General features: G+C 37.4%; 50 protein-coding genes and 1 other annotated feature. Of the genes, 9 read left to right on the forward strand and 41 right to left on the reverse strand.

Annotated elements, in window-relative coordinates; genetic code table 11:
- Positions 1 to 338: 338 nt before the first annotated feature.
- From PLH43_RS02780 to PLH43_RS02795, 4 genes are all read left to right on the forward strand, one after another.
- Entirely contained in the window at positions 339 to 3,743 is a 3,405-nt protein-coding gene (locus PLH43_RS02780; protein WP_324359849.1) for a cohesin domain-containing protein, read from the forward strand.
- Positions 3,744 to 3,970: 227 nt separating this feature from the next.
- Positions 3,971 to 4,768: a cohesin domain-containing protein gene (locus PLH43_RS02785; protein WP_324359852.1), complete on the forward strand. Its 798-nt coding sequence runs from the start codon at positions 3,971 to 3,973 to the stop codon at positions 4,766 to 4,768.
- A 196-nt stretch (positions 4,769 to 4,964) separates the two neighbouring features.
- On the forward strand, positions 4,965 to 6,086 hold the full coding sequence (locus PLH43_RS02790) for a peptidoglycan DD-metalloendopeptidase family protein (RefSeq protein WP_324359853.1): 1,122 nt from the start codon (positions 4,965 to 4,967) through the stop codon (positions 6,084 to 6,086).
- Between the two features lie 794 nt (positions 6,087 to 6,880).
- The gene (locus PLH43_RS02795) at positions 6,881 to 7,537 is read left to right on the forward strand and encodes a PilZ domain-containing protein (RefSeq protein ID WP_324359855.1); all 657 of its coding nucleotides are present in this window, start codon (positions 6,881 to 6,883) and stop codon (positions 7,535 to 7,537) included.
- Positions 7,538 to 7,614: 77 nt separating this feature from the next.
- On the opposite strand, the gene aroC is transcribed toward PLH43_RS02795, so the two are convergent.
- The 4 genes from aroC to PLH43_RS02815 form a co-directional block, all read right to left on the reverse strand.
- The gene (aroC, locus tag PLH43_RS02800; protein WP_324359857.1) at positions 7,615 to 8,799 is read right to left on the reverse strand and encodes a chorismate synthase; all 1,185 of its coding nucleotides are present in this window, start codon (positions 8,797 to 8,799) and stop codon (positions 7,615 to 7,617) included.
- A gap of 35 nt (positions 8,800 to 8,834) precedes the next feature.
- Positions 8,835 to 9,353 carry a shikimate kinase gene (locus PLH43_RS02805; protein WP_324359859.1) on the reverse strand — a complete coding sequence of 173 codons (519 nt, stop codon included), beginning with the start codon at positions 9,351 to 9,353 and terminating at the stop codon, positions 8,835 to 8,837.
- A 119-nt stretch (positions 9,354 to 9,472) separates the two neighbouring features.
- A complete protein-coding gene (locus PLH43_RS02810) occupies positions 9,473 to 10,156 on the reverse strand; it encodes a DUF4956 domain-containing protein (RefSeq protein ID WP_324359957.1) in 684 nt (227 codons plus the stop codon).
- Between the two features lie 179 nt (positions 10,157 to 10,335).
- Positions 10,336 to 11,868, reverse strand: a complete 1,533-nt coding sequence (locus tag PLH43_RS02815; protein ID WP_324359862.1) for a carbohydrate-binding domain-containing protein — start codon at positions 11,866 to 11,868, stop codon at positions 10,336 to 10,338.
- A 324-nt stretch (positions 11,869 to 12,192) separates the two neighbouring features.
- Here PLH43_RS02815 and PLH43_RS02820 point away from each other — a divergent pair, with 324 nt between their 5' ends.
- Both PLH43_RS02820 and PLH43_RS02825 read left to right on the forward strand, forming a co-directional pair.
- A complete protein-coding gene (locus tag PLH43_RS02820) occupies positions 12,193 to 13,185 on the forward strand; it encodes a tyrosine recombinase XerC (protein WP_324359864.1) in 993 nt (330 codons plus the stop codon).
- 167 nt (positions 13,186 to 13,352) lie between these two features.
- Entirely contained in the window at positions 13,353 to 14,276 is a 924-nt protein-coding gene (locus PLH43_RS02825) for an LCP family protein (protein ID WP_324359866.1), read from the forward strand.
- A 76-nt stretch (positions 14,277 to 14,352) separates the two neighbouring features.
- Here PLH43_RS02825 and PLH43_RS02830 read toward each other — a convergent pair whose 3' ends face one another.
- Together PLH43_RS02830 and PLH43_RS02835 are read right to left on the reverse strand one after the other, a co-directional pair.
- On the reverse strand, positions 14,353 to 15,789 hold the full coding sequence (locus PLH43_RS02830) for an aminopeptidase (RefSeq protein ID WP_324359868.1): 1,437 nt from the start codon (positions 15,787 to 15,789) through the stop codon (positions 14,353 to 14,355).
- A gap of 176 nt (positions 15,790 to 15,965) precedes the next feature.
- Complete coding sequence (locus tag PLH43_RS02835; RefSeq protein ID WP_324359870.1) at positions 15,966 to 17,462, reverse strand: HD domain-containing phosphohydrolase; 1,497 nt, start codon at positions 17,460 to 17,462, stop codon at positions 15,966 to 15,968.
- A gap of 352 nt (positions 17,463 to 17,814) precedes the next feature.
- Here PLH43_RS02835 and PLH43_RS02840 point away from each other — a divergent pair, with 352 nt between their 5' ends.
- Complete coding sequence (locus PLH43_RS02840; protein WP_324359871.1) at positions 17,815 to 18,615, forward strand: histidinol-phosphatase HisJ family protein; 801 nt, start codon at positions 17,815 to 17,817, stop codon at positions 18,613 to 18,615.
- Between the two features lie 77 nt (positions 18,616 to 18,692).
- Here PLH43_RS02840 and tyrS read toward each other — a convergent pair whose 3' ends face one another.
- The 20 genes from tyrS to PLH43_RS02940 all read right to left on the reverse strand — a co-directional run bounded on the left by tyrS (position 18,693) and on the right by PLH43_RS02940 (position 34,424).
- Entirely contained in the window at positions 18,693 to 19,916 is a 1,224-nt protein-coding gene (tyrS, locus tag PLH43_RS02845; protein WP_324359873.1) for a tyrosine--tRNA ligase, read from the reverse strand.
- Between the two features lie 97 nt (positions 19,917 to 20,013).
- Positions 20,014 to 20,243 (reverse strand) — a binding site (T-box leader).
- 81 nt (positions 20,244 to 20,324) lie between these two features.
- Entirely contained in the window at positions 20,325 to 21,404 is a 1,080-nt protein-coding gene (mnmA, locus tag PLH43_RS02850; RefSeq protein ID WP_324359874.1) for a tRNA 2-thiouridine(34) synthase MnmA, read from the reverse strand.
- An 18-nt stretch (positions 21,405 to 21,422) separates the two neighbouring features.
- Positions 21,423 to 21,869: a Fe-S cluster assembly scaffold protein NifU gene (gene nifU, locus PLH43_RS02855; RefSeq protein WP_324359876.1), complete on the reverse strand. Its 447-nt coding sequence runs from the start codon at positions 21,867 to 21,869 to the stop codon at positions 21,423 to 21,425.
- 1 nt (position 21,870) lies between these two features.
- Positions 21,871 to 23,055 (reverse strand): cysteine desulfurase NifS, encoded by a 1,185-nt coding sequence (gene nifS, locus PLH43_RS02860; RefSeq protein ID WP_324359878.1) that lies wholly within the window; start codon positions 23,053 to 23,055, stop codon positions 21,871 to 21,873.
- A 109-nt stretch (positions 23,056 to 23,164) separates the two neighbouring features.
- Positions 23,165 to 23,596, reverse strand: coding sequence for an Rrf2 family transcriptional regulator (locus PLH43_RS02865; protein WP_324359880.1), 432 nt, complete (start codon positions 23,594 to 23,596; stop codon positions 23,165 to 23,167).
- 118 nt (positions 23,597 to 23,714) lie between these two features.
- Complete coding sequence (locus PLH43_RS02870; protein WP_324359882.1) at positions 23,715 to 24,011, reverse strand: YkuS family protein; 297 nt, start codon at positions 24,009 to 24,011, stop codon at positions 23,715 to 23,717.
- Between the two features lie 84 nt (positions 24,012 to 24,095).
- A complete protein-coding gene (locus tag PLH43_RS02875) occupies positions 24,096 to 24,251 on the reverse strand; it encodes a hypothetical protein (protein WP_324359884.1) in 156 nt (51 codons plus the stop codon).
- Position 24,252: 1 nt separating this feature from the next.
- The gene (locus tag PLH43_RS02880) at positions 24,253 to 25,047 is read right to left on the reverse strand and encodes a protein-glutamate O-methyltransferase CheR (protein ID WP_324359886.1); all 795 of its coding nucleotides are present in this window, start codon (positions 25,045 to 25,047) and stop codon (positions 24,253 to 24,255) included.
- A gap of 102 nt (positions 25,048 to 25,149) precedes the next feature.
- The gene (gene ndk / locus PLH43_RS02885) at positions 25,150 to 25,560 is read right to left on the reverse strand and encodes a nucleoside-diphosphate kinase (protein ID WP_324359888.1); all 411 of its coding nucleotides are present in this window, start codon (positions 25,558 to 25,560) and stop codon (positions 25,150 to 25,152) included.
- Between the two features lie 235 nt (positions 25,561 to 25,795).
- Positions 25,796 to 26,170, reverse strand: coding sequence for an adenosylmethionine decarboxylase (gene speD, locus PLH43_RS02890; RefSeq protein WP_003516223.1), 375 nt, complete (start codon positions 26,168 to 26,170; stop codon positions 25,796 to 25,798).
- A 304-nt stretch (positions 26,171 to 26,474) separates the two neighbouring features.
- On the reverse strand, positions 26,475 to 28,529 hold the full coding sequence (locus PLH43_RS02895; protein ID WP_324359905.1) for a bifunctional 4-hydroxy-3-methylbut-2-enyl diphosphate reductase/30S ribosomal protein S1: 2,055 nt from the start codon (positions 28,527 to 28,529) through the stop codon (positions 26,475 to 26,477).
- Position 28,530: 1 nt separating this feature from the next.
- On the reverse strand, positions 28,531 to 29,121 hold the full coding sequence (locus PLH43_RS02900; protein ID WP_324359907.1) for a lysophospholipid acyltransferase family protein: 591 nt from the start codon (positions 29,119 to 29,121) through the stop codon (positions 28,531 to 28,533).
- Positions 29,111 to 29,794 carry a (d)CMP kinase gene (cmk, locus tag PLH43_RS02905; protein WP_324359909.1) on the reverse strand — a complete coding sequence of 228 codons (684 nt, stop codon included), beginning with the start codon at positions 29,792 to 29,794 and terminating at the stop codon, positions 29,111 to 29,113. Before cmk ends, PLH43_RS02900 begins: the two co-directional genes overlap by 11 nt.
- Positions 29,795 to 29,832: 38 nt before the next feature.
- Complete coding sequence (aroH, locus tag PLH43_RS02910; RefSeq protein ID WP_324359959.1) at positions 29,833 to 30,189, reverse strand: chorismate mutase; 357 nt, start codon at positions 30,187 to 30,189, stop codon at positions 29,833 to 29,835.
- A gap of 83 nt (positions 30,190 to 30,272) precedes the next feature.
- Entirely contained in the window at positions 30,273 to 30,707 is a 435-nt protein-coding gene (locus PLH43_RS02915) for a HutP family protein (protein ID WP_324359911.1), read from the reverse strand.
- 152 nt (positions 30,708 to 30,859) lie between these two features.
- On the reverse strand, positions 30,860 to 31,360 hold the full coding sequence (locus PLH43_RS02920; protein ID WP_324359913.1) for a hypothetical protein: 501 nt from the start codon (positions 31,358 to 31,360) through the stop codon (positions 30,860 to 30,862).
- A gap of 102 nt (positions 31,361 to 31,462) precedes the next feature.
- A complete protein-coding gene (locus tag PLH43_RS02925; RefSeq protein WP_324359915.1) occupies positions 31,463 to 32,692 on the reverse strand; it encodes an NAD(P)/FAD-dependent oxidoreductase in 1,230 nt (409 codons plus the stop codon).
- Between the two features lie 18 nt (positions 32,693 to 32,710).
- Complete coding sequence (locus PLH43_RS02930; RefSeq protein WP_324359917.1) at positions 32,711 to 33,382, reverse strand: histidine phosphatase family protein; 672 nt, start codon at positions 33,380 to 33,382, stop codon at positions 32,711 to 32,713.
- Positions 33,339 to 34,232, reverse strand: a complete 894-nt coding sequence (locus PLH43_RS02935; protein WP_324359919.1) for a MurR/RpiR family transcriptional regulator — start codon at positions 34,230 to 34,232, stop codon at positions 33,339 to 33,341. The genes PLH43_RS02930 and PLH43_RS02935 overlap by 44 nt, the downstream gene beginning before the upstream one ends.
- Positions 34,233 to 34,256: 24 nt before the next feature.
- On the reverse strand, positions 34,257 to 34,424 hold the full coding sequence (locus PLH43_RS02940; RefSeq protein WP_324359921.1) for a YpmA family protein: 168 nt from the start codon (positions 34,422 to 34,424) through the stop codon (positions 34,257 to 34,259).
- A 165-nt stretch (positions 34,425 to 34,589) separates the two neighbouring features.
- On the opposite strand from PLH43_RS02940, the gene PLH43_RS02945 reads away from it, so the two are divergent.
- Positions 34,590 to 35,237, forward strand: a complete 648-nt coding sequence (locus PLH43_RS02945) for a hypothetical protein (RefSeq protein WP_324359923.1) — start codon at positions 34,590 to 34,592, stop codon at positions 35,235 to 35,237.
- Between the two features lie 28 nt (positions 35,238 to 35,265).
- Here PLH43_RS02945 and PLH43_RS02950 read toward each other — a convergent pair whose 3' ends face one another.
- The 5 genes from PLH43_RS02950 to PLH43_RS02970 form a co-directional block, all read right to left on the reverse strand.
- Positions 35,266 to 35,508 carry a hypothetical protein gene (locus PLH43_RS02950; protein ID WP_324359925.1) on the reverse strand — a complete coding sequence of 81 codons (243 nt, stop codon included), beginning with the start codon at positions 35,506 to 35,508 and terminating at the stop codon, positions 35,266 to 35,268.
- Between the two features lie 445 nt (positions 35,509 to 35,953).
- On the reverse strand, positions 35,954 to 37,351 hold the full coding sequence (locus PLH43_RS02955; protein ID WP_324359927.1) for an oxaloacetate decarboxylase subunit alpha: 1,398 nt from the start codon (positions 37,349 to 37,351) through the stop codon (positions 35,954 to 35,956).
- Positions 37,352 to 37,470: 119 nt separating this feature from the next.
- Positions 37,471 to 37,869, reverse strand: coding sequence for a biotin/lipoyl-containing protein (locus PLH43_RS02960; RefSeq protein WP_324359929.1), 399 nt, complete (start codon positions 37,867 to 37,869; stop codon positions 37,471 to 37,473).
- Between the two features lie 25 nt (positions 37,870 to 37,894).
- On the reverse strand, positions 37,895 to 38,065 hold the full coding sequence (locus PLH43_RS02965) for a sodium pump decarboxylase subunit gamma (protein ID WP_324359931.1): 171 nt from the start codon (positions 38,063 to 38,065) through the stop codon (positions 37,895 to 37,897).
- Positions 38,066 to 38,080: 15 nt separating this feature from the next.
- The gene (locus PLH43_RS02970) at positions 38,081 to 39,631 is read right to left on the reverse strand and encodes a carboxyl transferase domain-containing protein (protein WP_324359933.1); all 1,551 of its coding nucleotides are present in this window, start codon (positions 39,629 to 39,631) and stop codon (positions 38,081 to 38,083) included.
- A gap of 389 nt (positions 39,632 to 40,020) precedes the next feature.
- On the opposite strand from PLH43_RS02970, the gene PLH43_RS02975 reads away from it, so the two are divergent.
- Positions 40,021 to 40,764 carry a PilZ domain-containing protein gene (locus PLH43_RS02975; RefSeq protein WP_324359935.1) on the forward strand — a complete coding sequence of 248 codons (744 nt, stop codon included), beginning with the start codon at positions 40,021 to 40,023 and terminating at the stop codon, positions 40,762 to 40,764.
- Positions 40,765 to 40,822: 58 nt separating this feature from the next.
- On the opposite strand, the gene PLH43_RS02980 is transcribed toward PLH43_RS02975, so the two are convergent.
- The 10 genes from PLH43_RS02980 to trpS form a co-directional block, all read right to left on the reverse strand.
- A complete protein-coding gene (locus PLH43_RS02980) occupies positions 40,823 to 41,389 on the reverse strand; it encodes a class I SAM-dependent methyltransferase (protein ID WP_324359937.1) in 567 nt (188 codons plus the stop codon).
- An 8-nt stretch (positions 41,390 to 41,397) separates the two neighbouring features.
- Positions 41,398 to 42,267: an agmatinase gene (speB, locus tag PLH43_RS02985; protein WP_324359939.1), complete on the reverse strand. Its 870-nt coding sequence runs from the start codon at positions 42,265 to 42,267 to the stop codon at positions 41,398 to 41,400.
- A 29-nt stretch (positions 42,268 to 42,296) separates the two neighbouring features.
- Positions 42,297 to 43,124, reverse strand: a complete 828-nt coding sequence (speE, locus tag PLH43_RS02990) for a polyamine aminopropyltransferase (protein ID WP_324359941.1) — start codon at positions 43,122 to 43,124, stop codon at positions 42,297 to 42,299.
- Between the two features lie 139 nt (positions 43,125 to 43,263).
- Complete coding sequence (locus PLH43_RS02995; protein ID WP_324359943.1) at positions 43,264 to 43,980, reverse strand: pseudouridine synthase; 717 nt, start codon at positions 43,978 to 43,980, stop codon at positions 43,264 to 43,266.
- Positions 43,981 to 44,106: 126 nt separating this feature from the next.
- On the reverse strand, positions 44,107 to 44,592 hold the full coding sequence (gene ytfJ, locus PLH43_RS03000; protein WP_324359945.1) for a GerW family sporulation protein: 486 nt from the start codon (positions 44,590 to 44,592) through the stop codon (positions 44,107 to 44,109).
- Positions 44,593 to 44,635: 43 nt separating this feature from the next.
- A complete protein-coding gene (locus PLH43_RS03005) occupies positions 44,636 to 45,244 on the reverse strand; it encodes a DUF2953 domain-containing protein (protein ID WP_324359947.1) in 609 nt (202 codons plus the stop codon).
- Between the two features lie 105 nt (positions 45,245 to 45,349).
- The gene (locus tag PLH43_RS03010) at positions 45,350 to 45,919 is read right to left on the reverse strand and encodes an RDD family protein (RefSeq protein WP_324359949.1); all 570 of its coding nucleotides are present in this window, start codon (positions 45,917 to 45,919) and stop codon (positions 45,350 to 45,352) included.
- Between the two features lie 5 nt (positions 45,920 to 45,924).
- The gene (scpB, locus tag PLH43_RS03015) at positions 45,925 to 46,545 is read right to left on the reverse strand and encodes an SMC-Scp complex subunit ScpB (protein WP_324359951.1); all 621 of its coding nucleotides are present in this window, start codon (positions 46,543 to 46,545) and stop codon (positions 45,925 to 45,927) included.
- A gap of 17 nt (positions 46,546 to 46,562) precedes the next feature.
- The gene (locus tag PLH43_RS03020) at positions 46,563 to 47,360 is read right to left on the reverse strand and encodes a segregation/condensation protein A (protein ID WP_324359953.1); all 798 of its coding nucleotides are present in this window, start codon (positions 47,358 to 47,360) and stop codon (positions 46,563 to 46,565) included.
- Positions 47,361 to 47,397: 37 nt separating this feature from the next.
- Positions 47,398 to 48,387, reverse strand: a complete 990-nt coding sequence (trpS, locus tag PLH43_RS03025; protein WP_324359955.1) for a tryptophan--tRNA ligase — start codon at positions 48,385 to 48,387, stop codon at positions 47,398 to 47,400.
- Between the last annotated feature and the right edge of the window lie 63 nt (positions 48,388 to 48,450).

Here is a 48,450-nt window from a genome sequence, read left to right on the forward strand (position 1 = left end):
AATCTAACTTAGAAAAGCTGAAAAATTGTCTTGACAATGGGGGGCATTATAATTATTATGTTTATAAAATAAATAGATAAATAAATGTTATTTATCATAGCATGCTATTTTTGCTTTGGCCACCAACGCTCCCTAGTTAATAAATGAAGGAAAGGGGGACAGAAAAACGGGGGACAAAAAATGATTTAATATTTTCTTTTACACCAGGTAATCATAAATGCCTGTGTAGAAGATAAGTTTGGGAGCAAGGGTTTAATACATATTAAGTTGGCATGTTATGGTTTAGGGCATTTTATGTGCCTATAGAGATAATAATTTTATTGGGAGGTTTTTTTGGTATGAAGAAAGGTATAAGCATTATACTGGTTATTGCTATATTGATGGCAATGACCTCATCCTTTGCTGTGTCTGCATACCCAACAGCTACTTTGTCGGCAGCCAGCATGGGAAGTATATCATTGGAGTTTGACAAAACTACTGCAAAAGTAGGCGACATAATTAAAGCTTATGTCAAAATTAACGATATTAACAATTTTGCCGGATTTCAGGTAAACATCAAATATGATCCTACAGTATTACAAGCAGTAAACCCGGATACAAAAGCTCCTATGGGAGAATACACAATGCCAAAAGACGGAAATGTATTGGTAAATCCCGAATACGGTGCTATATCCGGTGTGTTGAACAAAGTCGAAGAAGGTATTATAAATTTCGGAAAAGCATATACATATATTAAAGAATACAAGCTTGGCAATTCACCGGAAAAGACAGGTGTCTTGGCTGAAATAGGCTTTAAAGTACTCAAAGAGCAGCCTACAACCGTTAAATTCGAAAATTCACCTTCAATGCCAAACAGTATTTCTGGTACAATGCTGTTTGACTGGGATACCAACATTATTTCGGATTATACTGTTGTTCAGTCTCCGATTATCAATTCTTCTACAGTAATCCCTTCGCCAACAGTTGCGCCATCTAAAGGAAGTGTAAAAATGGAGCTCAGCAAAAATGCTGCTTTTGTTGGGGATATAATTATTGCCGAAATAAAGGTGGATAATTTTGACAGTATCGCAGGATGCCAGTTTAATATAAAATATGATCCTAAAGTATTGCAGCCTATAGACCTTGATACTAATACTCCATACGGAAAATCTACAATGCCGAAGGAAGGAACAATACTTGCAAATGCTGATTACGGTGTTATTTCAGCGGTAACAAACGATGTAGAAGAAGGTATATTGAATTTCGGAAAATGCTATACATATCTTGATATATACAGAGCTTCCGGAGCAGCTGAAAAGAGCGGTACAATTGCCCAAATTGCATTTAAGGCTCTTAAAGCCACTTCTTCAACATATATTGAATTTGCCGACACACTTTTGATGCCCGGAAGTATCAGCGGTACAATGATTTTTGATTGGAACACAAAAAATGTATTGGGATACAGGGTAATTCAGGCCGGTGCCGTCAGTATTTCCGAACAGACGGTAAAGCCTTCGCCGACGGTTACACAGACTGCTTCACCAAAACCAACACCAACACAAACACCTGTGCCTTCAACTACACCGGATTCCAATGCTTCAATACGAATTGAGTTGGATAAGTATACGGTTAAGGTTGGAGATATTGTAAAGGCGTTTGTAAAAGTTGACGGTTTTGACAGCTTGGGCGGTTTCCAGTTAAACATTAAATTCAATCCTGATTTATTGCAAGCTGTAAACCCCGACACAGGAGAACCTATAAAAATTAATACTGTGCCGAAAAGCGGCGATTTGATTTCAAATAACAAATACGGAATAATTTCTGTTGCAGTTAACGAACCTTCACAAGGTATATTAAACTTTGCAAAAACTTATTCAAATATTAATGAATATAAAAACAGCGGTAGACCTGAAGTGTCAGGTACGCTTGCGGTAATTGGGTTTAAGGCTCTCAAAGAAGGCGACGCTAGCATAAGATTTGAAGATTCGATATCCATGCCAACCAGTCTGAGTGGTTCAATACTTTTAGACTGGGATCTTGTCAGAATATCCGATTATAAAGTTGTACAACCTGAAAATCTTAAGATAACTGGTTCGACAGTACCTTCACAGTCGCCTACACCATCGGCAACACCTGTCACTCCTAAGCCAACAGCTACTGAGACCGAAAAGCCTGTTTCCGATGGGCAAATAGAGCTTAAACTGGACAAAGACCAGGCAAAAGTCGGCGATATCATCAAGGCTGCAGTTAATATTAGCGATATCAATAATTTTGCAGGTTTTCAGGTAAATATAAAATATGACCCTTCAGTTCTTCAAGCAGTAAATCCTGTTACCGGAGAACCGATGACAGACAAGACAATGCCTGCTGACGGAAATGTTCTTGTAAACACTGAATATGGTGTTATATCTGCAGTGGCAAATGAAACTTCTAAGGGAATATTAAACTTTGGAAAGGCTTATACTTATCTCAATGCATATAAGCTTTCAAACAATCCGGAAAAGACCGGAACAATAGCTGTAATTGGTTTTAAGGTTCTTAAAGAACAGGATACATATATTGCTTTTGAAAATTCCGTTACAATGCCATCCAGTATTTCGGGAACATACTTGTTTGACTGGAATGCAAACATGATATCGGGTTACAAAGTTGTAAATCCTGGTGTGATAAAAATATCCAAATCCGATGTACCGACACCTTCGTCAACTCCTTCCGTGACACCGACACCGACCGGTCCGGTATCAACGGACAGCTACATAAAATTGGAGCTTGACAAGAACAATGCAGCGGTGGGAGATATAATAAAGGCAACAGTAAAAGTAAATAATATCAAGAATTTGGCCGGTTACCAGATAAACATCAAGTATGACCCCAACGTATTGCAGCCGGTTAACCCAAATACCGGAGCAGCCTACACAGCAAGAACTCTTCTTGCAGACGGTCAGTTGCTTGTAAACAGTCAATATGGTGTAACTTCAATAGCTGTACATGACTTGGCAAACGGTGCATTGAATTTTTCACAGATATACACATTTATGGATGAGTACAAAAAGACTGGTAAGGCAGAAGAAACGGGAGTTTTAGGTGTAATCGGCTTTAAGGTGTTGAAAAACGAAAAAACAACTATTGGCTTTGCAGATTCAATTTCAATGCCGGGAAGCATTTCGGGAACATATTTGTTAGACTGGAATGCCAGCAAGAAGTCCGACTACAAGGTTATTCAGCCGGAACCTATCAATGCCGGCGCCGTATCAACCGGCAGCTATGTAAAGCTGGAGTTTAACAAAAGCAATGCAGAAGTGGGAGAAATAATAAACGCAACAGTGAAAGTAAATAGTATTAAAGAGCTTGCCGGCTATCAAATATGTATCAAATATGATCCTAATGTTTTACAGCCGGTAAACCCAACTACAGGAGCGGCATATTCCGCAAGAACTTCTCTTGCAAACGGCGAGCTTATATTAAACTCCAGATATGGTTCGACATCAGTGGCATCACATAATCTGTCCAATGGTATACTGAATTTTGCTCGTACCTATTTATATATGAACGAGTACAAAAATAGCGGTAAGCCCGAAGAAACCGGAGTTTTGGGTGTAATTGGATTCAAGGTATTGAAAAAGGAGAAGACATATATCAGTTTTTATAAAGATGAAAACTTAATGCCGGCAAGTGTTTCGGGAACATACTTCGTAGACTGGAACAGCAGTAAGAAAACAGACTACGAAGTTATTCAGCCCGGACCTATCAACAGCGGTATTTAGTAAAAAAAACATATCTGATGGCAATAAAGCCTTGAGGCATCAACCAAACTTATATTAAAAAGCAAACGGAATACTGCAGGCGGTAAGATACTGCCTGCAGTTTTTCATGAAACAAAAAAACGAAAAAGCATAATTGAATTTATTTATCAAATATGTTATAAATTTAATCAAGTATGTTTTGTCCAATTACCTTAAAAGGAATTTCATAATAATGGAGGAAGGTATTAATGTTTAAATCATCTTTAATAAAGATAGGCATTATCGGTTGTGTTTTGATGATGCTGCTTCTATCTAGCTGCAATACAACGGAAAAAGGAAAGGATACTGCTCAGCCCAGCGCCTCTGTAGAGACAACTCATGGAACTTTAGCAAGCAAAGAGCCTGTCGGTTCGAAAGCACCGGATGTTTCGGATGGTGAACAAACTGCAAATCCCAATCAATTTTCAGATAATAATAATTCAGACGGTAATGAGATATCAAATCAGACATCGGAGCCTGCAAATGATGAGGAATTAACTGAAAAACCCGACAATTCGAATTTTCAAATTATATTGGACAAAAATATTGCCAAAGAAGGCGAGATAATCACTGCAAAGATTGTATTGAACAATATAGCAAACGTTGCGGGTTATCAGGTAAATATAAAGTATGACCCAAACGTATTGCAGGCAGTAAATCTTGATACGGGAAAACCGCTTGAAAATAAACAGATGCCGAATGGCGGAGATGTTTTGGTTAACCCGGAGTATAATTCACTCCCGCTGGTTGCAAATGATGTGGAAAATGGGGTAATTAATTTCGGTAGAGCATATGTATATGTAGATAAATATAAAGAAGGCAACAAACCGGAAAATGGTGGTGTGCTTGCTCTAATAGGTTTTAAGGTATTGAAAGAGGAGAGTACAACTATTGCCTTTGCGGATAGTCCCACAATGCCCAATGCAGTATTAGGAACATATGTATATGATTGGAACTTTAAGGTATTGAGCAACTATTCTGTGAGCAAAGGGGTAAAAATCAATTAGAACCGGGCTTTTGAAAAATTGTGAAGACGTAATAACATATTTACAACATGACAAATTTTTAACAATTTTTACGATGGAGTGTTGACAAAATATTAATAATAGTATATGAATATAATATAATAGGTAAAGAGTAGTTTATTTGGAATAGAAAATATTAATGGCTTAATTTTCTTTGTTTCTTACAGGAGGAGTAAAAGTGAAACGGCTTTTTATAATTGCATTGATAGCGGCTTTGACGACAGCTTTGATTTTTCCTGTTATGGCGGCTACTAATTCTTTAAAAGATAAAATGAATGAAATAGACGACAAATTGGATGACATTAGCAAACAGAAAAGTGAGATAAATAAAGAAAAAAATGAACTGGAACGTGAGAAAAAAGAATTAATAAACGCCGAGAATGCTATAAATGAACAATATCAAGGCTTAATTTCCGAAATAGAAGCATTGGATAAGGAAATAGAAGGCTATGAAAATTCATTAAAAGATACGGAAGAAAGGTACAGTAAAAAGTTAAAGGCCTTTGAAGAACGGCTTGTAACGATGTACAAAAATTCATATGTTTCATATTTGGATGTATTGGCCGATTCGGAGAATTTGATTAATTTTTTTGAAAGGCTTCAGTTGATTTCATCTGTTGCAAAAAAGGATAAGGAAATTGTGAAAGAAGTACAAGATATTAAAAAAGACCTTACATATAAAAAACAGTTGGTTCAATATGTAAAGAGCGCCAAGCAAAATGAATTAATTAGAAAGAAAAACAATATCGATTCATTGATTGCAACCAGAAATGGTCTTGAGAGCCGTATAAAAGAGCGAGAGGAAGAAATAAAACGTTTAGAAGAGCAGGAAGATAAGCTGATTCAACAATCCTATGAAATAGCGAATCAAATAAAAAGAAGCACCGGCACAATTAAAAACTATGCCGGCGGTACAATGGTTTGGCCGGTACCGAGTTCTAAAACAATAGATTCTCGATTTGGAATGAGATTTCATCCGATATTTAAAAAGTATAAGATGCACACAGGAGTTGACATTGATGCATCCTACGGTGCTTCAATAGTCGCTGCCAATAACGGAATAGTTATTTACTCCGGATGGGAAGATGGGTACGGTTATACCGTCATTGTTGACCATGGTGGCGGAATAACTACTCTATACGCTCATTGCAGCAAACTTCTCGTTGGCAAGGGTGAAAAGGTTCGAAAAGGCCAGACTATAGCCCAAGCCGGCAGTACCGGAACTTCTACAGGAACACATCTTCATTTTGAAGTTCGAATAGACGGAAATGTGACCAATCCTTTGGATTATATTAAATGATGAATTATAATTTGCTGTTTTTCGGATTTACAAGATGCCAAGACAGATTGCCAAGTCAAATTGTTTTGAGGCATCTTATTTTTATTGTTATTCTTATTGGTATCATTTTCACGTTATTTAGTGGTAAACCCTGAAGAAGATTTCTTTGTTCAAAAAAATCTACATGGTTGGTGTTGTATGGCTTTTTGGATAAGTCCTAAAGGTAGGGTAAAAAAAAATATATAATTATACAAAATAAAAATTTTGTATAATTAGGAGGAGGTTTTTTAATAAAAGCTCAATAAAGCTTATAATAAAGCTTTTAATAAAACTTATAATAAAACTTATAATAAAACTTATATAGATTCTTATCTGAGTTATTAGTATTTATGGATATTAAGATATTTGGATAAATTAGAATTTTGTATTAGTTTTTTTTATAAAACTTTATTTTGGCCCCCTCAAAATATTAAAATGTTCGAATATTATAATAAGCTTGTGGCAAAAAAAATGCCCACAAGTTATACCAACCTTCATACCAAACTACCGGCAGCTTAAGGTTTTTCTGTACGGTAGTCTTTTTTTATCTATATTTCAAAATTAAAATTATAAAAAAGCTTAAAAAGTTTAGTAAAATATGCTATAATATAAATAGTCGCAAAAAATTCTTGCAAATAATCCTAGTCTTTTGTCTTAATTTTTGTCTTAAGTATGATAAATATTCTGAATCTGATCTTGCTTTGCGGACTTATTCGACTCAAAATTTTACAAAACTATACAATTTTAATCAAAATAATAGGATGGGAATGATTTGTATGAAGTTAAGAGTTGGTGAAATCGTTACACTAAAGCATTATTCCGCCAAAAGAAGCAATCGAGGAATAGTTAGTAATTTGGCCGACAACAGTGTTGTTGTAAAACCCGAAAGAGATTTTCTTATTTACAGCTTTTTTGACAGTGACCCCATTGTATTAGGATTTGAGAATGATGATGAGGTAAACATCTGCGAAAGCACAGTAAAATATGTGGATTACAATCAAAATACCTTTACTCTAGCTATTAATAATGTTCAATCAATAACAAACAAGAGGCTTACCCAAAGGTTTCCGGTTTCTTTATGTGCGTATATCTTTTGCCGCAATGCCAGAGTTTTTTCCTACATAAGAAACATTAGTTTAGACGGTTTGTCATTATGCTCCAGGCAGGAGTTTAAGAAAGGAGAAATATTAACTGTCAACACAAAAATTGAAAATATTGAACTTACTTTTGAGGCTCAAATTGTGTGGAAAAAAATAAGCGAGATTGGTTTTGAGTACGGCCTTGTATATTACATGCCTCAGGCAGATTTCAGTAAAACTATTGAAAGATGCCTGGAGTTTTTAAAAATGGATCAGGAGCTCTCAATTAGTCGTCTTAAATATGAGTTTGAGCCTCTGAGAAGGATAAATCAGAGAAAAATTGTAATGAACTAAATAAACTTTAAATTAAAATTTAAAAAGCCTCTTTGAAGCTTATAACGCTTTTGGGAGGCTTTTTTTATTTTGAAATGTTATAAACGGTCCCAGCGAGGGTCTATGCTGCTGCTAATTGCTCTATAGCCTTTTGCAATATATAAAGCATCCAAGAGAGCAATTCTGACCATTGCTTCACACACAGGATAAATTCTTGGACATATTGAAGGATCGTTTCTTGTGTTAAACTCCACTTCAACATTCTCAAGAGCATACATGTTTACTGTGTTCTGAGGTACCGAAATGGTGGGCGTCGGTTTTACCGCAACTCTTATTCTGATGTCCTCTCCGTTGGATATTCCACCTAATATACCTCCGGCTCTATTGGTCTTAAATCTTACACGGCCGGAAGCTTCATCATAATAAGGAATATCATTGGACTCCGAACCCTTTAACTTTGTGTGTCCAAACCCTTCACCAAACTCTATTCCTTTTACGGCTCCAATGGACATTAATGCATGGGAAAGTGTAGCTTGAAGTTTGTCAAAAACAGGCTCACCCAGTCCTGCAGGTACACCTCTTGCTATTATCTCCACTACTCCTCCTACGGAATCTCCCTGCTCCTTTATCCTTTGAAGCTCTTCCATCATTTCTTTTGCTTTTTCAAGGTCCGGACAATTGATGTCATTTTTGCGGTAATTGGCTTTGGCCATTTCATAAGTAATATTGTCTTGTGCTTTTATTCCGTGTATTTCGGTTATAAAGGCAATTACATCTATTCCCATGGTGTCCAAAACCGCCTTTGCCACAGCTCCGGCAGCAACACGGGCAGCTGTTTCTCTTCCGGAGGCGCGTCCGGCACCTATATTGTCCGCAAACTGTCCGTACTTCTTAAAGAAGGTATAACCTGCCTGTCCCGGCCTTACAACCTCTTTATAGCTCTTATGCTTGTTGATGTGCTCGTCTTCAATGACATCATTGGGTATAATCATACCGACGGGAGCACCGGTTGTAATGTCATCTTCCATTACACCGGAAAAAATGTATACCTTGTCCCTTTCCTTCCTTGGCGTATCCAGAGGAGTCCTTCCCGGCCTCCTTTTATCAAGCTCTTCCTGCACAAAATCGGAAGTAAGCTTTATTCCTGGCGGAACGCCGTCTACGATTGCCATCAATCCTCCATACAGTTCTTTTGGTATTTGGAGATTTTTACGAAAAGCACCGGCATAAGATTCTCCACAGGTTGTAACCCTGAATATTCTACCAAACGAATTTCCTACCATCCTGCATCATCTCCCCTTATATGAACTTAAAAACTTCAGCATTTATATTCCCTTATTGTGCTTTCATAAACATTTTTTATTTCAGCTACAATTGATAGAACACTTTTTGAAGAGCAGTTTATTGTAACATCGGCGTACTTTTCATACAAAGGCACTCTCTCCATGTAAATATCCTCAAAGCTCTTGTTGCTGTCTCTTGCAAGCCTTCTGCCGGAAGACAATCTTTTCTTAATTTCATCAAACTCCAACTTTAGGTATACCACAATACTGTTCTTTTTAAGATGTTCCATTGCAGATTCATTGTAAACAACACTACCGCCGGTTGATATGACATGGTTTTTCACATCAAGGCCCATTAAAACCGATTCCTGTATTTGAAGGAACTTTTGAAGTCCGTCTTGATTTACAATGTCTCTAAGCGGTCTTTTTTCTATATCCATTATTATCTTATCGGTATCCACAAAACCCATACCGAGTGATTTTGCAAGCGGTTCTCCAATAGTAGTTTTACCGGAACTGGGCATACCAATTAAGACTATATTTTCCTTTTTCATTTAACAACCTCACAATTTTAATATAAAACTACAATAAGTATTATACACGTAAAATTATAAAGCTCCAATTAAAAAATAAAAATTTATAATTCTATATTTTAATAATAGTGAATAGATTATTAGAAATCTGTTGGAGTGGCGTCCATTGACAATACTATGTTTAAATTACCGTTTCTGCAGCGAAGCTCATCAATAAATTCCTTTTCATTTTTATCATTATCCATTGTTATTGTATATACAAGTTCGAAAAGAGTTCCCAAATCTGTTGTCTTAACCTTGCACAACTGATAGCTAGTTGTATACTTCTTAAAAATATCGTCAAAAGCTCCCTGATAATTCATATTCTCAGGGATTAAAATTTTCAGTACTTTATTACAGCTCTTTTTTGCACCGAAATCAATTTTGCACAGAATGAACAAAAAGATGCAAAGCAGTATGGTGAAAAGTGCCGCATAGCCAAACAATCCCGTACCGCAGGCAAGTCCGGCTGCCATTGAGAAGAATACATAAGCTATATCTTTAGGGTCTCCAGCAGTACTTCTGAATCGGGCAATGGAAAATGCTCCTGCAAGACTGAACGCTCTTGCTACATTACTTCCTACCAGAAGAATTATTACTGCAATTACCGAAGGCATCAGAATCAATGTCAAAGAGAAATTTTGAGAGTAGTAACCTTTTACATGGGTCTTCATGTATGTAATACTAATAACAAGCCCCAGAACAAATGAAACAATAATAGTTAACAAAGCACTCCCGAAAGTTAACGATGAGTTAGCAACTGTACTTAAGTCAAAGCCTAGCATTATCAACCTTTCCCTTCTAAAATAGATTTCTAATTTTTTTCTAATATTTATAATTATATATTAACCTATAATCACACATAAGACAACAGTCTGTATAAAAAACAGGCTGTTGTCTTATGCTGTTTCGGTAAATAAAACTTACATTACGTTATCTTTATTTATTTAACGGCAATATGTTCTTACCATCCTGGGAATCCGCCACCAGGGAATCCGCCACCAGGGAATCCGCCGCCAGGAAATCCGCCGCCAGGGAATCCGCCGGCGCTTCCTCCCGCATTGGTTATAATCGAATTTGTGGTGAAGGTAACTGACTGAACACCGTTTTTATATACAACATAAGTTGCGTTCAATACAAGATCCGGGCAGGTGAATACCATGTTTTGATAATTCTTTGGAGCTGTAAAGCTGATTATTTCAGTATCTCCCTTTTTAATGCTGACAACAGAATTTGCTGTTCCGCTGCCTAAAAGTACCGTGCACTGAGTGCTTGAAGTTGAAGGAGAGCTGTTGGAGCCTCCTGCTGCGATAAGAGTTCCTCCATTGATTATCAGCGGATTCCAGTCACAATCGATACCGCCTTCAGGAATGTTGCCGCCAAAAGCCATCGTATATCCTCCATTGATATATATCGAACCATTGGAGTCAATTGCATCATATCCTGAAGTTATGTAAAGCTCACCGCCATTAATATTAATGACTTTACCGGCATTTAAACCGTCTTCATTTGAGTTTAAATTTATTTTTCCACCATTAACTGTAATAGCAGTCTTACTTTCAATACCCTCATAGCATTTTAATACATTTATTACTCCTCCATCAATTACAAGGTCCTCTTTTGCGTGTATTGCATCATCATCTGCAGTCAAATTGAGGGTACCGTCGGTCATTTTAAAATCTTTTTCACTTTCAATAGCATCGGATTTTGCTGTAACGGTAATGTTTCCTCCCTTGATTTTTATTCCGCTGTTTGCATGTAATCCGTCGGTAACGGCTGTTACGTAGATATCTCCGTTTTCAATAATAATATCGTCGTCACTTGCAATACCGTGCTTGTAATTACCTGTAACATAGAGAGTGCCTTTTCCTTTAAGCTCCAAATCGTCATTACTGAACAGGGCTGCTTTTGCACCTTCATCAGTGTATTTTGAGCCGTCGGAAAGATAATTGACCGTACCTTTTTCTATTGTAATAAAGCCTTTGTCAACATTGTAAAAATAGATGGCAGGTCCGTTCGGATTTTTTATATTTACGCCGTTAAGTCTTAATTTAACTCTTTCGGTTGTATCGACATAAATCATACCGCTGTTTAAAGTACCCGTAACCAAATGGTCTCCTCCGGCTGTAATTGTAACAACGGAACCGTTTACTGAGATACCTTCACCGCTGACTTTAATTGTATCTCCCAGTTCAATTGTACCGGTGTTGTTTTTCCATGCCTCTTCATCAATAGTAGCAGTTGGAGTTGGCGATGAAACCGGTGTTGAAGTTGGAGTCGATGAAGGCTCAGGTGTTGTGGGAACCTGAGTTTCCACAGGTAAATCCTTAATAATACGCAATAAATATTTCTTCAGTATCATAAGATCTGTTGAAGTGACTTTGCCGTCTGCATTTAAATCGGCAAAAGTCAAGTTGATACTGACACCGGGCTGTTGCAAAAGATATCTGTTCATCAAGGTCATGTCACTTGAGTTTACTTTGCCGTCTGAATTCAAATCACCATATATAAGTGGTTCTAATGCACTTACAGGTATTATGTTTATGAAAAAGTGTAAGTGCGAACAAAAAAAATCCCAAATACTTTTTCCTCATTCTCATCAGGTACCTCTCCCCCTTTATTGAAATATTATATTTTAATATATTTATTCGTAAGCAGCATCATTTTAGTTAGGTATATTTTTATTATTTAAAATTTATATTATAATACTTTTGTAACGATATTTATTAATGATAATAGTTATATTCCGAACAAAATTAAAAAAAATTCGTCAAATAATACTGACAGATTTATAATATTATAGTTTTAGGGAGATGTCAAAATGAACCAGGCGTATTATGATGAGGCACCTGCCGTAATAAAAGACTTTTTAAGCTATATGGAAACTATAAGAGGTAAATCAAAGAATACAATCCATGAATACTATTATGACCTGAGGCTTTTTTTCAGGTTCATGAAAATTCATATGGGTTTGGAGGATGCAAGAAAGGATTTTGAAAAAATAGATATTAAGGATATGGATATTGAGCTTATTAGAAAAATAACTTTGAGTGATATTTATTCCTTTATGTCTTTTTTGAGCCGGGAAAGGGACAACAGCTCATGCTCCAGGGCAAGAAAGGTTGCAAGCATAAGGTCGTTTTTTAATTATCTTACAAACAAGGCAAAGCTTTTAGAGCAAAACCCTGCTGCCGAGCTGGAATCTCCCAAAATAATGAAAAGGCTTCCCAAATACCTTAACATAGAAGAAAGCAAAAGACTGTTGGGTTCTGTTGACGGAGAGCATAAAGAAAGGGACTTTGCGATTATAACTTTATTTTTAAACTGCGGTCTGAGACTTTCCGAGCTTGTAAACATTAATCTGAGCAATATAAAAAATGATGTTTTAACCGTCGTGGGTAAAGGAGATAAAGAGCGTACCATTTATCTTAATGCAGCATGTATAAAAGCTATAGAGGCATATCTAAAGGTTCGGCCTGTAGAAGGAGTTAAGGATAAAAATGCTTTGTTTTTAAGCTCGAGAAAGCAAAGAATAAGCAATAAAACCGTTCAGCATATTGTAAAAAAGTATATTAAGGCTGCAGGACTTGACCCTGAAAGATATTCTACTCATAAATTAAGACATACGGCGGCTACACTGATGTATAAGCACGGCAATGTGGACATAAGAGCCCTTCAGGAAATATTAGGGCATGAAAGCATAGCAACAACGGAGATTTATACCCATGTTGACAGCAAACAGTTGAAAAATGCACTAGAGAGTAATCCACTGTCAAATTATGTCGATGAGAACAGTGATGAAAATGAAAGCTAATTTATAATATTGGAAATTATATGGACCATCCCGGGCAGTATTGTTTTTAATTGGATTTTTTGAGGTAAACACTGCTGCTATGGCTTCCAAATATAATTGAAATATCAGCAAAAATAGATTATACTTTATTTTTGATATTAAATTCACTTAAAAAATGGAGTTGCGCTATGAATTTTAGAAAATTTTATTTAATAGTATGTTCAATATTATCGGTTTTTATGTTTTTAATTGGTACACTGACTCTTTTATACATCAATTTCAATACGGATACCGAAAAGCCTGTTGACAACTCGGGGGCATTGATTCATGATATTTTAAATCCGTTGAAAGTTGTGAATGATGATTTGAATGTACTGGTATTGGGGGGCGACAAGGTTAACAACAATACCGACACAATGATGCTGGTAAACTTTAAGCCTTCAACATCAAAAGTAAGCATTCTCTCAATACCTAGGGACACAAAGGTTAGAATAAACGGCAGGAAAGCAAAGATAAACGCGGCTTACCCCACAGGAGGCGGAGAACTTGCCGTTCAAACGGTGAGCGAGCTTTTCGGTGTAGATGTAAAATACTATGTTTTTGTCGATACTTCCGCTTTTAGAGAAATAATTGATATTTTAGGCGGAGTGGACTATTATGTTCCCGTGGATATGGACTATGATGACCCTTTGCAAGGGCTTAGTATTCATATAAAGAAGGGACAGCATCACTTCGACGGTGCTATGGCTGAGAAGTTTATGAGATTCAGGCAGTATAACAATGGCCGTGTTAATCAGTATTATGACGGAAGTGACTTAAAAAGAATTGATGCTCAGCAGAATTTTATTCGGGAATTGGTTCGCCAGAAGCTTAATATTTTTTATTTGACAAAGGTAAATGATATTGTTAATACGGTTTTCAGCAATATTGAGACCAATCTTAATATGAGTGAGGTTTTAAAATTGACCGGCAGCGTTTCAAAGGTTCAGGCCGACAGCATAAATATGCTGAAAGTGCCGGGTAAATCCGTATTGGAGGACGCATGGTACTATATTATGGATTCCCAGGAAACAGACAGCATTATAAATGAGCATTTCAGAAACAGAAATTAAGTAGAATAAATGACTCACAACATAAACCTTTCAATATTTTGAGAGAGCTTTAGTTGTGAGTCATTTGTTTTTATTCTTATTTCATATTCTCAAAGAATTCCCTGTAAGCCTTGTACGCCATATATATGTCAACCTTGCTGGTTACTTCGAAAGGTGAATGCATTGAGAGAACTGCTACTCCACAGTCTAGTACGTCCATTCCCATATTGGCTACAAATTGGGCTATTGTGCCTCCTCCACCCTGGTCAACCTTGCCCAGCTCAGCGGTTTGCCAAAATATATTCTTGTCATTGAATAGCTTTCGCACCTCTCCCATAAATTCGGCATTGGCATCACTTGCACCGGATTTTCCACGGGAACCGGTATACTTTAGAAGTACAATTCCTTTTCCGATAAAGGAAGAATTGAGCTTGTCATATACTCCTTCATAGGTTGGATCTATTGCTGCGTTGACGTCTGCCGAAAGCATTTTGGAGTTACTTATGCACCTTCTTAGAATTATGTCCGTATATTTTTCAGAACTGAGTGCACATATATCGGCAATAAAGTTTTCAAGAAAGCTGGATTGAGCTCCGGTATTGCCCATACTTCCTATTTCCTCTTTGTCTGTAAGTACGCAAACAGCGGTTCTGTCGGTATTCTCCAAATCCAAAACGGCTTTTAATGCAGTATAAGCACAAACTCTGTCATCCTGTCCGTAAGCACCCACCATACTTTTATCAAAGCCCACATCCCTTGCTTTGAAGGAAGGAACCAGCTCCAACTCGGCGGATAGTAAGTCCTCTTCGACAATATTGTACTTTTCATTGAGGAGCTTGAGTATGTTCAGCTTCACTTTTTCCTTAACCTTTTCATCGTTATAAGGAATGGAGCCGAAGAGAATATTTAAACCCTCCCCTGTAATTCCCTCGCTCATTTTTTTCTGCATTTGTTCTGACGCAAGATGCGGGAGTAAATCGGTTATTGTAAACACAGTATCCTTTTCATCCTCGCCAATTACAATTTCGACACTGCTTCCGTCCTTTCTTATAACCACTCCATGCATGGAAAGCGGTATGGTTACCCATTGATATTTTTTTATTCCTCCATAATAGTGTGTCTTGAGGAATACCATTTCGTTGGACTCATACATCGGGTTTGGTTTAAGATCAATTCTCGGTGAGTCTATATGTGCTCCTACCAGGTTTAAGCCCTTTTCCGGAGACTGTGAGCCTATCACTGCAAGAGCTACAATTTTGTCCTTGAATGTCCTGTAGACTTTCATTCCGGGCTTTAAAGGTTTTCCGGAACTTATTACATCTTCTATTGAAATAAATCCCTTATTTTCAGCCAGCTTTTTGGTTTCGCGCACAAATTCCCTTTCGGTCTTGGATTTGTCTAAAAAGGACTTGTATTCTTCGCAGAAAGAAAAAGTGTTTTTTACTTCATCCTCGCTTATTTTGTTCCAGGCATTTGGGCAGTTGTAGGACAGATCTTCCCAAAGCTTTTGGCCTGTTGATTTATTATCTGACATGATTATTACCTCCTGCAAAAATTTTATATTTATTATTATATCTCTAAATACTTTAGCAATAAACATTAAAGCAAAGAGAATTTTAGGATTTATAAGTGAATATAAAAAAAGAAGAGTATTATCTCTTCCTTTTTGTTGAGGTATTTCGCTAATATGTTAATACACTTTGGTTATCATTATGAAAATGTTTTTGAAAGCTCCTCAATCATCAAGTCATAGTTTTCAAGAATCTTAAAAAGCATTTCAACAACCTGCGGGTCGAATTGGGTACCGGAGTACAGCCTAAACTGCTCTTTGGTTTCTTCAAGACTCAGCTTTGACCTGTATTTTCTGTCCGACATCATAGCGTCAAATGCATCGGCCACTGTTAATATTCTTGCCAAAAACGGGATTTCGTCGCCTTTCAATCCTTCAGGATAGCCTTTACCGTCAACTCTCTCGTGATGGTATTTTACCAGAGGTACAACATCCTTGAACATTGAAATGGCCGACAGTATATATGCACCTTTTAACGGGTGTTTTTTAATTTCTTCATATTCATCATAGCTCAGCTTGTCTGTTTTGAAAAGAATGTCATCAGCTGTGCCGATTTTGCCTATGTCATGAAAGATGCCTCCCACTTTCAGAAGCTCAATCTCATCTTCCGAAAGTCCAAAGGCCTCACCCAGTTTTGCCGCATAGTATGCAACACGATCGGAATGTCCTCTTGTATAGATATCCTTTGCATCAACAGTCAGACGTAATGCTTCAATTGTGTCAATGTATCTTTTTCTAAGTTCCTGATAGGTTTTGTCAAGCTCGTCTTTTTTCATATTAATCAGCGAATGCAAAAAAGCGTTATTAATTGATGAAGCTGCCTGATTAGAATAAATTTCAAGGAGTTTTATCCCATCACCCAAATTACTGCTTTCGATGTAAATTACTCCAATGGATTTTTTTTCTTCATTCATAAGAGGAAGTATTATTCCATGGTCTAAAAGATGGACTTTTTTTCTGTCCCTAGCACGTCCTATATTTTCCATAAGCTCTGGACTAAGCATGGTAACCAGTGATTCTGCCTGGATATCATATTCACCCACACCCTTAAAGATGATTTCGCCTTCGGCACTATTACAATCATCTATCAGGATAAAAGCATCTTTACTGTTCACCAGAGGCATCAGTCCCTGTAATATTTCCTCCAGAATAACGCCTATCGGCTGAAGCTGGTAAATTTTCGGAACAGCCTGAAGTATTCTGTTTAAACCGTCCTTAAACTGCCTTATAGTGCGCATTTGGGATATTGATTTTATTCCGGATTCAATGAGAAGAAGAAGCTGGTCAAACTTGTCCCCCTTCTCGCAATACCCTTGAATGTCAAGAGCTTTGATGGTTTCAAGCGGAGGAGCCAAGTCCTTGTGTCCTGTCAGAAGAAGAATATAAATATCCTTATTGAACTCTCGTATCTTTGCGACGACTTCGTCTCCATGAATTGGTGACATTATATAATCCAGAATAAGCATGTCGAAATGCTCATTTTTAAGCGTCTCTATTGCTTCTAAAGGATTTGAGATACCTACGCAGAAATAACCGCTTCTTGTAAGCATCACTTTCATCGAATTTATAATACCTTCTTCATCATCAACAATAAGGATTTTGTAGTCCGTTGATACTTCAATTATTCTTTTTCTCATAGAAATCCTCCTCAATAGAGTGCGGGCAAACAACAGTATAATAAGTTTAAAACTGAAATGCTGAAAAAAGAATTTATACTAAACTTTTTGAAGTATGCAATTAATTGACAAGCACTAATTGTATAATAACCAGATGCACATAAAAAGACACAAAATTTCACTCTTATTATTATTTTACTTTATTTTTTTTATTTTTGCAATATTCAAGTAATAGTTATATGGTCCCATTTCTTTAGGACTTTTAGATATATGTAATTCTCTTTTTTCCCTTTGCTTCCTTGACTAATTAATGTATTTATTCTATAAATAATTATAAGCTTCTTACTTCGAAATTAATTTGGAGGTAAATACAATGTATGATTGTCATATTCACAGCAACTTTTCGGGAGACAGCAACATGGATCCTGAAATCGCAATCAATACCGCTATAAAATTGGGGCTTCAAGGTATTTCGTTTACGGACCATCTGGATATAGACTATCCTGATTATGACGACGTATTTACGATTGATTTCGATAAATATTCCGAGTCCATGGACAGGCTAAAAAGCGATTTTTCCGATAAAATCAAAGTTTTCAAAGGCATTGAAGTAGGTATTCAACCCCATGTGATAGAAGAGTCCAATGATATTGTAAATAAATATGATTTTGATGTGGTAATCGGCTCAATTCATATTGTTGACAAAACGGACCTACACAACGGGGACTTTTGCAGGAACAAATCAAGGGACGAAGCCTATTTGAGGTATTTGGAAGAAGTTATTCGGTGTATAGACCTTTTTGATAATTTTGATATCCTGGGACATATTGATCTCATCAGGAGGTATGGATGTTATGATGACAAGACATTAAAATTGAGCGACTTTAAAGACAGAATTGATGCCATACTCAAGGCCCTTGTTTTAAAAGGCAAAGGTTTGGAAGTAAATACCTCAGGCTTTAGATACAATCTCGATTCGCCAATGCCGGATTATGAAATTATAAAAAGGTACAGAGAGCTAAAGGGAGAAATAATTTGTACAAGCTCCGATGCCCATACCCCTGAGTATATAGGTTATAAATTTGACTATGTAAAAGAGCTTTTTAAGAAAGCAGGTTTTAAATACATGGCACATTTCGAAAACAGAAAACCGGTATTTACACCGATAATTTAGCAATAAAGGGGGTATAAAATTACCCCCTACGCTTTGCTTTTAGTATGAACTTGATTGCTTTATAGCTTTAGCCTAATTTATACAAGTTTTACCCTGTGGTATGTCTTTTTGCCCTTTTTAACGATTAATTCACCGTTATTAAAGTCATCAACAGTTACCACTTTGTCAAAACCTTCGACTTTATTATCGTTTATGGAAATTCCGCCTTGTTCGATAAGTCTGCGGCCTTCAGTCTTTGAAGGAATCAGCTTTGTCTTTAAAAGCAGGTCAATTATGTTAATACCGTCCGAAAACTCACTTGAGGCTATTTCGGTGGTAGGCATATTGTCGGAAACTGCACCCTTTTCGAAAAGCGCTTCAGCTGTTTTTTGAGCATTCAAGGCTTCTTCTTCACCGTGAATAAGCTTTGTAACCTCAAAAGCCAGACGTTTTTTAGCAATGTTTATTTCCTGGTCTTTCAGTTTTTCATACTCCCTAATTTCTTCCATGGGAACAAATGTCAGGAGTTTTAAGCATTTTATCACGTCTAAGTCATGTATATTTCTCCAGTACTGATAGAACTCATAAGGGGAAGTCTTGTTGGCATCCAGCCATAATGCGCCTTTTTCCGTCTTACCCATTTTTTTGCCTTCACTGGTGGTAAGAAGCGTAAAGGTCATGCCGTAGACTTCTTTTCCTTCTTTCCTTCTTATAAGGTCTATTCCTCCAAGGATGTTTGACCACTGGTCATCACCGCCAAGCTGCATAATACAGCCGTATTCCTTGTAGAGCTTTAGAAAATCATAGCTTTGCATTAGCATGTAGTTGAACTCGATAAAGGAAAGACCTTTCTCCAGTCTGGTTTTAAAACACTCTGCCGTAAGCATTCGATTGACGGAGAAGTGAACTCCTATATCCCTTAAGAAATTGACATAATTCAAATCCAGCAGCCAATCTCCGTTATCAACCATTACAGCCTTTCCCTCACCAAATTCAATGAATTTGGAAAGCTGCTTTTTAAAGCAATCGGCGTTATGCTTGATTTCCTCCCGTGTCATCATCCTTCTCATATCGGTTTTTCCTGTGGGGTCGCCGACCATTGCAGTACCGCCGCCAACAAGTGCTATAGGTCTGTGCCCGGCTTTTTGCATGTGAGCCATAACCATCATTTGCAGGAAATGTCCTACATGAAGACTGTCCGCCGTTGGGTCAAATCCGATATAAAATGTAACCTTTTCCTTTTCAAGAAGCTCTTTTATAGTTTCTTCATGGGTAAGCTGAGCAATAAATCCCCTTTCTTTCAAAGTCTCAAATACGGACATATAAATACCTCCTAAAAATTAGTGCTTCTATAACTAACAATGTTTAAAATATTATTAAATAAATTTTCAACTAAATAAAAAAAGCTTTGTCGCCCTGCTTAAGGACGAGAAAGCTCCCGTGGTACCACCTTAATTTGTATATATTAAAATATATACCTCATTAATTACTGCCAATATAACGGTTGACTCCCGTCATACATGAAAACTCTTCATGTACGAAACTCCGAAGTGTAATTCGCCCATTCATGTTCAAAAGCCCTTTCACCTTCCGGACTTCTCTCTAATTGTCACCATGAACGGCTACTGCTTCTCCATCATTGCTTTTTTACGTTTCATTTTTGCCTTTGAAATATTTTAACACACAAATTTTGCGTTTACAATAGATTTAAATAATATTTTACCGTTTGGCTACAGTATTGTTCCTCCGCCGACAACTATATCGCCATCATAGAAGACCACCGACTGCCCTGGAGTAATAGCTCTTTGGGGATTGTCAAACACCACCTTGACATTGCCGTCTTCAATAGGATAAACAACCGCATCCGCCTCTTTGGCAGAGTATCTTATCTTGGCTTTGACTTTCATTGGCTCTTCCAGTTTGTCTATTGAAATAAAGTTCAGGTCATAGGCTGTAAGCTCATTTGAGTATACTTCGTCTTCTTCTCCCAGCACAACGTTATTGTTTTCTACGTCAAGTCTTACCACATACATGGGTTTTCCCAGGGCAATTCCAAGCCCTTTTCTTTGCCCTACGGTATAATGAATTATACCTTTGTGCTTTCCTAATATGTTTCCCTTTGTATCGACAAAATAGCCGGGTTTAATCTCTTTGTCGGTATTTTCTTCTATAAACTTTCCATAGTCGTTGTCACTTACAAAGCAAATTTCCTGACTGTCAGGCTTTGATGCAACATAGAGCCCCAATTCCTTTGCCTTTTCCCTGACTTTATCCTTGGTGAAATTGCCGATGGGCATAAGAACATGGCTAAGCTGTTCCTGCGTAATATTGTAAAGGGCATAAGTCTGATCCTTCTGCTGGGTAACCGATTTCTTAAGAAGATATCTTTTTTTATCCTCATCATAGGTTATAATTGCATAATGCCCTGTCGCAATATAGTCAATGCCCATGGAAAGGGCTTTATTTAGCATTGATTCAAACTTCACAAACCTGTTGCACGCAATGCAAGGATTCGGAGTCCTGCCCTTTAGGTATTCATCTTTAAAGTAATCTATAACACTTTTTTCAAAAATGTCTTTAAAATTTAAAACATAATAGGGTATGCCAAGCTTGTTGGCAACACTTCTGGCATCATCAACGGCAGAAAGCGAACAACATCCGCCTTCGACAAGTTTTGTTTCTTCGTTCACATCAGGCCAAATTTGCATTGTAGCACCAATAACTTCATATCCCTGTTCCAAAAGTATGGCGGCAGCTACAGAACTGTCAACGCCGCCGCTCATGCCTACCATAACCTTTTTCTTACTCATTGCAGTTATAATCCACCCTTAATCTTCGTCTTCAAAATGATGGTGTATGTCATCACATCTTCTTCCACAAGCATTATTTTCACTGCCTTCGGGCAAAAGTCCGTTTTTGCGCCTGTAATCGTCAATTGCAGCACGGATAGCTTCTTCTGCCAGGTTTGAACAGTGCATTTTAGCCGGAGGAAGCCCGTCTAAAGCATCAGCCACAGCTTTGTTGGTTATCTGGAGAGCTTCGTCAACGGTTTTTCCCACAACAAGCTCGGTTGCCATACTGCTTGTGGCTACTGCGGCTCCACAGCCAAAGGTTTTAAACTTTGCATCCACTATTACGTTGTTTTCAATCTTGAGATACATTTTCATTATATCTCCGCATTTTGGGTTGCCAACTTCGCCGACACCGTCTGCGTTTTCAATTTCTCCCACATTTCTGGGATTCATAAAATGATCCATAACCTTTTCACTATACATATTAATTCCCTCTTTTCACTTTTTCATATAATGGAGACATCTCTCTTAACCTGTTAACAATCATCGGCAGTACTTCCATAAGATAATCTATATCTTCATGAGTATTTTCAACGCCAAAGGTTAGCCTCAGAGAGCCGTGGGCGATTTCATGAGGAAGACCTATTGCAAGCAGTACATGGGACGGGTCAAGAGAACCTGAAGTACATGCAGAACCGCTTGATGCTGCAATCCCTTTCATGTCAAGCATCAGAAGCAGGGATTCGCCTTCAATAAACTCAAAGGAGAAATTAACGTTGCCCGGAAGTCTCTTGTACCTGTCTCCGTTTAGCTTTACAAAAGGTATATTTTTCGTTATTTCTTCAATTGTCCTGTCCCTTAATTCAATGAGCTTTTTATTGTTTTCTTCGATGTTTTGTGTGGCAAGCTCGATAGCTTTACCCATGCCCACTATACCTGCAACATTTTCTGTACTTGCCCTGCGCCCTCTTTCCTGGGCCCCTCCGTGCATAAATGATGTAATCTTGACACCTTTTCTGACGTACAGTGCGCCTACGCCCTTCGGGCCATAGAACTTGTGGCTTGACATAGATAACAGGTCAACATTCAAATCAACAACATTTATAGGTATAGCTCCCACTGCCTGTACCGCATCTGTGTGGAATATTACTCCTCTTTCCCTTGCTATTTTTCCTATTTCGCCTATGGGCTGAATAGTACCTATTTCGTTGTTGGCAAACATAATTGTAATCAATATTGTATCCGGCCTTATTGCATCTTGTACCTGCTGAGGCGATACCAAGCCGTTTTCGTCAACAGGCAGGTAAGTAACTTCAAAACCGTCACTCTCTAAGTACTGACATGCGTGAAGCACTGCATGATGCTCAATTGCCGTGGTTATTATATGCCGTCCTTTGTCCCTGTTGGCATATGCCACACCCTTGATAGCCCAATTATCTGCTTCGGTACCGGAACCGGTAAAGAATACTTCCCTAGGAAGCGCGCCAATTGCCTTGGCAACTTTTTCCCTTGCTTCCTCAATCGCCTTTTTGCTTTCTCTTCCTATCGAATAAATTGAGGATGCATTTCCAAACTTATCTGAAAAGTACGGAAGCATAGCTTCAAGTACCTGTGGATTAACCGGGGTTGTAGCAGCGTGATCCAGATAAATAATCCTGTTGTCACTCATAAAGATTACTCCCTTAACTTTAGATTTAGATTATATTTTAATTTATATTTATTTATTCCCCAAAACACGTATCTAAAACAAAATGTATTTATTATTAATAGGTTTTGAATTATGAAAGTACCGAGCCTTTGTTGGCCTCTTTTACAAGATCGCCCAAAGTGATGGAATCTACAGCTTCGTTGACACTGTCCCTTATTTTTTCCCACACTATTTTTGTAACACAGTTGTCAAATTGGTCACATTTAGCAGGCTTGTCTTCTACAACACAATCAACCGGGGCCAGCGAACCCTCCAATGACCTTAGAATCGAGCCTATTGTGATGCTGTCAGGGTTTTTAGCCAGTAAATATCCTCCCTGTGCACCTCTAACGCTTGTAACATGGCCCGCTTTTTTAAGGGCGGCAAAAAGCTGCTCCAGATAATTTTCCGACAAATTCTGTCTTTCTGCAATGCTTTTTAGAGCAACAGGGCCTTCACCGTTGTGAAGAGCAAGATCAAGCATGGCTTTCAAGCCATATCTTCCCTTGGTAGATAACCTCATTAAATCCAGTCCTCCAATTCCAACTGTATTACTCGGTATTCACACAAATAAGATTAGCACTTTGTGAAATGCTTGTCAATATATTTATAAAAATATATATTAATAATTTCAATACGATTTAATTTAAGTCGAAGAGAGGACTGTAATATCTTGTCCGAAGCATATCTTCTATTTCGTTAATGCTTTTTCCAAAGGCATTTACAATAAATACTCCATAGTTTGCCCTTTGCCCCATGGTCATTTGAGGCATATTATTTCTGGAAATATGGGATATTTGAAAGGAGTTCCCTTCATAAACAATAGCATCGATAGGGTAGTTGTAGGTTTCCAAATCAACAACCTCAAAACCTCTTTTCTTTAGTTCCTGCTTTAGGTTGTCTAACCCGCTTTGAACCGCTACTACTATAAAAACCACCTCCGACTATAATAAAATACTCTACAATAAGAGTATTAGCAGGAAGTGGTTTATATATACTTAATGTTTTGAGTTTTCTTTTAGCTATTTCTTATTTGCAATGATGTAAAAAACATACATCAGCATTACAGCCAAATAAATAGCTGCGCTCAACTCACGATAAATTCCGAATACAGCAATGTTCAATAACAGCAGTACAAAACCGGCCAAAAGTATCCAGGCCATAACTCTTTTAAACATATTAATCTCCTTCCGTCAAATCTTTTTCTTTCTGATAAAAGAATGTTTGTATGGGTTTGAAATTATAAAGGTTGTAAAGTATTATCTGCTCTGTGCTTCCAACAAAAAGTACTCCCCCAGTTTTTAAGGATTTATTAAATTTTTTATAAATCTCTGCCTTTGCTTCCTCCGTAAAATAAATCAGCACATTTCTGCATACAATAAGGTCACAATTCTTTGGATAAGGGTCTGCCAATAAATTGTGTTTAATAAACTCAACGCAATTTTTTACTTCCTGTTTTATGGCATATATGTCGCCATCGACTTTGAAGTATTTGTCAATATATTTCTTGGGTAAACTGGCAATGCTCTTATCGGTGTAGAGCCCGCTTTTTGCTTTTGTAAGGATTTCCCCGTCTATATCTGTGGCGATAATTTTTATTTTGTTGAGTGGGAGAAATTCATTTAATATCATAACAAGAGTATATGGTTCATCTCCGCTTGAGCAGGCGGCACTCCAAATTTTAGGGTTATCGTTTTTTTCAAGAAGTGACGGAAGTATAATACTTTTTAGCTTTTCCCACTGCTCTGGATTTCTGTAGAATTCTGAAACATTGATGGTCATATAGTTTATAAACTCACTAAAAAGCTTTTTATCTGTTTTAAGTGCTTCAACATATGGTTTATATCCGCTGAAATTATTTTTACTTATAAGAGAATCCAGTCTCCTTTTCATTTGTTTTTCTTTGTATGAGCCGAGGTCAATTCCGGTTAGCTTGAATATTTCTTTCTTGAAGCCTTCATAATCCATCACCATTTTGCCATCTCTCCATTCGTATTCTTAAATGCTAAACGCCTGCAACCTTGAATCGGCTATAAAAATCAATTTCAACATTTGTATTTAAGCTTTATGTATAGCTTATTCGGTAAACTCGGGGAAAAACCTTTTTATTTCTATTTCGGCACTTTCAGGGGAATCGGATGCATGAATAAGGTTTTCAAAAGCATGATATCCATAGTCGCCTCTAATGGTACCGGGCTTTGAATCAAAATTGCTTGTTGCCCCAATCATGCTTCTTACTGACTCAATTACCCTATGTCCGGAAAGAATCATCACAACAACAGGTCCCGATGTTATATAATTAATCATATCGTTAAAAAAGGGCTTATCCTTTACATGAAAATAATGCTCACAGGCCAATTCTTTATTAATATTCATCATTTTCAAGTGAAGGATTGTAAAATTTCTTTTTTCGAAACGGGATATAATTTCACCGACAAGTTTTCTTTTTACAGAATCAGGCTTTAATATAACCAGTGTTCTCTCCATAACTACTCCTCTCTTATTTGAATGGATTAAAAATTGTCTGAAGCTTTGATTGCAAATAATCAAAAGGACAGCTTAAAATAAATGATATGACTACATTGATATATTTATTTTATCATAGTGATTATTAAAAATAAATATATTGTGAGGAAAAATCGGGATAAATGAATGCGGCATACGGTATATAAAAACATAAAAGCGTGCAAACATGCACGCTTTTAAAGATCTATTTTAACAATTATAGATTTGCAACTTTAACAGGTTCTTCGAATACACCTCGTTTCACCTCGGTTGCAGTCATATGCTTGGCTTTAAACCTTTCTGTCAGGTAATTGCAAGCATCCCATGGATTAACTTTCTCCCCGCAGGTAAACACATCTACTGCGGCATATCCCAACTCCGGCCATGTATGTATTGCCAAATGGGATTCTGAAATTACTACTACACCGCTTACTCCCTGGGGACTGAATTTGTGGAATGCCACCTCTCTAACTTCAGCACCAGCTTCAAGCGCGGATTCAACCATGATTTTTTCAATCAAATTTCGGTTATTAAGTATAGCGGCATCACATCCATATATTTCTGCCAAAATATGACGGCCCAAAGCATTCATTTCGTTTCCTCCTTCAGTTTTTTTAAAAAATATCAACAACCTTTCTTTAATTTGAAATTACTCAATTTCAACAAAAATTATTTTAGCACGTCTGCACTAAAAGTCAATAGATTTTTCTAAAATTTTTAATATATCTTGTTTATTCTGAATTATTAGAATTCTTCTTTGCTTTGCTTTGATTTTTATACATTTTTATCACGTTTTCACTAAAAATCAAAACCGAATATGAGTAATTAAAAAAGCCCGCTGCGTTTGGCAACAGGCTTTTAAAGTCAATTGCTATATAATAATATAGAAGTTATTATTAGGATTCAGTTGGTTTTGATACCAAGTCCCCCAATGTTACCGACATATCTTCCTTATGCTCTGACGGTTCTGCTTCTTCAGTAGAATTGTCAGAGGCTTCTTTGGTCTCAGCCTCATTTTTGGACGGAGGATCTATCGGATTAACCTCTTTTATGCTAAGGCTGATTTTTTTGTTCTCAATATCCACTTCAACTATTTTGGCATCAACTTTCATACCAATCTCAAGAGCATCTTCGACTTTTGCCAGACGCTTTGAGGATATCTGGGATATGTGAACAAGCCCGTCCACGCCTTTCTCCAGCTCAACAAAAGCACCGAAAGGAGCAAAACGAAGAACAGTTACTTTAACAACATCTCCAACTTTGTATTTTTCTTCTGCTTTATACCAAGGATTGTCCTCTACTTTTCTATATCCCAAGGATACCTTTTTCTTTTCTTTGTCAAATTCTAAAACTGTTACTTCAATTTCATCCCCAACTTTTAATATTTCAGACGGATGTTTGACTCTTGTCCATGAAAGCTCGGAAATGTGAATGAGTCCGTCAACTCCGCCAATATCAACAAAAGCGCCAAAATCTGTAAGACTCTTTACAGTACCTTTAAAGGCCTTTCCTACTTCCATGCTGTTCCATGTCTTGTTTGCAAGAGCTGTCTTTTCTTCTTCAATAATTACTCTTGCAGAACCTACAACTTTACGTCTCTTTTCATTGAGCTCAACAATTCTTAAAGTTACGTTTCTCTTTAAAAATTCGTTTAAATCCTTTACATATCTATCGCTTACCTGTGAAGCTGGAACGAATATTCTTACACCTTTGGAGCTGGCAATTACACCGCCCTTTACAACTTCAATAATAAAAGCATTGACAGGAGTCTTGTTTTCATAGGCTTTAACTATGTCATCCCATGATTTTATAGCATCTACTTTTCTCTTTGAGAGTCTTACGTTGCCTTCGCCGTCATTTATAGTTTCAACGAGGACTTCAACTTCTTCCCCAATTTTTACTTGTTTTTCAATATTAAAGTTGGGGTCATCGGTGTACTCTTCGAGAGGAATTATGCCGTCGGCCTTGTAGCCTAAATCAACAAAAACCTCGCTACTGTTAAAGCCTATTATTTTTCCCTTTACAGTCTCTCCTGCTTGTATTCTAACAAAAGAACTCTCAAATGCATTGGCGAAATCTATTTCACCATCTTTTTCCAAAATATCGACCTTGTTTAATTCACTCATTTTTTTAATAACCTCCTCAATTACCCAGTCCGGCGTAGAAGCTCCGGCAGAAATACCTATTTTTTTTATTTTTTTTATATCTACCGGTGGCAAATCACCGGAAGTCTCAATTTTATACGTCAAATTACAATGTTTTTTACATATATCATAAAGCTTTTGGGTATTGGAACTATTTTTTCCCCCAATAATAATCATCATGTCGACATTTTTTGCTATTTCTTCTGCTTCGTTTTGCCTTCTGCTGGTTGCACTACATATTGTATCAAATTCTAAAAGATTTTTGAATTTCTTTTTTAATGCTGAGATTACCTGGAGCCATTTTTCCTTTGTTATTGTTGTTTGTGCAACTACGCAAACCTTTTCATCACTTTCGGGAAGGCTTTCTACGTCTTTTGCGGTATCGGCTATATATGCCTTGTTGTTACACCATCCATTTATCCCTATAACTTCAGGATGATTTTTGTCGCCTACAATTATTATCTTGTAGCCTTCTTCACTCTTCTCCTTTACAAGATTATGAATCTTTTTTACGTATGGACATGTGGCATCTTCCAAAATCAACCCCTTATCTAAAATCATTTTATAAATTTCAGGTGTAACACCGTGGGCTCTGATTACAATATGGCCGTTGGGATCTGCTTCATCGATATCATCAATTTTTTTAACACCTTTAGAACTAAAAAGATCTACCACTTGTGCATTGTGAATAATAGGACCATAGGTGTATATCAGCTCTTTTTGATTTTCCAAAAGGTTATTTACCGTTTTAACTGCATTACTTACTCCAAAGCAAAAACCGGCAGATTTTGCAACTATTATTTCCAACTTAATATTCCTCCAAAAGCGAATAAACCTTTTTCATTATACTTTCACTGAATTCGACCAGTTCACTATTAGTATATTTCTTATCTTTGTCCAAATCAAGAGTAAATGGTTTCCCAAAAACAATTTTTATTTTACTGAAAAGACGATAACGTCCTGAAATTGCTACGGGTAAAATTGGAGCACCGGATTTTTGCGCCAAAAGAGCAGCACCCGGTTTTGCCTTTATAGCTTTGCCTTTTTTGTTTTTCAGCCTTGTGCCTTCAGGGAAAATACCGACAATTTGGCCTTCTTCAAGAAGTTTCAAAGCGGTTTTAATTGCTCCGACATCACCTTTTCCCCTTTTTACAGGAAAAGCGCCAAGTCTTCTGATAAATGACGATAATAGGGGAATTTTGAAGAGTTCTTCCTTAGCCATATATCGAACCAATCTTTTCAGTCTGTATCCGATAAAAAACATATCCAATTCTGCGATATGATTTGCACACAATAGAACCGAACCTTCTTCAGGAACGTTCTCTATACCAATAATTCTCACCCTATAAAACAAATTTAAAAATGCAGTAACAATTACTCTCAGAAAATTAATAAACATATTCCTTTACATACTCCATAATTTTGTTTACAACTTGTTCTATAGATAAATCAGTGGTATCAATTTCAATGGCATCTTGAGCCTTTGACAAAGGAGCAAATTCCCTGCTGCTGTCGTTTTTATCCCTGTATTCAATATCTTTTTTGACGTCTTCTAAAGTCATTTGAGTCATACCTTTGGACAAAAGCTCGTTATATCTCCTTAAGGCCCTTGCTTCAACGGATGCTGTGAGGAAGAACTTTAGTGTTGCATCAGGCAATACATATGTACCTATGTCTCTTCCATCCATCACGACACTGTTCATTTTGGATATTTCCCGCTGAAGCTCAACCATTTTGAGCCTTACTGCCGGAACAGCGGCTACGTTGGATGCACCTATAGAAACCTCGGGAGTCCTTATGAGCCCGGTTACATCTTCACCGTCTAAAAAAACATGCTGCATATCCTCAGAATGAGAGATTTTTATGTCTATGTCTTCCACAAGCTTTGACATTTGCTCACGGTTTGATGTATCAATACCTTCTCTGATGGCTTTTAAAGCAACTGCCCTATACATTGCCCCGGTATCTAAATACAATATATTCAAAGCTTTTGATATTAACTTTGCAATTGTACTTTTTCCTGCTCCCGCAGGTCCGTCAATGGCAATTGAAATTCTGGCTTTCCCACTCATGTTACTTCTCCCGAAAATTAAAATTAATTGTCCAAAATTTAAGTCAAATCCGGTCTTAAAACCTTTGCACCGTTAAGATATACATGCTTTATATCTTTTTTGTCTTTATCAGTGTTTACATGCATCATTATCCTGATACATTTTTCCAAACTTCCTGGAACATCTATTTCATTCATGCACATAAGTGCCGTACTTGTCCATCCCATATTTCTTGCCGCAATCGCTGGGAATGCAGCATCCAAATCCTTTGTAACTGTAAAAATAATACTTATTATATCGTTTTCCAAAAGCCCGTTTTTCCGGGCCATTTCGTCAAGCAATTTTTGAGTTTCGGACAATATTTCATCCGCATCATTGTTTGAAACGGTGGTCGCGCCTCTGATAGCCCATACCATTATAATCAAATCCTCCTATTTACCATTCTGCCATACTGCACTATAACACTTTTAGCAATTCTACAATTCTACAGTTTCCAAACTTACACAACCCTGTGGCCCAAACCTATGGCAACTTCATTTAAATGAAGCAGACCTATACCGAAGAAGACCGCCACGGAGATATGGTTTTTGTATCGTGCCACACCAATTTTACCGCCTACATTAAGCCCCAGCGCTTTTGGCATAATTTGCGATAGAGCCTCCCTTGTGGCACCGGCAACAGCTCCTTCTTCTACATGGTTGTCTACAATAACTCCTTCTCTTTTGGACGATACAACAGCCCTTTCTATTATCTTCATCACCGAGGTAATGAACTCTCCGCCATAGTCTACTGCAGCAGTGCGTATTCCGACTTTGTTATACTCAGATTGCAACTGTTTTTCCGAAACCCTGTCCTTTGTCAATGCTATCTCAATTGCTGCAGCTGCAATCTCCTTGCTACCGAATTTTCCTGCGTCAATAGTATCGTTTGCCATATTTACCTCTCAAGACACATAAAATAATTATAGTAAATTGCAAATATTTAAGTAGTATCTTTTCATTTTTTATCAATTATTTGTGATTTATCAAAAACACTATTATATTATACTTTAATAATGGATTTTAGACAATAAAAAAAATAGAAGATTTATTCAATTATTATTCGTGCAAGCTGTTTTACTTCGGAATTTACCTTTATTCTCTTTCCGATGTTATCTAATTTTATATTGTCGCTTGCAAAAACTATTGCAACCTCCGCTTCCTCTGTAGAGCTTCCGTCCACGGAAACAACATCTCCTTCTTTTACTTTAAGACTTATTACATTTTGCGAAAACGCTGCAACTTCCTCTCCATTTACAAGAATCTTCAAGTCTTCATTAATATCAGCACTGCATAGGGCTAATGAAATTTCCCCTTCACTGTAAAGATACTCTTCAAACTGAAGAGGAGAACCTTCAATCCCCGTATCGCTTATCAGAAAAGTTCTGGTTGCAGGATTCATCAAAGCTGCTTGTATAAAAACCAGAGCAGAAAATAAAATTATAAACGAAAAGAACAAAAATCTTTCAAATCCAAGTCTGGGGTTTGCGGCTTTTACACGAGTCTTTTTGCTTTTTACTTTGCCCGCTTTAAAAACTACAACCTTCATTGTAACCACTCTCCAAATTTTAATGGATTTACTATAGAATAATATGCTCAAATCCATTAAAAAATACACTTTTACCCGAGGGCTTTTTTATTATTTGCTCTATCAGCAGCTAATGCCTGCAAGATAACCCGTCGAAAAAGCAATGGTGAGATTGAATCCTCCTGTATAACCGTCCACATCAATAACTTCGCCGGCAAAATAAAGACCTTTTACAAGCTTTGATTCCATCGTTGACGGATTAATTTCATCGGTTGACACACCTCCTGCTGTAACGATAGCTTCTTTAACAGGTCTTGAGCCGGTTATATTTAGTGTAAGATTTTTAAGAAGACGAACCAATGCTCTTCTTTCTTCTTTTTTTATTTGGTTTACAAACTTGTCCGGTTCAATACCGGAAAGCTTTACTATCACCGGAATCATTTTTTGCGGAAGAAGATCATCCAGCGCGTTTTTATACTGCTTTCTTGAGTACTTTTCAAAATCCCTCAGTATTCTTTCGTTAAGCTTCTCCTCTGAAAGCGCGGGCTTTAAATCAATAACCAATTTGACATTTTTATAATCATAGTCGAGAATATGCCGGCTGGCACTTAAAATAACCGGACCTGAGACTCCAAAGTGGGTAAAAAGCATTTCTCCAAAATCGGAATAGATTTTTTTGCCCGCACTGTTTAGTATTGATATGGAAATATTTTTTAAAGAAAGCCCCTGAAGCTCCTTTACCCATTCTTCCTCCGCAAGAAGAGGAACTAAAGAGGGTTTTAAGTCCACAATGGTGTGCCCTAGTTTCTTTGCCATAACATATCCGTCACCCGTTGAACCGGTGCCGGGATACGAAGCACCTCCTGTGGCAAGCACTACAGCATCGCAATAAACTTCAGCCCCGTCTTTTAAAACCACACCTGTCACAATATTGTCCTTTACTTTTATCTCATGAACTGCTGAGTTTAATCTAATATTGACATTGTTTTTCTTCAAAAACTTCAATAGCACCGCATTAACATCTTTTGCATTATCCGAAACGGGAAATACCCTTCCTCCCCTTTCCACCTTGGTTTTTAGACCGTATTGCTCTAAAAAGTCAATCAAATCATGGTTTGAGAAGGTATAAAAAGCGGAATATAAAAAATTCCCGTTTCCAGGGATATTCTCAATTAGGCCTTCAATATCGGTATTATTGGTGATATTGCATCTGCCTTTTCCAGATATGAGAATTTTCTTTCCGATTCTATCGTTTTTTTCAAAAAGTATTACATCATGTCCTCGTTCCGAGGCCTTGCCGGCAGCCATAATACCACCGGGGCCTGCTCCTATTACAACAACTTTCTTTTTCATCCGTATTACTCCACTATATCAAAATTTGGTCGTAAATGATTTAAGATGGCATGTGTCGTTAAGCGTTCTTAAATATGTCCTTTCCTTTTCAACAACAACAATGCTTAAAGAAGCATTGGCAATGAAAAATTTGTTGTATGCCTCAAGGCTTATGCCTAACATACCCAATATAACCAGTTTTATGACACCGCCATGGGATACTATTAAAATATTATTTCCATTATGCTTTTCAATTATTTCATTAACAAATTTCATAGCCCTGTCTTGAACGTTTTTAAGGCTTTTCTCACCGGGAAAAGTGGCAAGATGCGGTGTCAGCCGCCACTTGTCATAATCGTAATCGGGAAGCTTTCTCATTTCCTCGAAGGTCAATCCTTCCCATTCTCCAAAATCAATTTCATTTAAAGATTTATCCCTGACAAGCTCTTTCGACAGGTTCTGGTTTATAATCTCCGCTGTGGTGTAAGCCCTTTTTAATGCACTGGTATAAATAATATCTATGTCCTCTAAAGCTAGCCTTTGGGCTACTGAATTTGCTTGAAGGATTCCTTCGCTGTTAAGCTCCGTATCTATACGTCCCTGACATCGGTTTTCCTTGTTCCAATCGGTTTGGCCATGGCGAACCAGATACAATACTGTCACTTTTCTAATCTTCCTCTCCATAATCGGATTCGTAATCTTGCTTCTCATACACCTTGTACTCATCCCATATTTTCTCAAGACGTTCAAAGGTCTCTTGGATATGGGGTTTTCTGCTCATTCCTATAGCCACAATCAGTGCATTTATTACGCTCAAAGGAGCAACCAGTGAGTCGACAAAGGAAGCCATGTCGCTTCTTGCTGTAATGACATGGTCTGCATTCTTGGCCAAAGGAGAATAAAGACTGTCTGTGATTGCCACAACAGTAGCTCCTTGATTATGGGCAAAACGCATGGCGTTTATTGTTCTTTTGGAATACCTGGGAAAACTTATTCCTATGACCACATCTCCACGGGAAGCATGAATTATCTGCTCAAACATTTCACTGACGCTTGTAGTGTGTACAAGCCTCACATTGTCAAATATCAGGTTGAAATAAAAGCCTAAAAAACTTGCAAGGGGAGCAGAACTTCTTACCCCAAGGATATATATTTTTCTGGCGTTTAAAATACTTTGAACAATATTATTAAAGCTTTCTTGCTCAATTTCCTCCAATGTAGCCTTGATTTTTTCCATATCCGATTGAAGGACACTCTTTAATATGTTTCCTTCATTAATCCTGATGGAGGTTACTTCCATTCGCTGAACGGCAGTAAGTTTACTCTTGTTCATCTCCCTTAAAACTTTTTGAAGTTTTGGATAACCGTCAAATCCGATTTCATTTGCAAATCTTACAACGGTTGATTCGCTTACCCCTACTTCTTCGCCAAGCTTTGCTGCGGTCATGTAAGCCGCTTTGTCATAATGATTTATAATGAAATTGGCTATTAATTTCTGACCCTTGCTAAAATCCTGCATACCTGCTTGAATTATTTTTATTAAGTCCTGATCTTTATCCATTGCTTCATCCCCTTATGTTTCATATTACGTTTCATAAATTGAAATTATCATTTTGTTATCCTTCTTTGACAAACCAAAAATCAAATCTTTATGCTTAAGATTTTTGTTTAAGAAGTCAACTACTTTATATAATTCCAAGTTTGGAGATACTTCTACTGTAGCTTTAAGCTCCAATTTATCATCAAGATCCATGTTTATCCTCCGTAAATGCTTTTTATTTTAATATTACAATTTTGCAGTATAAAAATCAAGCTCTTGCATTTAGAACATGGGTACCAAATTTTATATATAAAGGGCTGAAAACAATCCCGGTTATAATTTTTAAACTTTAGCAAATACTACATCGGGGTGGCGCAGATGATACAAATTGACGATGCCGGCAGCGGAAGCTTTGTTGGAGGAACATGCATTGGAATATATAGACCTGAAGCAAACGAATATTTTTTTGAAATTATTCCTGTTGAGCTTTACAACAAGGAAAACTTTAAGAAAAAACTCTATCTTGATGCAGTGGTAAATATCGTTGAGGAAGCTTTTAAGGCCTTAAACGTACACAGAAATGAAACGGTTGAAATATGCCGCGGATATATGTTTGAAAAGTTGAGGCTTTGGCTTGATGACAACGGTTATTCCTGGTATAGAACCCAAATTAGCGGGCGTATTCAGGAGATTGTAGAGCAAAACTTTGCGCTCTACACAATACGGCTTGGTGTACCGGAAGCCTATATAAAATACACAAAGTACCCCTTCCATTTTCACAAACTTTTACGATGGGTTTTTGCGGACTATGATAATAGAATATCTTTGTGCAAAACCGGATGGCAAAGCTGGGCGAAATATGAAGGAATTCAACGTGAGGTTTATGATGATGTAATGAAGTATTCTCATATATTTTGCTTAAAGTGCGGAAAATATATTAAAAAAGGCAGTAAAATAAAGACTTTGAGATTTGTCAGCAACAAAGAGCATTTTGTCTATCTTCATAGAGAATGCCAAAAGCATTGATGTCCGGTAGAGTAAAATCAGATGATTATTACTTGACACGCCTCATAATGATTTCATCCTGCTTCATTACTTCATTTTCAATGCGTTCCAAAATGTCTGTGTGCTGCTTGTATCCGTCGAACAGAGCTTGAACTTTTGGAGTAAGCTCGTTTTCCAACCGAATAATGTCGTTTTTATCTGCTTTTTCATCTAATTTATTGTTTATTTGAACAAGCTGCTCTTTTATTTCAATGTACATATTTAGGAGCAATTCATACGCCTTTTCATCCATTTTTTACTCCTCCTAATAAGTCATAAATCAAAAGCTTCACTCCGAAAATAATACCAAAAATGATTTTAGTTTTCAAGGTTTTTAATTATTTTTCCGATATTAATTTTTTAGGCATCTTGTTCATATTTTTTAATGAATTCCGAGTAGGTTGTCGGCTGCATGACACCAAAATACAAAGAATGAATGCCAGCGGTAGTAAACTAAGGATTTTTCTCATAAACCAATCCCCTCAATATTTTGTAATGACATGCTATGATTTGGAAAAAAATAATTTAAAATAATTTATTTTCAATCCATATTTTATCATATTAAATTTATTTTTGTCTATTAGTATTTAAAAAGGTAAATTATCTTTTTAACTCCGAATACAATAAAAAACTCAGGTGTCATATAAACTCCTGAGTTTTTTATCTCATTCTTTAAAGAAAAGGTCCAATTAACTATTTTAAACCGGATGAACCCTGTTTTCGTAATCAACCATGTCGGGCTCTATTTTATATTTTTGAGCCTTCCTGTATTGGAAGAACTTCTCTGCCACCTGTGGGAACAGAGCATATGACAAAACGTCCTCGTCTTGCTCTAAGTATTCCTTCATTTCGTTTCTGATCTTGTCAAGCTCGGGCTCAATAAGATCTGCAGGCCTTACTGTAATGGGCTTTTCATCCTTTAGGATATTCTTTTGAACTTCAGGATTTACAGGTGCAGGTGTTTTGCCATATTCACCTTTAATCAGAGCTTTGGATTCTTTTGGAACCATTTTGTATCTTTCACCTGTTACCACATTTAAAACTGCCTGAGTACCTACAATCTGGCTTGTAGGTGTAACCAAAGGAGGATAACCGAAGTCTTCCCTTACTCTCGGCACTTCTTTTAAAACCTCTTCAAACTTATCAACCGCATTGGACTGCTTTAACTGGGACACCAGGTTTGAAAGCATTCCTCCCGGTACCTGGTATTTGAGAGTATTTACATCAACTCCCATTACCTTTACATCAAGAAGTCCTTTTGCGATATATTCTTCTTTAAGAGGTCTGAAGTAGTCGGCAATTTCACTTAATTTATCCAAGTCAAGCCCTGTATCGTATGGAGTATTCTTTAATGATGCAACAAGGGGCTCTGTCGGAGGCTGGGATGTTCCCATTGACATGGGAGAAATAGCGCAGTCTACAATATCGCAGCCTGCTTCAATTGCTTTTAAGTACGTCATTGAAGCAACACCACTGGTATAGTGGGTATGAAGCTGGATTGGTACCTTTATGTTTTCCTTTAATGCTTTGATAAGCTCATATGCAGCATAAGGAACCAGAAGTCCTGCCATGTCTTTTACACATATGGAGTCGGCACCCATTTCCACAAGGGTCTTTGCATCCTTGACAAAAAGTTCAAGGTTGTGTACGGGACTTATTGTATAACAAACCGTACCTTGGGCATGACCGCCTTCTTTTTTGCAGGCTTTTATTGCAGTTTCAATATTTCTAACGTCATTTAATGCGTCAAAAATTCTTATTATATCCATGCCGTTTGCTACACTTTTTTGTACAAAGTACTCTACAACATCATCGGCATAATGCTTGTAACCTAAGAGATTTTGACCTCTTAAAAGCATTTGCAGAGGAGTTTTTTTACAATGGCTTTTTATAATTCTAAGCCTTTCCCATGGGTCTTCATTTAAAAATCTCAAGCAGGCATCAAAGGTTGCACCGCCCCAGACTTCCAATGAATTATAACCAATTTCGTCCAATTTATCTATAATAGGGAGCATTTCTTCAATCCTCATTCTTGTTGCAATAAGAGATTGATGGGCATCCCTTAGCACTGTTTCGGTAATTTTAACCTTAGCCATTTATTCTTACCTCCTTTTTTGCAATAACCGCAAAAGCGGTCTAATCCACTACATTATATCTACCACAACTTAAGCATTTCCAAACAGTGTTATTATTTCCCAAAAGCTTTGCGGACAAATTATTTTAATGAAAGAAGAACCTCTCCAACATTTACGGATGCACCTTTTGAAACATTAATGCTTGCAACTGTGCCGTCATTTGGAGCAACTATTTCATTTTCCATCTTCATTGCTTCAAGGATTAAAAGAACTTGGCCTTTCTTTACCACATCTCCCTGATTTACATTAATATTTAATATAGTACCGGGCATAGGTGCTTTAATTGTTACAGCACCTGCAGGTACTGTATTATCCTTCTTAGGAGCTGCAGCTTTCGGTTCCTGAGCCGGTGCAGGTGCAGGAGCGGGAGCCGGAGCCGGTGTGCTGAAGGTAACTTCCGGTGTTGAAGCGCCGTCCCTGATTTCTTCAACTTCAACTTCATATTGATTTCCGTTTACTTTTATCAAAAACTTTTTCATGTTTAATCCTCCTTATAATTAGATTTTACATCCTTCTTTTTAATCTCTCGATTTTTCCTGTTGCAGACCATACAGGAGATGTTTGAGGTATTCTTCTGAATGATTTTACTACAAGTTTGTATCCCGGTCTTACTTCAAGGGCTGCGATTGCAGCTGATATTGCCAGGATTATTTCTTCATTTATCTGCTCTTTCATAAAATCCTCCCAACTTTATAAAGGAATATTTCCATGCTTTTTCGCAGGTCTGTTTTCTCTCTTGCTTGCAAGCATTTCAAGGGCACTTATAAGTCTTATCCTTGTTGTTGCAGGATCAATAACGTCGTCAACATAACCCCTTGAAGCTGCAACATACGGATTGGAGAATTTCTCACGATATTCTTCTATAAGTCTCTTTCTTGTTTCCATTGGGTCATCGGCAGCTGCTATATCCTTTTTGAAAATGATGTTTGCCGCACCTTCAGGGCCCATAACCGCAATTTCTGCTGATGGCCATGCGAATACCATATCTGCTCCAAGGTGCTTGCTGTTCATGGCAATATATGCACCGCCGTAAGCCTTTCTTACGATAACGTTGATTTTCGGCACAGTAGCTTCGGAGAAAGCATAGAGAAGCTTTGCACCGTGTCTTATTACTCCGCTGTGCTCCTGACCTACACCGGGCAGATATCCGGGTACGTCGGTAAAGGTAATAACCGGGATGTTGAATGCATCACAAAAACGAACAAACCTTGCCGCTTTGTCGGATGAGTTCACATCCAAAACCCCTGCGGAGAATTTCGGCTGGTTTGCAACTATACCAACGGTACCGCCGTTCATTCTGCCGAAACCTATAATAATGTTTTGGGCAAAATGCTTTTGAATTTCAAAGAAATCACCGTTGTCAACAACTGAAGTGATTATATCCATCATGTCATAAGGCTTGTTGGAGTCTCCAGGAATGATATCAGCCAAGTTGTCAGTGATTCTGTTCATATCATCTTGACTCGGAAGTACGGGAACATCTGAAAGATTGTTGTCAGGAAGATAGCTTATGAGCTTTCTGATTTGCTCTATGCACTCTTTTTCATTTGAGCTCCTAAAATGTGCAACACCGCTTATGGAGTTGTGAGTTTCAGCACCGCCCAGCTTTTCGAAGGTCACGTCCTCACCGGTTACGGACTTAATTACCTGGGGACCTGTTATAAACATCTGACTGGTTTTGTCAACCATGAATATAAAGTCGGTTATTGCGGGAGAATATACCGCTCCGCCGGCGCACGGCCCCATGATAACTGAAATCTGAGGTATTACACCGGAAGCTAAAGTGTTTCTGTAGAAAATGTCTCCGAATCCCTTAAGTGAGTCGATTCCTTCCTCAATTCTTGCACCGCCGGAGTCATTAATGCTTATAAACGGTGCTCCCATTTTCATGGCCATATCCATTACTTTTGTAATCTTGGCGGCATGCATTTCACCCAAAGAACCTCCGATTACGGTAAAGTCCTGGGATGAAACAAAGACCAGACGTCCGTCTATGGAACCATATCCGGTTACAACACCGTCTCCAGCGACCTTCTTTTTTTGCATATCAAAGTCAATACTTCTTGTTTCGACAAATGTGTCAATCTCAACAAAGCTGTTTTTGTCAAACAAGGCTTCGATTCTTTCCCTTGCTGTCATTTTACCGGCATCGTGTTGTTTTGCGATTTTTTCAGCTCCTCCACCCTGCTCTACCTGGGCTAGTTTTTCACGGAGAAGGCCTATTTTGTCTACTTTGTCCATCAATCTCCCACCTCTTGTCATTTATTATTAAATTTGTATCCAGTAGCTTCTAATTGTTGTCCTGATGCATTTTGTGCAATTTAATTATAGCTTTAAACCTAAATATTTGCTACTTCTTTTTTTTATTATATGATATTATTACCTGGTTATAATTATTATAAATTATATCCTACTTTATTTCATATTGCAATATTTTTCCCGAATGTTTATGATAGAAAAATAAAAAGGCTTAAATCCTTTAATATCTTTATAATAGTACCTTTATAATAATACCTTTATAGATTTTTTACAAAATCAACAAAATATATGTCGGTTTTATATCTAGAATTTTAATGTTTTTGACGATAAAATTTATGATATAAACAATTTAAATAATTGTAAAAGGCTGGGTGGTTAAATTGTCAAGCGATTTGCTTGTCCAGAGCGACTCTCCTATTTTCTGCAGAGTCTCAATAAATAATGATGAAAAGTGGGTCCACGGCATAATTACATATATTAATCTGGATAAAAATATTGCCGAGGTATTTCTTTCTGCGAAATATTTTAAAAGCTATTTCAATGAAGGAAGTAAAATCGTCATCAAATCCCTTGATGAAAACAGCGAAACACTGTTTACAGGAAGTGTTTCAAAAAAAGTAATCTCCATAAGAAAACAAGCCATTACAATACAGATAAACAAAGTTTTAAGCTACAGCAATCAAAGAAAACATGAGAGATTTCGTGTAAACTACCCATGCCGGATAAGGTACGAAGAAAACGTATCATATATTGCCTCTGTGTCGGATATAAGCCTTGGAGGAGGCTTGATATACTCCGACGATTTGTTTGAAGAAGGAAAGGAAGTTGGTATTGACGTATTTGTAACGTCAAAAATATCAATATCCTTTACCTGCAAGATTATTAGAAGGATTGCAAATAAAAACGGCGGTTACAACTATGGTGTGCAGCTTATCGATGTTGATAAGGAAAATCACAATCTTTTATTTGAGTTGATTGAATATCTTCAAACACAAAAAAAGCTTTTGGCCCGTGAGTGGAATATGTTCAACAGGCTTAAATATTCCGTATATGCAATATCCATACTGGGGATTTTTCTCTTGATTTTCATAGTTTTCGCATCAAAAGCAATCTAAGGGGCATAGAGCCCCTTAAAATATTTTAATTTAACATCTGCAATAAAATTAATTGCTTTTATACTATTTTTTCAATACACACCAGTATCGGCGGGCAGTTTGCCTGATTTATAAAATCGGTACACTGAACAATAAACTTCTTTTGGTCCACACCTTTTAAGAACTCAAGGACCTTTTCTTTTTCTTCAAAGCCGCTGTCTCCTCCGTAGTAAATGACAACAGTTATAATGCCTCCCGTTACAAGAAGGTCCATGGACTTTGACAGTGCCTCAATGGTTGTCTCGGGCCTGGTACCGATGCTGTGGTCCCCTGACGGAAGGTAGCCTAAATTAAACATCACTGCCTTTACAGGAGAATCAATATACTTGTCCATGTTTTGATGCCCGTCTTTTATAAGCGTAACTCTGTCAATAAGCTTTAAGTCCGTTAGTTTTTTTTGTGTATTGGATATTGCCCTATCCTGTATGTCAAAGCCGAAAACCCTGCCGTTTTCACCCACAAGACTTGCAAGGAAAACTGTATCGTTTCCGTTTCCGCAAGTTGCATCAACAACTGTGTCCCCTTCTTTGACAAACATTTTGATATAATCATGGGACTGTCCCAAAGAATTCTTAATAGTCTGCATAACTTGCCTCATCCAACCGTCATGATGATATCCCTGATAATTTTTGCTGCAAGGAGCGCCGTCCTGTCCGATTGGTCATAGTGGGGCGAAACCTCCACAATATCAAACCCGACAAGATTGGTTCCCTTAAACAGATGTATAGAGTCAAGAAGCTCCCTGGAGCTGATTCCGCCAGGCTCCGGTGTGCCTGTGCCATTGGCATAGGCAGGGTCTACCACGTCAATATCAAGGGTTATGTATATGGGTTTGTCCTTGATGGTATCCATGATACGGCTTAAAGGCTCAAAAACGTCAATGGTGTACATATTGGTGTGTTTTTTCGCATATTCAAACTCATCTTTGGTGCCGGACCTAATACCGAACTGGTAAATATTTTTACCCGGCATAAAGTCAACCAAGCGTCTTACAGCCGATGCATGAGAATTCGGACAGCCAAGGTATCCTTCCCTTAAATCTGCGTGGGCATCAAACTGAACTACTATCAAGTCGGACCCATACTTTTCATACACCTTTTTTATTACCGGAACGCTGATAAGATGCTCGCCTCCGATAAAAAGCGGAAATTTATTGTCATTGAGTATTTCCTCTGCCGCATTTCCAATAAGCTCTAAGCTTTTATCTACATTACCGAAGGGTATATCCAAGTCACCGGCATCAAAGAAAGAACACTCGGTCAATTCCCTGTCCATATATATGCTGTATTCTTCGATACCTATGGATACTTCCCTGATTTTCTGCGGTCCAAACCTTGTTCCCGGTCTGAAGCTGCAGGTAAAATCCATCGGAACACCCACCATAACTATAGATGAATCGTCATAACTGTCACAACTTGCCATAAATTTTGTCGACAATGTAGAATTTCCGTCTCTTAAACTCATGTTAATACCTCATCAAATCAAATTATAAATTATTTTACCAAATCTTTGGCAAACTTCGGAAGCATGAATGCTGCTTTGTGAATTTGCGGGCAGTAATACTTGGTGTCGATATCCGGTATGGAGTTTATGTCGGTTTCTAAAGGATCATATTTCTTTGAACCCATTGTAAAGCTCCAAAATCCTGTAGGATATGTTGGAACTGCACAGGTGTAAAGCCTTGTTATCGGGAACAATGACTTAACATCCTTAATTACTCTTTTTATAAGCTCTTTCTCAATGAAAGGCGATTCGGTCTGTGCAACAAATATACCGTCTTCTTTCAGGGCCTCATATACCGACCTGTAAAAATCAAGGGCAAACAAGCCTTCAGCAGGTCCTATAGGGTCTGTTGAATCAATCATTATAACATCAAATTCATTTTTGTGTTCTTTTACGTATTTAATACCGTCTCCTACCACTACCTCAACTTTTTCGTGTTCCAAAGCACAGCTAATCTCAGGAAGATACTGCTTTGACACCTCAATAACACGTCCGTCTATTTCGCATAAAACAGCTTTTTCAATGGAAGGATGCTTTATAATTTCTCTTATTGAGCCTCCATCCCCGCCACCGATAACCAGTGCTTTTTTCGGGTTTTTATGAGTAAACAGCGGAATATGGGTTATCATTTCATGATAGACAAATTCATCCTCAATTGTGGTCTGAACTATTCCGTCTAGAAGGAGCATTCTGCCAAACTGCTCGGTATCTATAACTGATAATTCCTGATACTCTGTTTTTTCAGTATGTAAAGTCTTTTTTGTCTTGCATGTAATTCCCAATGAAGCGGTCTGATACTCCGTAAACCAAAGTTCCATTTGATTCAACTCCTGTTCTATATATTTTTAAGTAACGACACCTTGCCGTTTATTTTTACAGCAATTAATATTTTAAATTGGAAATAGTGTTTTGTCAAAACATTATATCAAATATTGTAGAAAAAGTTATGCATTTTCGTTACCGTTCATCTAAAAAAGAATTTATCTCCCAATCCGTCAAGTTTCTCCACGAACCTTCCTTTAAATCCCCCAAGGATACGTTACCTATGGAGACTCTTATAAGCTTTATTACAGGACAGCCTATTTTATTGCACATTTTACGGACTTGACGGTTCTTTCCCTCGTGTATGGTTATTCTAACTTTGGATATTTTGCCGTCACTTTTCAAAATCTCAAGATTGGCCGGGCTTGTGAGGTAATCATCGATTTGTAAGCCTTTATTAAATTGCATTATGGCATCCTTTGAAGGAACACCCATCAATACGGCTTCATAAACCTTTTTTATCTCATGCTTTGGGTGGGTCAGCCTGTAGGAAAAATCACCGTCATTAGTAAGCAGTAAAAGACCTGAGGTATCATAGTCAAGCCTTCCTACAGGGAAAACTCTTTCCTTTACATCTTTGACCAGATCCAGCACCGTCTTTCTCCCAAACTGGTCCTTTACCGAGCTTATGTACCCCACCGGCTTGTTTAATGCTATGTAAACCTTTCTTTTTTCCATTTTGACCGGCTTTCCGTCAACCTCTACTATATCATTTAAAGAAACCTTTCTACCCATTTGGGTGACTGTTTCCCCATTAATACGGACTCTGCCCTGAAGAATCAGCTCTTCTGCCTTTCTTCTGGATGCAATGCCGCATTCCGCAATGTACTTTTGCAGTCTTATCTCTTTCATAAAGATAACTCAATCCTTCTTAAATCCTTTTTTCCCTTATTGCATTTAAAATATTATCATAAAATCATCCGTTTTTAAATTATTCAAATTAACATTCTTATAAAGAAAAAGTGGGCTTGTTCCCACTTATTCATCTTCGTCTTCTTTTGCGCATTTGGCGTTTACATCACTTGGCTTTATTTCTTTTTTTACTTTAAGGTTTTTCTTTACGGAATCCTTTGCTTTTTCAATAATCTCCGGAATCAAATCCAGAACCTTTTCCAAAGATGAATTGATATTTACAGGCAGGAGCTTTATCTGTCCCTGGCCTACCACCATAAATGCCACCGGGTTTATACTGACTCCGGCACCGCTACCTCCCGCAAAGGGAAACTTGCTTTCGGGCTTGTTGCTGTCATCATCGGAACTGTCTTCGTCTTTTTTCTCAATGGTGCAGCGCGAAGCAAACTCTCCTCCCCCTGCCGCGAAACCGAAGGTTACTTTTGAAATAGGTATAATCACCGTTCCATCCGGTGCTTGAACTGCGTCTCCCACTATGGTGTTTACATCAACCATTTCTTTAATGCTTTCCATTGCTGTTGCCATTAAACCTTGGATAGGATGTTCTGCCATTATTTATCACCACCTGGAATTTTATTTTTGCAAAAACTGTATCCTATTTATACACTGCAACATTTCTTTTTACATTGATAAAACCGATTTTTGATTTTATTAAGTGCTTGAGTATCATCAAACCTATAACAATAATATAAACAATTTTAACCTTAAATATACAAAATAGTTCAAGGCTAAACTTTTTTCCTGTGAAGTCCGGCCTTATTTCCACCCTTTTCTCTTTTACATCCGTGAAACTGTGAAGTATGGAGGCAAGGATTCCTGCCGCACTCCATGCAATTCCTGCGAGTATTGCGGTATAGGATGCATTGCCTGTTCCAATCACCGCCACAAGCTCCAATTTTTCGATAGGTATCCTGCATTTTATGTATCTTAATATTTTCCTTATTATTTCTTTATTTTTTTCATAATGGTTTTTGCTTTTTTCTATGTTTTGTATGATTTTTTTATAGTCTTCAAATATCCCATTCTTTTTATTTTTTTGCTTGGGTATTTTTAATTTAATCCTTTTTTTAAACACAAAAAAAGATATCTCAAAGCGGTTATTCTGTCCGCCTATTTTATATTCAACAACAATATTTATTTTTAAAAACAGTATCAATACAATTAGTATAATAACTATTAATGCAAAAATCATTCTATAAAACATTGCCGCACCTCATTTACTTATTTTTGCCTATAAAAACAAAAAATACACATGGTTTGTGTATTTTTATGCGGCAATTAAAATTTATAAAGTTTTTTATAAAAGCATTTAGAATCCTTGAGCTTCTATTGAATATAAAATACCGTTGGCAAAAGCCAGTGAAAAACAGACAACACTTAGAGCAATTATTGTCAAGACCACTGCAATTCGTCTGTTTTCGCTCATTTCTTCATACTGTACACTACACTCGCTGATTCTGTCCCAAGGGGTAATACCTCTTCTGGTTAATTCATAATACCCGAAAATATAGGATATACTTGTGAAAATCCCCAATCCCATACCCAGTATCCATACCAGGATACTTCTTTTTAGAGATTTATTAAAGTCAGGTATTTCGGAATCAACGGTTCTCACCTTTACTTTCAGCAACCATTTTCCGGGAGTAGTCCCCCAAGATGAAATCAATTTTGCTTCAGCAAGGGCCCAGATAAAATAAGTTCCCATACTAAGTAATATAGGTTCAAACATACTGCCCGAAAAGAAAAACAATTGAATTAGTCTTACAATAGTGTCAATAATAAATATATCAACCATTCTGGCCCAAAATCTCACCCACGGCTGAGCTCTAAACAAGCTATAAGGCTTTTGGGGTTCGGTTTTTCTATCGTATTCATTCATTTAAATCACCCTAGATCATCGCTATTTATTTCTATACTTTCTTGTTTCTCCAACTCTTTATTGTCTTTTTCCTGTTCGCTATTTTGATTAACTTCTACAGCTTCATGTATATCGCTCAGCTCAAATATGGGTAGATCCGAATCGGACTTAAAACCGAAGCTTCTGAAAAACTCGTCAGTAGTTTCATACAATACGGGTTTTCCCGGAGCCTCCAATCTTCCGGCTTCCTTGATCAGATTTTTTTCAAGGAGTTTTGAAACCGCACTGTCAGAGTTTACTCCCCTTATCTGCTCAATCCTTGCTTTAGTTATAGGTCTATTATAGGCAATAATTGCCAAGGTTTCAAGGGCTGCTTGAGACAAACCGCTCCTCTGCTTGGGCTCAAAAAGCTGTTTTACATAATCATAGTACTCAGGCTTTGAACAAAGCTGGTAACCGTTGTTTATTTCCCTTATGGTAATACCCCGGGAGGGGTTGTTGTTATAGTTCACTATCATATTGTTTAAAACAAGTTTGATTGTCTTTTTATCAATACCTATAATACTGCTAAGCTTTTCAACGGAAATTTTGTCTCCCGAAGCAAAAAGCATTCCTTCAAGTATTCCTTCGAGCTTTCTTAAATCCACTTATATCACTCCAACCCCTATGAGTTTTCTGCTGCAATATTTTCATCGTCTATATCCTCAAGATTGGTATTTTCACATTTGCAGACCGTAATATCGGCAAACTGTTTTGGCTGTATCAGTGTAATTTTTTTGAGCTTTGCCAGCTCTAATATAGCTAGAAAACCTGTAACAATTTCAAGTTTGGACCTGGTTTTGGGAGAAAAAAGCTCCGAAAACTTGAAAATCGGTTTTTTAAGAAGAGTCCTGATGATATCTTTGATTTTACTGCGCAAGGATACCTTTTCATGTTGCAGTATCTGGGTCATTTTTCCTATATTTTTATTCATTTTTCTTTCATTTCTTTCAATCAACTCAACATAGACCCTTTTAAGCTCATCATAAGAAAGCTCTAAAGGCTCGTCCTCGCGCTTGATATCAATATCCTCGGGACCTCTGTAAAAATACTTTTCGCACTCCTTCTCCCTTGTTTTCAGGATTTCGGTAAACCTCTTGTATTTCTTATACTCAATGAGTTTTAAAACCAGCTCTTCCCTTGGGTCCAGCTCCTCCTCTTCTTTTTCTTTCTTTGGACTCGGGAGTAAAAGCTTTGACTTTATGTGAAGAAGTGTTGCTGCCATTACCAGAAATTCACTGGCTATTTCCAAATCAAGCTCCTGCATTGCAAAAAGGTAGTCCATGTATTGATCAGTTATTTCGTGTATAGGTATATCATAGATATTTATCTGGTTTTTTTCTATTAGGTGATACAATAAATCAAACGGTCCTTCAAAGTTTTGTATTTTTATAGTACATGCTTTTGACAACACACTTTCCAAAAAAATTCACCACCCTTATAGGCCCATAGAAAAAAGGTTACATAAAATCTATCTTCATGGCTTTCCTTACTTCTTCAAGAGTTTCACCGGCAACCTTTCTTGCTTTTTCGTTTCCGTTTGCTAAAACCTCTTTTACGATACCCGGATTTTCAATTATCTTTTGTCTTCTTTCATATATAGGCTCAAGATGCTCCACCATCTTGTTTGCAAGGTTTTTCTTGCATTGTACGCATCCTATTTTACCGCCTCTGCACTGCTCCTCAATTTCAGAAACTTCATTTTCATTAAATACCTTGTGAAAGGAAAATACCGTGCACACCTCAGGGTGACCGGGGTCATCCTTCCTGATTCTTGCCGGATCCGTTATCATTGTGCTTACTTTCTTTCTTATTTCATCCGGACTGTCGGACAGGGCTATGGTATTGCCGTAGCTTTTGCTCATCTTTCTGCCGTCGGTACCGGGCAATACTTTTGCCTTTGTCAAAATTGCCTGAGGCTCGGGGAACACTTCACCAAACAAATAATTGAATCTCCTTGCAATCTCCCTGGTCAACTCAAGATGCGGAAGCTGGTCTTCTCCCACAGGGACAAATCCAGCCTTGTAGATTAATATATCGGCAGCCTGAAGACACGGATATCCCAAAAATCCGTAGGTGGTAATATTCTTATCCTTCAACTGATTCAGCTGGTCCTTGTATGTCGGGCAACGGAGCAGCCATGAAAGAGGTGTTGTCATGGAAAACAACAAATGCAGTTCTGCATGCTCTTTTATGCTTGACTGCAAAAATATTACGCATTTTTCAGGGTCGAGACCTGCACTTATCCAATCTATAACAAGGTCATTTATATTATTCTTAATTTGCGAGGTATCTTCATATCCTGTTGTAAGGGCATGCCAATCGGCAACAAAAAAATAACACTCGTAATCATCCTGAAGCTTTACCCAGTTTTCCAAAGCTCCGAAATAATTGCCCAGATGCAAAGCTCCTGTAGGCCTCATGCCGCTCAATATAGTACCTTTTTTCACTAAGACTTCACTCTCCCTAATATTTCTTCATTTTTCTCTCGTTTTCTCACTCAATCATAGAAT

It is taken from the genome of Acetivibrio sp. (assembly GCF_035371925.1).
In the GTDB taxonomy this organism is placed as follows: Bacteria; Bacillota; Clostridia; order Acetivibrionales; family Acetivibrionaceae; genus Hungateiclostridium.

Excerpts from the sequence above, each read along its gene's own strand:
- PLH43_RS02780 (WP_324359849.1), top strand. The coding sequence starts at position 339 with ATGAAGAAAGGTATAAGCATTATACTGGTTATTGCTATATTGATGGCA.
- PLH43_RS02785 (WP_324359852.1), top strand. The coding sequence starts at position 3,971 with ATGTTTAAATCATCTTTAATAAAGATAGGCATTATCGGTTGTGTTTTG.
- PLH43_RS02795 (WP_324359855.1), top strand. The coding sequence starts at position 6,881 with ATGAAGTTAAGAGTTGGTGAAATCGTTACACTAAAGCATTATTCCGCC.
- aroC (WP_324359857.1), bottom strand. The coding sequence starts at position 8,799 with ATGGTAGGAAATTCGTTTGGTAGAATATTCAGGGTTACAACCTGTGGA.
- PLH43_RS02805 (WP_324359859.1), bottom strand. The coding sequence starts at position 9,353 with ATGAAAAAGGAAAATATAGTCTTAATTGGTATGCCCAGTTCCGGTAAA.
- PLH43_RS02810 (WP_324359957.1), bottom strand. The coding sequence starts at position 10,156 with ATGCTAGGCTTTGACTTAAGTACAGTTGCTAACTCATCGTTAACTTTC.
- PLH43_RS02820 (WP_324359864.1), top strand. The coding sequence starts at position 12,193 with ATGAACCAGGCGTATTATGATGAGGCACCTGCCGTAATAAAAGACTTT.
- PLH43_RS02825 (WP_324359866.1), top strand. The coding sequence starts at position 13,353 with ATGAATTTTAGAAAATTTTATTTAATAGTATGTTCAATATTATCGGTT.
- PLH43_RS02830 (WP_324359868.1), bottom strand. The coding sequence starts at position 15,789 with ATGTCAGATAATAAATCAACAGGCCAAAAGCTTTGGGAAGATCTGTCC.
- PLH43_RS02835 (WP_324359870.1), bottom strand. The coding sequence starts at position 17,462 with ATGAGAAAAAGAATAATTGAAGTATCAACGGACTACAAAATCCTTATT.
- PLH43_RS02840 (WP_324359871.1), top strand. The coding sequence starts at position 17,815 with ATGTATGATTGTCATATTCACAGCAACTTTTCGGGAGACAGCAACATG.
- tyrS (WP_324359873.1), bottom strand. The coding sequence starts at position 19,916 with ATGTCCGTATTTGAGACTTTGAAAGAAAGGGGATTTATTGCTCAGCTT.
- mnmA (WP_324359874.1), bottom strand. The coding sequence starts at position 21,404 with ATGAGTAAGAAAAAGGTTATGGTAGGCATGAGCGGCGGCGTTGACAGT.
- nifU (WP_324359876.1), bottom strand. The coding sequence starts at position 21,869 with ATGTATAGTGAAAAGGTTATGGATCATTTTATGAATCCCAGAAATGTG.
- nifS (WP_324359878.1), bottom strand. The coding sequence starts at position 23,055 with ATGAGTGACAACAGGATTATTTATCTGGATCACGCTGCTACAACCCCG.
- PLH43_RS02865 (WP_324359880.1), bottom strand. The coding sequence starts at position 23,596 with ATGAGGTTATCTACCAAGGGAAGATATGGCTTGAAAGCCATGCTTGAT.
- PLH43_RS02875 (WP_324359884.1), bottom strand. The coding sequence starts at position 24,251 with ATGTTTAAAAGAGTTATGGCCTGGATACTTTTGGCCGGTTTTGTACTG.
- PLH43_RS02880 (WP_324359886.1), bottom strand. The coding sequence starts at position 25,047 with ATGGTGATGGATTATGAAGGCTTCAAGAAAGAAATATTCAAGCTAACC.
- ndk (WP_324359888.1), bottom strand. The coding sequence starts at position 25,560 with ATGGAGAGAACACTGGTTATATTAAAGCCTGATTCTGTAAAAAGAAAA.
- speD (WP_003516223.1), bottom strand. The coding sequence starts at position 26,170 with ATGAATGCTTTGGGCCGTCATATTTTGGCAGAAATATATGGATGTGAT.
- PLH43_RS02900 (WP_324359907.1), bottom strand. The coding sequence starts at position 29,121 with ATGTTTATTAATTTTCTGAGAGTAATTGTTACTGCATTTTTAAATTTG.
- cmk (WP_324359909.1), bottom strand. The coding sequence starts at position 29,794 with ATGAGTGGGAAAGCCAGAATTTCAATTGCCATTGACGGACCTGCGGGA.
- aroH (WP_324359959.1), bottom strand. The coding sequence starts at position 30,189 with ATGGTATGGGCTATCAGAGGCGCGACCACCGTTTCAAACAATGATGCG.
- PLH43_RS02915 (WP_324359911.1), bottom strand. The coding sequence starts at position 30,707 with ATGGCAAACGATACTATTGACGCAGGAAAATTCGGTAGCAAGGAGATT.
- PLH43_RS02920 (WP_324359913.1), bottom strand. The coding sequence starts at position 31,360 with ATGAAGGTTGTAGTTTTTAAAGCGGGCAAAGTAAAAAGCAAAAAGACT.
- PLH43_RS02925 (WP_324359915.1), bottom strand. The coding sequence starts at position 32,692 with ATGAAAAAGAAAGTTGTTGTAATAGGAGCAGGCCCCGGTGGTATTATG.
- PLH43_RS02930 (WP_324359917.1), bottom strand. The coding sequence starts at position 33,382 with ATGAGAAGCAAGATTACGAATCCGATTATGGAGAGGAAGATTAGAAAA.
- PLH43_RS02935 (WP_324359919.1), bottom strand. The coding sequence starts at position 34,232 with ATGGATAAAGATCAGGACTTAATAAAAATAATTCAAGCAGGTATGCAG.
- PLH43_RS02940 (WP_324359921.1), bottom strand. The coding sequence starts at position 34,424 with ATGGATCTTGATGATAAATTGGAGCTTAAAGCTACAGTAGAAGTATCT.
- PLH43_RS02945 (WP_324359923.1), top strand. The coding sequence starts at position 34,590 with ATGATACAAATTGACGATGCCGGCAGCGGAAGCTTTGTTGGAGGAACA.
- PLH43_RS02950 (WP_324359925.1), bottom strand. The coding sequence starts at position 35,508 with ATGGATGAAAAGGCGTATGAATTGCTCCTAAATATGTACATTGAAATA.
- PLH43_RS02955 (WP_324359927.1), bottom strand. The coding sequence starts at position 37,351 with ATGGCTAAGGTTAAAATTACCGAAACAGTGCTAAGGGATGCCCATCAA.
- PLH43_RS02960 (WP_324359929.1), bottom strand. The coding sequence starts at position 37,869 with ATGAAAAAGTTTTTGATAAAAGTAAACGGAAATCAATATGAAGTTGAA.
- PLH43_RS02965 (WP_324359931.1), bottom strand. The coding sequence starts at position 38,065 with ATGAAAGAGCAGATAAATGAAGAAATAATCCTGGCAATATCAGCTGCA.
- PLH43_RS02970 (WP_324359933.1), bottom strand. The coding sequence starts at position 39,631 with ATGGACAAAGTAGACAAAATAGGCCTTCTCCGTGAAAAACTAGCCCAG.
- PLH43_RS02980 (WP_324359937.1), bottom strand. The coding sequence starts at position 41,389 with ATGCAGACTATTAAGAATTCTTTGGGACAGTCCCATGATTATATCAAA.
- speB (WP_324359939.1), bottom strand. The coding sequence starts at position 42,267 with ATGAGTTTAAGAGACGGAAATTCTACATTGTCGACAAAATTTATGGCA.
- speE (WP_324359941.1), bottom strand. The coding sequence starts at position 43,124 with ATGGAACTTTGGTTTACGGAGTATCAGACCGCTTCATTGGGAATTACA.
- PLH43_RS02995 (WP_324359943.1), bottom strand. The coding sequence starts at position 43,980 with ATGAAAGAGATAAGACTGCAAAAGTACATTGCGGAATGCGGCATTGCA.
- ytfJ (WP_324359945.1), bottom strand. The coding sequence starts at position 44,592 with ATGGCAGAACATCCTATCCAAGGTTTAATGGCAACAGCAATGGAAAGC.
- PLH43_RS03005 (WP_324359947.1), bottom strand. The coding sequence starts at position 45,244 with ATGTTTTATAGAATGATTTTTGCATTAATAGTTATTATACTAATTGTA.
- PLH43_RS03010 (WP_324359949.1), bottom strand. The coding sequence starts at position 45,919 with ATGAATGAATACGATAGAAAAACCGAACCCCAAAAGCCTTATAGCTTG.